Raw genomic sequence first — 57,671 nt, 5'->3', positions numbered from 1 at the left:
AGCAGATGCAACGACATAGCGCGTAATACTGGCCTGACATGGCGCTTGGGAAATATTCGAGTGAGAGAGAAAAACCGGCTCGCACCATTCACATTGCGAGCCGTTATAGCAATCTGGGGAGAAGCTATCAATACACTGTATCTTCACAAGGAGAGATACATCATCAACAGGATGTCCTACAGGAAGAGGACGCGCGCACTGTAGCAAATCACTTAGGGGAAATAAACAGCCAAAAGCAAGTTATGCGCCAATTTGATATTTTTTAAACATCAGATTGTGCATTTTTACCTCTGAGTTACACCAGATACATTTGCAGGGCCCGCCATTGCTGGGTTCCGGGCAATAAAAAACACGGCCTGAGCCGTGTTTTTCGGGATACCCATAACGCTAATGCGCCTGCTCCCAGTTATCACCATGGTCCGCTTCGACCAGTAAGGGGACATCCAGCTTGGCAGCGTCACTCATGAGCTGACAGACATGCTCGCTAAACTCCGCCACTTTATCGGCTTTCACCTCAAAGACCAGTTCATCGTGCACCTGCATCAACAGCTTAATATCACTGTCCTGCTGAGTCGCCAGCCACTGTGCCACTTTAATCATGGCCTTCTTGATAATGTCCGCAGCCGTGCCCTGCATTGGGGCATTGATTGCTGCGCGCTCAGCCGCCTTACGACGGGCACCATTACGCGCCTTGATATCCGGCAGATATAAACGTCGACCGAACAGGGTTTCAACATAGCCCTGCTCTGCGGCTTTCTCCCGTGTCGTCTCCATATATTCAAGCACACCCGGGAAGCGTTCAAAGTACTTATCCATATAGTGCTGTGCTTCATGGCGCGGAATATCCAGCTGTCTGGCCAGACCAAAGGCACTCATACCGTAGATCAGTCCGAAGTTGACCGCTTTGGCCTTGCGGCGCATATCCGACGTAACCTCTTCAAGCGGTACAGAGAAGACCTCTGATGCAGTGGCACTGTGGACATCTTTACCTTCTGCAAAGGCTTTTAACAGACCGGCATCCTGCGACAGATGCGCCATGATCCGCAGTTCAATCTGGCTGTAGTCCGCTGCCATAATTACATGGTCCTGATCTGCCACAAATGCCTGGCGGATCCGGCGGCCAGCTTCATTACGGATCGGAATGTTCTGCAGGTTAGGATCGGTGGAGCTGAGACGACCAGTGGCCGTGACGGCCTGATGATACGAGGTATGAACTCGCTGAGTCTGCTCGTTAACCATCTTGGGCAGTTTATCGGTATAGGTGGATTTCAGTTTGGCCAGGCCACGATGCTCAATGATCAGTTTAGGTAATGGGTAATCATGGGCCAGCTCCTGCAACACCTCTTCCGCGGTAGACGGCGCGCCTTTTGGCGTTTTCTTTAAAACCGGCAGTTCCAGCTTGTCGAACAAGATTGCCTGTAACTGTTTGGTCGAGCTGAGGTTGAACTCTTCTCCCGCCAGCTCAAAGGCTTCCTGCTCCAACTCTTTAAGACGCGTTTCAATATTATGGCTCTGCTGTGCCAGCATACTGCTGTCAATCTTCACACCAGTGCGCTCAATATCAGACAACACGCTGACCAGCGGCAATTCGATGTCTTCAAATACACTCACCAAGGTCGGATGCTGCTGTAACTGTGGCCAAAGGTGCTGATGCAAACGTAAAGTAATATCCGCATCTTCCGCTGCATACGGCGCCGCTTTATCCAGTTCAATCTGATTAAACGTCAGCTGATTTTTACCCTTACCCGCAATCTCTTCAAAGCTGATATTTTTGTGACCCAGATATTTAAGCGCCAGCGAATCCATATCGTGACGAGTGCCAACGCTGTTAAAGACATACGACTCCAGCATAGTATCAAAGGCAATGCCATTGAGCTCCAGACCGGCGCGCGCCAACACGCTCTTGTCGTACTTCAGGTTTTGCCCCACTTTTTTATGCTTGGGATCTGCCAGGATCGGACCAATCAGGTCAAATACCAGTTGTTTGTCTAATTGCTCCGGAGCACCCATATAATCATGGCCCAGTGGCAAATATGCCGCTTCACCTGCAGCGACCGCAAAACTCATCCCCACCAACTCTGCCTGCATATAGTCCAGACTGGTGGTTTCGGTGTCAAAGGCAAACAGCTCAGCCTCACGCAGCTTATCGAGCCAACGATCCAACTGCTCGCGCTCTAAAATGGTTTCATAGTCAACTTCAACGGGTGGCGTAACCAGCGACTCCTGTTCGGTATCTGCGGCCGTTTCCGGTGCGCTTTTACCATCGAGCAACTCTGCCAGCCAGCGCTTGAATTCACATTGACCATATAGCTCAATCAGCTGATCTTTGTTCATGTCCTGGATCTTGAATTGTTCCAGATCTTGCTCAACCTCGCAGTCTAGTTTAATGGTCGCCAGCTCGTAGGATAGCTTTAACTGTGCCTCGTGTTCAGCCAGCTTCTTCGCCATGGTTTTGGAACCACGGAAACCCAGATCAGCGATTTTATCAAGATTTGCATAGAGATCGTCAATTGACCCCAGGCCCTGCAGCATAGCCAACGCTGTTTTTTCACCAACGCCAGGTACACCTGGAATGTTATCCACTTTATCGCCCATCAGAGCCAGGTAATCGATGATCAATTCAGGTCCGATGCCAAATTTATCCACCACCCCTTGCGGGTCTAAAATGGTGTTGGTCATCGTGTTGATCAGCGTGACATGCTCATTGACCAGCTGCGCCATGTCTTTATCACCTGTGCTGATCAATACATGCCTTTGTTGCTCTGACGCCAGGCGGGAAAAAGTCCCGATCACATCATCGGCTTCAACGCCTTCAATACTGACCAGCGGCAACCCCATAGCACGAATAATATCGTGGATCGGCGCTATCTGCGTGCGCAAATCATCGGGCATCGGCGGACGATGTGCTTTATATTCGCTGTACATCTCATTTCTGAAAGTCGGCCCTTTGGCATCAAACACCACCACCATATGGCTGGGCTGATATTGCTTGAGTAAGCTTTTCAGCATATTGATGACACCATAGATGGCGCCCGTGGCTTCTCCTTTTGAATTGGTCAGGTGCGGTGGCGCATGATAGGCACGAAACAAATACGACGAACCATCGACCAGGATCAGCGGGTTTTCAGGGATCTGAGACATAGTTATAGGGATCCTAAAATTGGAAGTTTTAAATCTGGGTTAGCATGCCATAAGGACGAGAATAAAACGAGTCTGGCACAGTCCAAAACGACCCATAAGAAATGGGGATGGCCTGTGGATAACTTTGTAGATAAACATGAGCTATCGGCCCACACATCAAAAAGATGTCTAGGATAAAAAAGTAAAACACTGAATATAAAAGGAAATTTATTTTTACTCTTTTATATGCTTTAAGCTAAGATTGTGGACAGTGACTTTGGAGTCAGTTTACAGCCAGTTATTGAGTGGCTATAAATTCACCGCTTTTTCATGGGCGGAGGCGTATACTAACACAAACGATCAAAGATCAAAGCAGATCCTTTATATTTTTTTATTACTAGCTTAATGACAAAATTGCATATATCGCAAAACAAAGACTTTAAACGGAGATCCCGATGAAACAAGTAGCGATCATTTTAAGCGGTTGTGGCGTCTTTGACGGTGCTGAGATCCACGAATCTGTACTCACTATGCTTCACCTTGAGCGCCTGGGTGCAAGTTATCAGTGTTTTGCACCCGACATTCAGCAACATCATGTGATCAACCACCTCACCGGTGAAGAACAGGACGAGCAGCGCAATGTTCGGGTTGAGGCAGCGCGTATTGCGCGTGGGGAAGTTGCAGATCTCGCCACACTGGACGCCAGTGCATTTGATGCATTGATCCTGCCTGGTGGCTTTGGTGTCGCAAAAAATCTATCCGACTTTGCCTTTAAAGGGGCTGAATCCAATATCCTGGAGACGCTCAAAACAAGCTGTCAGGCTTTCAACCAACTAGGTAAACCCATCGCTTATCTGTGTATTGCACCTGCGCTTATTGGTCATATCCACCCCGCTGGTACGCTGGCCACCATCGGCAATGATGAGGCTACAGCCCAGGCGGTTGAAGCTTTGGGTGCCAGCCACGTTACCTGCGGTGTGGCTGAGATCGTGGTCGATGACAACCACAAAGTCATCAGTACCCCTGCATATATGCTGGCAGGCTCAATTAGCGAAGCATCAAGCGGTATCGAAAAAGCCGTACAAAAGTTACTTGAGCTGGCCTAGCGCTAAACCCGGGCGGCACCATGCCGCCTCTGTCAACCTGTTTAATAATCAAGCAAACCAATTCAATTCATCTACTCTCAACCCTATGATTTTTTGCCCTAACGCAATAAATTTTATTTTTTAGTCGCTTATACTCAAGTTTACGTTTTATAAATTAGTTGGTGACGTTATAATCGGCTTAATTCCGTCATCCATCGTGATAGATCACGTTCAATTTGAAGTGAGCAAGGTAAATGAAGAAACTTTCAGCAGCACTGTTATTGCTATCTACTGCGGCAATCGCACAGCCATTCGACAATTCTTTAACTGAAGAAGCGATTAAAAAGCGTCTTGAGCCTGTGGGCTCTGTCTACCTGGCTGGTGCCGAAGATACTGCTGCCGCGGCGCCTACTGGTCCGCGTTCAGGTGAGCAAGTGTACCAGGCTTCCTGTTTTGCCTGTCATGGCACAGGTGCACTAGGCGCGCCTAAAACAGCTGATGACTGGGCACCACGTATTGCAAAAGGCAAAGATGTGCTACTTGACCACGCAATCAATGGTTTCAACGCGATGCCTCCTCGCGGTACCTGTATGGACTGTAGCGATGACGAAATCGCCGCAGCGATTGATTTTATGATCAAGTAAAAAATCGCCGTGCAGGGGGAGTTAATTCCCCCCTGCTAATGGCGTGTCATGTCGCAGAATTTAAGACAATTATCACCATAATGTTATTAAAATTTTGCACTTGACCCCCCATTGTAAAAATGAAAATATAAGAACAATAAATAGACAATAATAACTCTTGGTTTCATCATTGGAAGATCCCAGCGTCTTAGTTCGCAAACTGACTCGGAAAAATCGCCGTTTAGAGTCCTTGCTGAAAAAATACAAACAAAACTCGCACTTGCAGCATGCCTTGATCCAATTATCAGAGCAGGCCAGTACGGTTGCGGAGTTGACGCTGCTGTACCCCGCAATTCACAACATCTTAGAGCAATATCTACCTAGTAAAAGCTTTTATGTCGTATTACAGAACCAGTTCACTCAGGGTCTGGAACTGTCTTATTTTGTTGATGAAAAAGATGGCATCTCAGTGCCATTGCACGAGGCAAATCACTTTAGCCAGGGGATCACCGGTTACGTCTTTAAAAATCGACAAACCTTGTATCTTAAGCGCCAACAAATGGAGCAAATGAGTGCTCAGGGTCTGTTTAAAGCACTGGGAACCCAAGCTGAGCATTGGGTGGGCGTGCCTATTTTCCGAGAAAAAACCATCATAGGTGTGATGGTCTCGCAAAATTACTCTTCGGATCAGTTTTACAGCGAACAGCAAGTCGAGCTGCTCGAAGTCATGTCTTTATATCTGGCAACGGCAATTGAGCGCGTTAAAAAACGCGAACTGCTAGAATCCGAGGTAAAAATTCGAACCCGAGCTCTGATGCAGAGTAATGAGGCACTTAATACCGAAATTGAGCAACGTAAACGGGCGCTGGAACGACAGCAGATCCTGTTTAAGATCGCAGAGTTGGCCACTCAGTTCAGTGATATCGACGATGTTTACCAGCAAGTCCACCAGATCATGCGTTCCATTACTTTTGCCGATAACCTCTTTATTGCGCTGCATGACAAAGCATCCAACTGGCTAACTTTCCCGTACAGCGTAGACGAGATGACAGACTACAAACCTCGTCCGTTTGCCAATGGCTACAGTGAGCTGGTGATCACCACTGAGCGCAGTCAGCTGATCGACACCAAGCGAGCTCAGGTTCTTATAGACAATGAAATCGTCAAACGGCCCAACAACTATCAGCTAAAGAATGCAGCCACTAGTTGGCTTGGCGCCCCTCTGAAAACGGCAAAAGGGGTTATAGGGCTGATTGCCTGTCAGGCATACAACCATGAGTACGAATACAATCATGAAGATGTTGAATTAATTTCATTTGTCTCGAATCAGATTGCCTCGGTTTTACAAACCCATTTGGCCAATCAGGCCCTCAAAGCCAGTAATCTGGAGCTGGAACATCGGGTGGCTGAAAAAACCAAAGAACTGCGTCAGACTAATTTGCATTTACAGATGCAAATCGAAGAAAGAAAAAAAATTGAGCAGCAGCTTTATCATGATGCCCATCATGATCCGCTGACCACGTTACCAAACCGTTTGCTGTTTCTCACTCAGCTCGAGAAAACCTTACAAAAATACCAGCGTTACCCGGAAAATAATTTTGCCGTTTTATTTATCGATCTCGATAAATTTAAAGACATCAACGATGAACTCGGCCACCAAGCTGGCGACCAGTTTTTAATCTGGGTCAGTAAAGCATTTGCCGAGTGTATTCGTGAACACGACTTGCTGGCACGACTAGCGGGAGATGAGTTTGTGATCCTGCTGGATCACCTGAGCGATCGCCAACAGGCCGAAGACGTCGCCAAGCGTCTGATCAGGGTAATGCAGCAGCCTTTCTGTATGAAGGGTGTATGCATGCAAAGTGGCGCCAGTATTGGTATTACCTATAGCAACAAAGATTACAAAAATACCGACGAAATTATTCGCGATGCCGACGCAGCCATGTACTATGCCAAAAATGCAGGCCGGGGACGGTACGAGTTTTATCACCCGCTACTCAGCGCGGCCAGCACGCAAAGTAAGCAAACCGAGTATCACCATCTCAGTGCACTGCCAGTTCACTTCCGCAGTACCGAGATCGTTAGTATGGCCAATCATGGTCAGCAAATTGTCATGCTGGAAGCGTTTGGTGAACACCCTGTTCTGGGCAGTACCAGCTTCGATATCCTTAAAAAGTTTGCTGCTGCTAAAGATGAGCAACTAAAAATTGAAATGCAGCTGCTTACTCAAGCGCTTGACCAGGCCAGCAGTATTGCCAAAAACAGTAATATCGATGTGTTATTTGCCTGTTCCTGTGCCATTTTAGAAAGCGCCAAATTTAGTGAGCTGAAACAACTTCTGAGCCCCAGAGCCAGTAACTTATGCTTGTTATTTGATGAAAATGAGATCCGCTATGCCTCGAGTATGCAACTCGAGAATCTCAAGGAGCTGTGTAGTCTGGGCATTGCGGTTGGGCTCAACGACTTTGCCAAAGATCGCTGCGATCTGGCGCTGGTCAGTCATGTTGATTTTAAATATCTGCTACTCAGTTCAACATTCAGCAAACGCGTTTTACAGCAAAATAGCTATGATGTGCAGCTACAAGGGATCCTGGCGGTTACCGCATTGAAATCGATTCAGGTTATTGCTAAAGGCCCGGCGATCCTGAACTTCAGAAGCCTGCTGGAGCGCCACGGGCTCAGTTTGTTTTTTGGTAAGCAGCAAAGCTTGACTGGCGCCAGCCAGAACGAAACCCGTTCCGCTCACGAGTCGTTACCGCTTTAACATGGCCCGAAGATTTGCCACTCGGGCCTGACCTTTCTCCATACGCTCGGCCTGTGACTGCACGGGCTTTTTACCCTCACTTTGAATGTCATCCTGCGGCATTTCCTGCACAAAGCGACTGAGTTCCGGGGTGATCTGCTCACCGAACTGACGACGGCTCCTGGCATACGTCATGGTCAATGTCTGCTGTGCACGGGTTACGCCTACATAGGCCAGACGACGTTCCTCCTCCACATTGTCTTCGTCGATGCTGGTCTGGTGTGGCAATAAGCCTTCTTCCATACCGACCATAAAGACGTGGGGATATTCCAGTCCTTTCGAGGCATGTAAGGTCAGCAGTTGCACTGCATCGCTGTCTTCTTCTTCTTCGTTACGCTCAAGCATGTCTCGTAAAGTTAGCTTACTGACCACCTCAGGTAAGGTCATGGGTGGATTGTCGGCATCGCCCGTGAGCATGTCGCTGATCCAGCGATACAGTTCAGACACGTTCTTCATGCGCATTTCGGCGGCTTTGGCGCTGGGCGACGACTCATACAAATAGGCTTCGTAATTAATCTCCCGCACCATGTCCTTCACGGCTTCCAGGGTATCTCCGCGGGTTGCCCTGTCACTCAGCTCCACCACCCAGCGGGCAAACCCCATCAGGGCGTTCAGACCACGGCCACTAAGGCGCTGCGGCAGCTCAGGTTCAAAACAGGCAGCAAACAAACTGATATGTTTATCATTGGCCAGGCTACCCAGCTTTTCTAATGTCACCGGTCCGATCTCACGGCGCGGGGTGTTTACAATCCGCAAGAAGGCATTGTCGTCGTCCTGATTCACCAACAGACGCAAATACGCCATGATATCCTTAATCTCACTGCGGGCGAAAAACGACATTCCGCCACTGATCTTATACGGAATACGGTTGGCCATCAGGGCTTTTTCGAATACCCGGGCCTGGTGGTTACCCCGATACAAAATGGCGTAATCTTTGTAGCTGGTACGCTTCATAAACTTATGGGAGATGATCTCCGCCACCACCCGCTCGGCTTCATGCTCTTCATCGCGGGTTGGGATCAGCCGCAGTGGATCCCCATACCCCAGCTCACTGAATAGTTTTTTATCGAACTCATGGGGGTTATTGGCGATCAGAATGTTCGCCGCCTTAAGGATCCGTCCGGCACTGCGATAGTTTTGTTCCAGCTTAATCAAACGCAGCCCCGGAAAATCTTTGCTCAGCAGCACCAGATTTTGTGGCTTTGCGCCACGCCAAGAATAGATGGACTGGTCGTCATCCCCAACCACGGTAAAGCGGGCACGTTCGCCCACCAACAATTTTACCAGCTGATACTGGCTGGTGTTGGTGTCCTGATATTCATCCACCAGCAGGTAGCGAAAACGCGCCTGCCAGCGCTCGCGCACTTCAACCGAGCTGTTTAATAACAAGGTTGGGATCATGATCAGATCGTCAAAGTCCAGCGCATTATAGGCTCTGAGCTGGGTCTGATAACGCGCATAAAGCTGGGCAAACAGTGCTTTTTGCGCTTCACCGGCTTCGCGAATGGCGCGCTCAGGCTGGATCAGTTCATTTTTCCAGTTACCAATTTGCATTTTCAACAGATTGAGCAGATCTTTGTCGCGATCCAGCTCTTTTTCGGTCAGTTCAGCCAGCAGCTGATGGGTATCCTGATCGTCAAACAAGGAAAAACCTGGCTTGTAACCCAGCGTTTTTACTTCTTTTTTGATGATCTCCAGTCCCAGTGTGTGGAAAGTGGATACCCATAACCCTTTGGCTTCTTGCTTACCCAGCGTCTGCGATACCCGTTCACGCATCTCCTTGGCGGCTTTGTTGGTAAAAGTCACCGCCGCAATGTTACGTGCTTTGTATTCACATTTCTGCACCAGATAGGCAATTTTATTGGTGATCACCCGGGTTTTACCTGAGCCGGCTCCGGCCAGTACCAGACAGGGTCCGCTGATATACTTAACGGCTTCGTCTTGTTTCGGGTTCAGTTTCATAATCTGTGATCACCTTTAGTCAATAAGCTGCTAAGTTTACCGTAATGCTCAAGTGGATCCCAAGCGCTTTTAACCGGTGACCGCTTTAGGTAAGATAGAGACAATAATCAAGCTTAGAGGCCAGCCCATGATCAACCCAGCAAAAATTGAAGAAATCGCCAAGCAGATCTCCAGTAACATGCCACAAGGTGTGAAAAATCTGGCAGATACCTTTGAAAGCAAAACCAAACAAGCCATTCAAAATAAATTGGCAGAAATGGATTTTGTCAGTCGTGAAGAATTTGATATTCAGAGTAAAGTGCTGATCAAAACCCGTGAAAAGCTGACAGAGCTGGAGGCCAAAGTGGCTGAACTGGAAGCTAAACTGGCTACTCAGAATAACGACCAGCCAGAGCAGTAATATCTACAGCTGGTATCGCTTAGCAAGGTCTACCAGGGCCCGCTCGTAGTGCGCTGCCAGTTGCTCTTCATACTCAATCTGCGTATTGAGCTCCTTCAGCAATCCATCTGCCAGACCATACACCCATCCATGAATGGTTAGTTTCTGCCCTCGAGCCCAGGCATCTTGTACCACATTGGTTCGACACACATTGCGCACCTGTTCGATCACATTGAGCTCACACAGGGCATCGCAACGCTGATCAGGGTGGATCTCATTGAGCATCGCCTGATGCATTTCTTTGACATCACCAACATGGCGCAGCCAGTTATCGATCAGACCCAAGCGCGCATCTTCCAGCGCAGCGCGAACACCGCCACACCCATAATGCCCCACAATCAGTACATGCTCTACTTTTAATACCTCAATGGCATACTGCATCACAGATAAGCAATTATGGTCGGTATGCACCACCACATTGGCCACATTGCGATGAACAAATAGATCCCCCGGCATTAAGTCGACAATCTGATTGGCGGGTACCCGAGAGTCGGAGCAGCCAATCCACAGATAATTGGGGTTCTGCTGCATCGACAGCTTGGCAAAAAACTCCGGGTTGTTGGTCTGAGTCTGTTTCGCCCACTGGCGATTGTTGTTGAGCAAGTGTTGCAGCTGGCTGTCAGACTGACACATGGCTTTTCCTTATTCTACTGATTGACACCGCGTAGCCTGAATTAAGATATTTCTTGGTGTCAGTGATTTATGACAAAATTCTGAGAGACTGACATCATACCCGGCCTGTTCAAGATATAATACCCTGTCGAGCACCAGCCACAGTTCTATTGCGCGGCGAAAGGCATGGCGTACCAGCTCGATACGCTCTGTGATGCGCTGACGTGCACGCCCTTGCGCCAGGTAATGGTCAGCATCAAAGTGTGCCGGTAAGTCTAGCTGTTTTTGGTCTGCCGCCCAGTGACAGAAATCAACAAACGACCCGGAAAAAATCGCCTTATTTACAGAGGGCACACTCAGATATTGAGTATCACCTGTCACATCACGACGCAGCGCATCAAAGGCCAGTCGCCACTGCACCTCCCGCTTGCGCACCTTAGCCACTCGACCCGGCGCGGTGACCGTTTCCTGCAACGCCAGCTTCATGTCACTGTGTGACAAACTGAGTATGCTCTGTGCGGCAGCATCGCTCATCGCCAGGTAGGCAGGTTCAGTAAACAGATGGTAACAACAGGGTGACAGGCTGATCTGCTCACACCCTGCGGCGCAGGCCTGTGCCATAAAAGTTTGATGCAAACGACCACACGCATGCAGCGCAACCGCCTGTTGTTGTGGTTTAAAATAATGCTCGATGGGGTCTTTAAGTACGTCGGCACAATGAAAGGTCATGGCCAGACCTTGTTGTTGTGCACTGTGTTGCCCCTGCTGACACAAAGCAGCCTGCAACTCCACGCTGTCAACATGCACAGCCCCCTGATATGCCAGCAGGCGCCCTAAATGGCCTTTGCCTGCACACCATTCAAGGACAGGTAATTTTGTCTGGGCTATCTGACCAACAAAGTCTTGTAACTGCGTCAGCTTACGACCTTTGATGCCATTGCTGAGCCAGAAGGGAAACTCTGGCCGACTCGCTGGCTCCAGTGTCAGTGCCGTCAGTGTTGGTAGCTTGGACAACCCAGAAATGTACGGCGTCAGAAACGACAACAACGCTGCCGGCTCTTGGTCCAGTGCCGTCACTTCCTCATCGCTCAGCGACAGCAACGTACTTTTGAGTTCAGGCCAGGGAATATCAGTATGATCGAAAGCCAGCAATTGCCAGTACTGACGGGAGTCCGCAAGCAGAGCATCCAGGGCTAAAAACTGAGAATGAAAAGAACTGCGCATACAAATCACCGGCACTGAACGAAACAAAGGGCGTTCATTGTATGCGCTCATGCCCCGCTCGCAAAGCACTGACCGTCATTTTAGGGTAAAGCGTCGGTGGCGGAAGAAAATGAGATGTATGTACATGGGCACACAAATCACTGTCACTATCACCGCTAAGGTCAACATCCACGACCAGCTGGTTTCTTTCTGATCCGGCTCGGTATATATAAACTGATGCTTTTGTTCGTGAAACAGAGCAAGATCGAGTCGGTAGAGCTGCGCAATCCACAACCAACGAGCCTGCGACATTGCGCCCAGTGCAATCCCGGGGGCTTTAATAAAAGGCATCAGTTTGTCGGCCTCATTGGCCAACGCTTCAATACTCTTACCCGTTGCATACGCCGTCTTTGTCACTGCAAGCGCTTCGTCCGGGTTACTCATAGCATAGCGCCAACCCTGCAAAGAAGCCCGACGAAAGCGCGCCACGGTGTCAGGCCGGTAGTTCAGCACATCTTCAGAGGTAAACAAGATATCGGCATACACATTCAGACCAAAGTGTTTTGGGCAGATCTGCCGTGTCGCCACGCCTTGCTGCGCAAGTTTATAGGGTTCATTTGAAATATAAACCTGCAAGGCATCAAAGCGCCCGGCAATAAAGTCTTTTATGGGCTCTAACCCTGCATAGAGTGGCAACTGAGTCACGTCAATCCCGGCGCGTTCCAGCATGACAACCAGTTCAGCACCCTCGACCCTACCCAAATGACTGATTTTTTTTCCTGCAAAATCTTTGGGTACATAAATGTCGCTCTCGGCGCGAACCATCCAGCAATAGGGAGAAGACTGAAACACCGCTGCCAGTGCAACCAAAGGCTTGCCCCTCAGACGTTGCTGTAAAATACCTGAGTGCGTCACGCCAAACTGTGCCTGTCCCGACAAGACTTTAAATTGCTCATCCGGGTTATCCGGATCGGCTGCTACGATTTTGACATTCAGCCCCTGCTGGCGATAAAAACCTTTTTTTTCTGCCATATAGTAACCAGCAAACTGGAACTGATGGGTCCATTTAAGTTGTAGCGTCACGTCTTCCAGTGCGGCGAGCATATCACACCACAGCAGCAAGACTGCCAACACTAAAGGGGAATAACTCATTGTGATATGCGCCCGGAGCCTGCCTTGTTACAACTATAGAAGGCACCGGACGGATTGCAATACTAGCTGACGCGACGGTCTGCCTGTGGCATATCGTGCTGAAGATACTGTTTAAAACACGGATTATCTGTTTCTTCCTGATACTGGTAACCCAAACGTTGCAGGTGCTCATCAAAGCGCACACTGTCCTGCGCACCCAGTTCAAACGCCGCCAGTACATTACCCTGCGCTGCACCATGGTTACGATAATGAAATAGCGTTATGTTCCAGTTGCTGCCAAGGGTATCTAAAAAGCGCGCCAGTGCACCGGGATACTCGGGAAACTCAAATCGAAACAACCGCTCGCTCAGGGCCACGGGCGGTTTACCCCCAACCATATAACGAATATGCAGCTTCGCCAGTTCATTATCAGACAAATCAGTAAACTGATAATTCGCCTCGCTCAGACTGGTTTTAAGCTCCTGGAGTTCCTGCTCGCCGCCACGTAATCCGACACCGGCAAAAATCTGGGCCGTTTCACCACCGGCATATCGATAGTTAAACTCAGTGATCGCACGACCCGACAGGGCATGACAAAAGCGCTTGAAGCTGCCTTTGGATTCTTCTATGGTCACCCCCAGCAACGCCTCGCTGCGTGCTCCCAGCGCCGTGCGCTCGGCAATATACCTTAAGCGATCAAAGTTGAGGTTAGCACCAGACAACACAGAAGCCAGTGTCAGACCCTGTTCATCACTGCTCTGGCACCACTTCTTTAAGCCAGCTGTGGCCAGTGCCCCGGAAGGCTCTGCAATAGCCCGGGTTTCAACAAAAATATCCTGCACTGCTGCACAGATCTCATCCGCACTCACAGTGACAACCTCATCACAGTATTGCTCGGCCAGGCGAAAAGTTTCACAGCCAATGCGCTTTACCGCAACACCATCGGCAAAGCTGCCAACTCGTGCCAGTTCAACCGGGTGCCCGGCTTCCAGTGCCGCTTTCAGACAGGCACTTTCCTCAGCTTCAACACCCACCACGCGGATCTCGGGGCGCAACGATTTAATGTATACGGCCATACCGGCCAGTAAGCCTCCGCCCCCAACGGGTACGAATACCACATCCAACTGATGCAGCTGTTGCATCAGCTCGCGTGCAACGGTCCCCTGGCCGATGATCACGTCTTTATCATCAAATGGTGGTACAAACACACCGCCTTCCGATTTACATAAAGACTGAGCGTACTCCTGCGCGGCATCAAAATGATGACCATACAAGACCACTTCACCTCCCTGGCTGCGTACCGCATTGACTTTTATCTCTGGTGTCGTCACCGGCATCACTATGATGGCTCGATGACCCAAATGAGCGGCGCTTAACGCCACCCCCTGAGCATGATTGCCGGCTGAGGCCGTCACGACCAGACTATTTGCGGGCAGCTTGCTCAGCTTGTGATATGCACCACGTAATTTAAACGAATAAACCGGTTGTTGATCTTCGCGCTTGAGCCAGATCTGATGTCCGAGCCGGGCGGAAAGCCCGCTCAGCTCACTGACCTCGGTCTCCCGGACCAGTGGCGAGACATTGGCCTGCACAACAGCACGAAAATAATCGAGCTCTTTTGCCACCATAATTAACTCAATGCCTCCAGCTTCTCGAAATCGCGTACCGCACCTTTGTCTGCACTCGTCGCCAGCAGGGCATAGGCCTTCAGAGCGGGGCTCACATAACGCTGACGATCCAGCGGCTTATAAGCCATTTTCCCACGGCCGTCTTGCTGTTCTTTACGTGCTTGCAGCTGCTGTTCATCCAGTAGCACGTCAATGCTGCGTGCAGGAATATCAATGCGGATCATATCGCCGTTTTCCACCAACGCCAGCGCACCGCCACTTGCGGCTTCTGGTGAGGCATGGCCAATCGACAAACCAGACGTGCCACCAGAGAAGCGGCCATCGGTTAACAAGGCACAGTCTTTATCCAGCCCCATAGATTTGAGGTAGCTGGTCGGATACAGCATTTCCTGCATACCCGGCCCACCTTTGGGGCCTTCGTAGCGGATCACTACTACATCACCTTTTTTCACCTTGCCACCGAGGATCCCCTCTACGGCATCATCCTGAGATTCAAACACCACAGCTGGGCCTTCAAAGCACAGCATGTCATCATCCACCCCGGCACTTTTCACGATACAGCCATCCAGCGCCAGGTTGCCGGTCAGCACCGCCAGACCACCGTCCTGACGAAACGCGTGTTCAACACTGCGAATGCAGCCGCCCTCACGGTCCAGATCCAGCTCATCCCAGCGACACTCCTGACTCATAGCTTGTGTGGTGCGTACGCCAGCGGGACCTGCACGATAGAAGGTTTGCGCACGCTCATTACTCGGATCGGTGGCATCCCAGCGTTTAATGACCTCGCCAAGGGTGCCACCTGCCACATGGCCTACTGCTAAATCGAGTTTGTCGGCTTTGGCCAGTTCATTCAGAATCGCCATGATGCCACCGGCGCGGTGGACGTCTTCAATATGATATTGCTGAGTTGCCGGTGCCACCTTACATAAGAAAGGCGTGGTACGAGATAAGCGATCGATGTCGGCCATATCAAATTCGACCCCACCTTCGATGGCTGCCGCGAGCAAATGCAGCACGGTATTAGACGAGCCCCCCATGGCAATATCCAGGGTCATGGCATTGGTAAACGCAGCCTGGTTAGCAATGTTACGCGGCAGTGCAGCCTCATCGTCTTTGCCGTAATAATCTTCGCACAACGCCATGATGCGCTTTGCAGCCCCTTCATATAAAAAGCGGCGATCGGCATGGGTGGCCAGGGTAGTACCATTACCCGGTAATGCCAGACCCAATGCTTCGAGTAAACAGTTCATAGAGTTAGCGGTAAACATGCCTGAGCAGGAACCACAGGTTGGGCAAGCCGAGCGCTCTACCTGCTCGGAGTCTTCGTCGCTGACACTGGGGTCGGCGCCTTTGACCATGGCATCAACCAGGTCGAGTTTGATGTCGATGTCGGCGAGGCGCGTTTTGCCCGCTTCCATCGGCCCACCCGAGACAAAGATCACAGGGATATTCAGCCGCAGCGCCGCCAGCAGCATGCCCGGGGTGATTTTGTCGCAGTTTGAAATACACACCATGGCATCAGCGCAGTGGGCATTAACCATATACTCTACCGAATCGGCGATGAGATCCCGCGAAGGCAAAGAATACAACATGCCGCCATGGCCCATCGCAATACCATCATCGATGGCAATGGTATTAAATTCGCGTGGTACACCGCCGGCGTCCCGGATGGCATCGGCCATCAGCTCGCTGAGTTGATTGAGGTGCACGTGCCCGGGCACAAACTGGGTATACGAGTTCACCACTGCCACGATGGGCTTATGAAAATCACTGTCGGTCATGCCGGTCGCGCGCCATAGTGCGCGGGCACCTGCCTGTTGTCTGCCTTCAGTGGTTGTTTTGCTGCGTAACTTTGCCATGTTGACCCCTTATCCAGTCTGCGCTGCCCCATCTGGCAACGGCTTTCCTCATTCCAAAAAAATGTATACCGGATCAGCTGACCCGGCGTGTATTAAGTAACAGTGCCTGAGCTTAATCGTTCACGTAGTCCAGCCAGCCTTGCGGATCGTCACTTTGCCCTTTCACCAGATCAAAGTACGCCTGCTGTAACTCTGCGGTGATCGGTCCGCGTTTGCCATCACCGACCTGAATTTGGTCAACGCTACGAACTGGTACAACTTCAGCAGCGGTACCCACCATAAAGAACTCATCCGCCAGATACAGACCTTCGCGGGCGATTGGCTCTTCTCTGACCTCATAACCCCGTGCTTTTGCCAGATGCATAATGGTGTCACGGGTTAAACCAGGCAAAATACTCGCTGTTGTTGGCGGGGTATAGATGATGCCCTTGCGGATCACAAAGAGGTTCTCACCCGCGCCTTCACTCAGATAGCCGTTGACATCCAGTGCAATGCCTTCAACATAGCCATGACGCTTAGCTTCTGCCGTTATGAGCTGGGAAGACAAATAGTTACCGCCCGCTTTGGCAGCAGTAGGCATCGTATTCGGTGCAAGACGCTGCCAGGAGGAGACACATGCGTCCACACCATTCTCTAAACTACCTTCACCCAGGTAAGCGCCCCACTCCATTGCCGCAACAGTCACTTCCGCGCGGTGAGATTTCGGGTGCACGCCCAGACCAACGTGGCCTAAAAAGGCAAAAGGACGCAGGTAAGCATTGGTGAAACCATTTTTTGCCACCGCGTCTTTACACGCCTGCATAATCTCTTCCTGAGTGAAAGGGATCTCGATGCGATAGATTTTGGCCGAATCAAATAAACGCTGAATATGATCCTTGAGACGGAAAATAGCCGGACCCTTAGGCGTATCGTACGCGCGGATCCCTTCAAATACGGAGCTTCCATAATGTATGGCATGACTGAGCACATGCGTGGTGGCTTGCTCATAGGGGATTAATTCGCCATTGTGCCAAATGTATTGTGAAGTTTGTGTCATTGTTTAAAACCTTATTTATTATATTGCCTGCTGTAGTGTGTGCAGATCGACTGACTGCACTTCAACCAGCTTATTTAATTGTGACGTCAATAGATAGATGGGTTTGTCACTATCTACCGTCATTTTGACGTGAAATAACTCTTCATGGCCCTGCAGCTCTAATTGGGTCAGGCGAAACCCGCGATGACGGGCGACGCGCAAAAAACGCTCGACTGCGATGGCCTGGTTGTTTACCGCTACGGTGAGTTGATGTTTCATGGTGTTCGCTCCGTCAAAGGAAATCAGTAAAGTTAATTTTGCTGTTGCGATTGCGTCAGCATTTCATGGTTTGCTGCGCCCGGCGGTACTAATGGCCAGACATTTTCTTTATCATCGATGCAGGCATGCAATATATAGGGGCCCTTTGAAGCCAGCAGCGCATCGACCGCTCCATCGACCTCATCCGCGCGGGTGATGGTCTGTCCCGGAATACCGAACACCGCAGCCAGTTGCACAAAGTCCGGGTTATCTGACAAATTGGTCTCACTGTAACGGCCATCAAAAAAGAGCTGCTGCCACTGGCGTACCATGCCCAGGCGCTGATTATCGAGGATGACGATTTTGACCGGTAAGTTATTACGTCGTATAGTCGCCAGCTCCTGTATATTCATCATGATAGAGCCATCACCGGATACCGTGATCACCATATCTTCCGGGCGAGCAACCTGCGCTCCGATGGCAGCCGGCAAACCAAACCCCATGGTGCCTGCGCCGCCACTACTCAGGTGATTACTTGGATGGCTGAATCGCATATGTTGTGCCACCCACATCTGGTGTTGGCCCACATCGCAACACACCACCCCCGAATCCGGCATCAAGCGACTCAAACGGTTCAGCAGATAAGGGGCATATACCTTGTCACCAGGATAGTCATAACGCCAGGCATGTTGCTCAGCCAGCGCACTGATGTGGGCACGCCAGGGAGCCGGCGCCAAATCGCCCTGTAATAAAGGTAAAGAGACTTTTAAATCGGCGATCAGTGAAGCCGCAGCAGGTTTACGCTTACCCACTTCAGCCGGGTCGATGTCCAGATGGATCACTTTGGCCGCGGCAGCAAACTTCGCCAGATTGCCCGTTACCCGATCGTCAAAGCGCGCACCGATACAGACCAGCAAATCACACTCCTGCACCGCAAGGTTCGCAGCCTGTCCCCCATGCATACCCAGCATCCCCAGATCATATGCATAGTCAGGCTTTACGCTGCCCAGTGCTTTGAGTGTCGACACAGCGGGCATCTGCGTGCGTTGCAAAAAGGCCATTAGCTCGGCCTGCGCATCTGCACTGTGGACACCGCCACCGACATAAGCCACCGGCTTTTTCGCCTGCGCCAAAAGCGCATTGGCTTTGTCCAGCTCAAAACTCGACAATGGCGTTGGCTGATACGCCTCTGCTTGCCAGCCAGTCACCGGAACCTGGGCCTGCTGAATGTCTTTCGGAATATCCACCAACACCGGACCTGGGCGGCCTGACTGTGCAATATGCATGGCCTGCTGCAACACGTCTGCCAAATCTTCACCACGTTCAACCATGAAACTGTGCTTAGTGCAGGATAGCGACATACCCAATACGTCGACTTCCTGGAAGGCATCAGAGCCGATAGCAGCAGTAGGCACCTGACCGGTGATCGCCAGCAGCGGTACCGAGTCCATCATGGCATCGGCCAGAGCTGTCACCAGGTTGGTAGCACCAGGGCCTGATGTCGCAAAACAAACGCCCAGCTTACCTGTGCTTCTGGCGTAGCCAACCGCCGCAAACCCGGCGCCTTGTTCATGGCGGGTCAGATAATGCTTCAGCGGCGCACCGTATAGCGCGTCGTAAATCGGCATGATGGCTCCACCCGGATACCCGAATACCGAACTCACCCCTTGTTTTACCAACATGTCTATTACCAATTGTGCGCCTGTCATTGTTTTGCCTATTGCCCTTTGTCTTTGAATTTGGCCCTAAAACGAAAAAGCCCCCCGAACTTCTCAGTGCGGGGGGCTTTTTGCTAATACTTTTTAAACAGCACTAACCAGCCCCCGCGGTAATAATAATCACCACGTTGATAATCACGACTAGTAGAGAAACTGTTTTCATCATGTCACTGCTCTTTAATTAAAACCGAATACGTTGCACGCGCCCGAAGCGCTCCTGTGTGCTCTTTTTTTATTAGTAACCCGCGAGCGGCTAACAAGTCAACCCTAAAAATTATGCTAATTAATAAGCGAGGAAGAAGTGATTTTAAAAATAAATCTAAAAAAACAACGTTACACGAATAAAAAATACCAGATTAAAAACTCACTCCGCCTTAAAGTCAAAGAGAGTATTTTTTCTCACACGATTCATCCTTACGCGCCACAACATTAAATTTTTATGATTTACTCCGGGAATTGATTATGATGTACCCACTTATATCGCATTCGGAGGGGATCATGCCCCATCTTACTCGCCTGACCCTGTTGTTCTTTGTGCTCGTAGCCTCACTACTTAGCCACCCCGTCACAGCCAAACCAGCCCTGTGGAGTGTGGAAAAAAACGGTGTTACCTCTTATTTATTCGGTACCGTTCATGTTGGTGACGCGTCTATGGAGGGGTTAGACCAACGCCTCAAAACCGCCATAGCAAATAGCCAAGCGGTGGTAGTCGAGCTCAATACCAAAGCCATCAGCGCGGCAGAGCTGCAACGCAGAACCTTGCCATTTATGCTGCTTGGGCAAGGACAAACACTAAAAACCACTCTGACAAGCACAATCTACCAGCAAGTTAAGCAGTACTTGTCAGCACGTGATATGAAGATAGAACTGTTCAATCATTATCAACCCTGGTTTGTGATGCTCACTATTTTGCAGCTGGAATACACCAAAGCAGGGTTCGGTGAAGAGTTTGGCATTGACGGGCAAGTCATAGAGTACGCCACTCAGCTCAACAAGCCGATTATGGAATTAGAAAGTCTTGAGCAACAGCTCACCATATTCACGGCTTTAGGCACGCAAAGTGACGCCATGATAGTCGACACACTCAAGCAGGTTAAAGACTTTGATCGCTATTTCACAAAGATGCTTACAGCTTGGAAGCAAGGCGACTATCAACAACTTAATGTGTTTTATGATATGAGTTTTGATGACACTGAGTATGGTCAGCAAGCAGAGCAAGTCATGCTTATTGAGCGTAATAACGCCTGGGTGAAAGCGCTCATACCCAAGCTCGTCAACAGCGCGCACTTTATTGCTGTCGGCGCACTGCACTTGCCCCAAAAACACGGCCTGATCAGCCAATTTAAAAACCAGGGATTCAAGGTCCAGCGCATCCATTAATCACCTGTAAAGCGGCTTTTTTGAGTCGCTTTTAAACCTTTTCATTTTCGAGTGCGTCACACAGATATCAATACGATATCAACAAAGGACAACAGGATGAGAATCAATCTGATCACTGCCGCACTACTGATACTGAGCGCAACAGCTCAGGCGGATGAAACACGCACTTTAACCCACTCCTTCGACATAGCTGACAGCTCAGAGCTGGAAATTCAGTTTCCAATAGGCAAGCTCAAAACCGTAAGCCATTCAGGTAAAACGATCGATGTGACCATTGAGCTTGAACCCGCTGAGCACGATATAGATTGGCTGCCGGATGCATTGGCAGAGATAAAACTAGACAGCCGCAGAGAAGGAGATGATCTCAATCTGAGCATCAACAATAAGTATGTAAAGCAAAGCTGGACGGTTAAGGTGCCGGAATCAATGGAGCTGGATATCGAGATTGACGTAGGTAACGTCAAACTCCTCGGTTTGAATAATGATGCGGATGTTGAAATTGGCGTTGGTAATGTCAATATCGAAACTACGGCTGATGATTTTCGCCGGGTACGTTTCGATGCTGGCGTGGGGAAAACACGCTTATCTGACATGCCGGGAGACGTTGATACCGAGCGCAACATGGTAGGCGAAACGCTGCGTTACCGTGGTAAAGGTGAGCACAGCATTGATATTGAAGTCGGTGTCGGCAATATCACTATGCGTCGTTAGCAGATAAGATTTTAACCAGGGCCCGCTCCAGGGCTTCTTGATCCACAGGCTTAAACAAATAATCAGTCGCGCCAAGCTGCATGGCCGACTTAATTGCCTGTTCAGACGTATTGGCCGTCAGCACCAGAATAGGGGTCGACAACGCCAGCGTCTGTCGGATCTCTTTGATTGCTTTGAACCCGTCCATAATAGGCATATTCAGATCCATCAGAATGACGTCAAAAGACTGATGGCCCAATACTTCAATCGCCTGCCCACCATGGCTGGCATGGATACTGGTTAGCTCCAGACTTTCAAGCATTTTTTCGATGATTTTGGCATTCAGCAGATTATCCTCAACCAGTAAGACTTTGCAGCGGGTAATGCCGTGCACCTGCTCTGGCTCAGGGAGGCGCTTCAGGGGTACACTCAATAACGCTTTGGTGCCATGAGGCTGACGGGCAACGAACGACAACTCACCAGACATAATTGCCAATAGTAAATTGCAGCGTGCCAGCCCCAGCTGTAAACCCTGGAAGTGGTGTCCGTCTGAGTTATTTTCTGAGGGGGGGGCATTCACACGCGCCATATTAAAGCCAGGGCCGCTGTCTTCTACCTCACAATAAAAACGCCAATTTAACTCGTCCTCTTCAGGGTTGGCCTGCTCAACCCACGCAGACAAAGTCACGACTCCCTGATCGGTAAATTTCACCGCGTTATCGAGCAACTGCCCAATAACCCAGCTCAAACGTTCGTGATCACATTCAAAAATTTTCTCGGTATGGCTGCTAAAATGGTAGCTAAAGTCTAAGCCTTTTTCTTTTGCTAGCAGACGATAAGTAGCGATGGATTGCCCCAGCGTATCAGTTAAGCGCGCCGGATGAAAATAGAGTTCGGGTTGCTGTTCGTCAGACAATCGATTGTAGTCTTCCACAGAGGCGATCAGGGCTTTCAATTGCTGTGCCGCCTTATTGGCCTGCGCCAGATACCCTTCACGCTGAGACTCCTGATACAAATGTAAATATCCCAGTACCGCCTGCAAAGGCGTGCGTAATTCATGGCTGGCGCGGGCCAGGAACATAGCCCGGCTTTGGTTGGCATGTTCTGCTTTCAGACGCGTTTGCTGTAAGCGCTCAATTGCGCTGGCAATACTGCGCTCCATTGGAAAAAAGATCCACTTGATCTCAGCAATAAGCAACGTCAGCCCCACCAACCACATCAGTAATTGCAAATTTCTCAGTTTCTCGATCTTCTGGTTGGCTGATTGTTCGAACAACAACACAGCATGATCTAAATCTTGCAGCAGCAACTGAGAGCGGGCATGGATCTCCTGGATCTGGTCCAGGCTCGGTTGCTCAGCGGTACGTGAGAGCAGAGATAAATACTGATTCAGCTGGTTGTTCAAATCACCAGGCTGAGTAAAGTACCAGGCATACAGTTCGGCGTTCAGATGCAGGTATTCTTCGCCGTCACGCATGGTCAAAAAAGCGTGGTTACTTCGCAGCAGCTGCAACGCGTTGCCCAGAGCCTGACGGTCTGCAGTGACATTACGCTCGCGCATAATGATCACATACTCAAGATGCAACGCCGCTTTTTGCGATAGCATGCGCTGCATGCCCGCAACATTGATCACTCTCGCAGCCTGCTTTTGCTGGTCCAGTAAATACAAGGTCAAGCCGGTTGTCATGGTCAGCAACAGCAACATAATAACCAGCGCCACCAGGTATTTCAGGCGATAGCGTGTAACCAGATTGTTCAAATCATCCCTCCATTTGCCAGCCAACTCGTCCAGGCTTCTGACTCATTCCCAGTTTAGATTAAATTTCAAACTTTTGCCGACGGCGACTTGACACCCAGACGGCCAAAATGTTTCAATGCGCCCGTACCCTATTTTATCCAGACAGCCATGCATGCAAAAATGTGTGGGTGTCTTAGGGCTGGAAGAGGTGCGTTATTCAGGTATTTGAGTGGAGGAGAGCAAACTCCCGGGAAACTCAAAGAGGGGAATTAACGCCGAGAAACACTGTGTTTTGCTTGCACAGTGTTTCGGGCGACTGGGCTGAATCCCAGCGACTGTCACCAACACATTTGGTGGAGAGCTTCTGGTCTTAGAAACAATATGGCCAGCGGCCTATTCTTTTTAAGTCCATTGCTCTTCGAATTTTAAACGGTTCGGAGCAGGACATTTCCCTGACTACCGGGCCAGCAAGAAGTTCGGTAGAGATGAAATCACACACTTTGTTATCTGACCCGTTATCTGACTACCCGTTATGGACGGCTTTGGTTACGCCTTTTGATGCGTACGATCAAGTCGATTACCACAGCTTAGAGCAACTCGTCGCTCTGCAAGTAGAAGCAAACAATGGCATTTTGCTGTTGGGTAGCACAGGAGAAGGATTAGCCCTGACCCTTGCTGAACAACAAAGAATCGTTGAGTTTGTTTGTGCATTAAAGCCCTCTGTACCTATTATGGTTGCTGTTGGCGGCATTAATCTGTCAGCCCAGCTGGAGTGGGTTGAGTTTTGCAATACACAAAACATTGACGCGCTGCTACTGGGCTCCCCACTCTATGCCAAGCCCGGAGTGATTGGTCAGACTCAGTGGTTCGATACCTTGCTCAGCGCTACTTCACTGCCATGCATGTTATACAATGTTCCTGGTCGCAGTGCCGTTGCCATTGCCCCTGAAGTGCTGACTAACCTGGCACATCATGACAATTTGTGGGCACTTAAAGAAGCCAGTGGTGACATTGCCACATTTGAATCTTTTCGCCGCGCGCTGCCGAAACTGGCGATATACAGCGGTGACGATGCTTTGCTTCCCTACTTTGCCCAGGCCGGTGCCGCCGGCCTGGTTTCTGTGGCAGCCAACGCCTGGCCTGTTCAAACCGCAGAGTTTGTGCGCCGCGCACTCAGTGGCACCAGCCCTAACCTGTTTACCATCTGGGCCGACGCCATTAGCAGCCTGTTTATCGTTGCAAACCCCATCCCGGTTAAAACGCTCATGCATCTGCAAGGTAATTTGGCCACGCCTCACCTCAGGCCGCCACTGACGCATCTGGAACTAACCAATAATGCGGCTCTGAGCGCCGCCAACGAACAGATTTTATCCTGGAATTAAGAGAATCCCTATGACCTGGTCAACACTTTTAGATAATTTAGAAAATGGCTCACAACGTGCGGCAACCCAAGACGAACAAGGTAACTGGCATGCTAACGTCGAAGTAAAAGAAGGTATCCTGGCGGCGTTTCGTGCCGGTCAGAATACCGAATATCCAGGTGGCTTTGTAGACAAAGACAACCTGGCACCGCGTGGTTTCTCAGCCAGTGATGCGGTACGTATGGTCCCCGGAGGCAGTAGCGTACGCCGCGGTGCTTATGTTGCACCCGGTACCATTATTATGCCACCCGCTTATGTCAATATCGGTGCCTACATAGACAGTGGCACTATGGTCGACAGTCATGCATTGGTTGGCTCCTGTGCTCAGATAGGAAAGAACGTGCACCTCAGCGCCGCCGTACAGATCGGTGGAGTATTAGAGCCAGTCGGTGCCAGCCCGGTTGTTGTCGAAGACGATGCCTTCATTGGCGCGGGGTGCGTACTGGTTGAGGGCGTAGTCGTGAAACAAGGGGCTGTGTTAGCTCCTGGTGTTCGCTTGTCTGCCAGCATTCCGGTGTACGACTGTGTTAATGAGCGTACGCTGGGCAAAGGCGAAGCCATTCCTCCGTTTGCCATTGTGATCCCAGGCTCACGCCCGGCTTCCAGTGACTGGGCCAAAGCCCAGGGGCTGAGCATGTCCTGCGCCTTGATAGTGAAATATCGTGACGAACAAAGTGATGCGTCATTAGAACTCGAAGAGGTGCTTCGCTAATGTTAGCCTTGAGTACGCCTTTGCGCGAGCAACTTAATGCGCTGTGCACAGAGCAGGACAACCGTGACCCGGCAACGCCCTTTTTTGTCTATGATCTCGATGCGCTGCACGCCCATGTAAGCCGCCTTACCACTCAAGATGTGGTGAAACTCTGGTACGCGGTCAAAGCCAACCCTCTCTCCAGTGTGCTTAACACGCTAGACAAAGCAGGGTTCAACTTTGACGTTGCCAGTCGCGGAGAGCTTACACAAGTGCTGTCACAGGACATCGCAGCTGAGCGCGTACTCAACACCGGGCCGGCCAAGTCGCCAGCCCAGATCCAGCATTTCCTCGATGCTGGCGTCACCACCTTTGTGGCTGAAAGTCTCAATCAGGTGCGCTGGTTGAATGACGCCGCAGAACAACATCAAAAAACTCTGACAGTGCTGCTGCGCGTTCAGCTGCGTTGGCCAGCAGGCGACAAAAACCCGCTTGGTGGCGACAGCCTGACGCCCTTCGGCCTCGGGTCTGAGCAATGGCAGCAACTGACTCTAAGTGATTATCCAGCGCTGGACTTTGCCGGCCTGCATATTTTCCAGTGGGGTAATATGCTGGACGCATCCAAGTTGGCCAGCCTGTGGCAACAAATGGTGCCACCTCTGGTTAGCCTGAGCACACAACTCGGCATGCCACTGCGGATCCTGGACCTGGGTGGCGGATTAGGTGTGCCTTATGAACCGGATCAGCAACCGCTTGACTGGGATCAGATTATCGACAGCCTGGCCGCCATCAAGGCCGAAGCAGGCGTGCAGGAGCTGTGGATGGAGTTGGGCCGCTATGCGGTCGCGCACTGTGGCTACTATCTGAACCCGGTTGTAGAGCAAAAAGAAAACTATGACGAACATCAGCTGATCCTTGCCGGCGGTATCAATCACCTGCTGCGCCCGGCGGTAACCGGTCAGGCCTTTCCGGCCCAGGCACTGCGCGCATCTACTGCCGCTGATCGCCAGTACCATTTGCATGGCCCCTTGTGTACCGCGCTGGATCACCTCGGGACTCACCCCCTGCCTGAGGACCTCGGATATGGCGACTGGCTGGTCTTTAGCCAGTGCGGTGCCTATGGCTTTACCGAGAGTATGCCCTACTTCCTGTGCCATGAACTGCCGGCTGAATACGTCTTTAAGCAGGGCCAGTTGTACTGCATTCGTCAAAGCGAGCACGCCGACTATTATCTGAGGTAATCATGAACACAATTACACAGCAACATATCCAGGTTGGGGAAATTGCCAATGGTCTGCCATTGACCATTCCCGTCTACCGCCTGCAGGGCGATGGCACAGGGCCAAACGTATACATCCAGGCAAATATGCATGGCGCTGAGGTGCAGGGTAATGCCGTGATCTATGCACTGCTGGAGCAACTGAAACATCTGACACTGGCCGGTGACATTACTCTGGTACCTTATGCCAACCCGATTGGCTGTAACCAGAAATCCGGTGAGTTTACGCTCGGGCGTTTTGACCCTATTACCGGGGTAAACTGGAATCGCATGTACTATGATCACAGTGCTCTGGTGCAAACCTGTCTTGCAAAGCACAGCCAGGCCCCTGATACAACGCTGATTGCGGCCTTTCGTGAACAACTATGCAAAGCAACCGATGCCTTACTTGATGCACCCGCACATACACTAAACACAGGCAAGCGGATCGCACTGACACTGCAAAAATTAGCCCATCAGGCGGACATTGTACTGGACCTGCACACAGGCCCCATTTCGGCAAAGCACTTATATTGCCCTGGGTATGCCAAAGACAGTGCACGCTATTTTGATATTCCCCATGTACTGCTGATCCCCAATGAATTCGATGGGGCAATGGATGAAGCCAGCTTCTGTCCCTGGTGGCAGCTGAGTGATGCGTTGAAAGAACAAGGTCGTGACCTGCCCGTCCCCGTAGAAGCATTTACTGTTGAGCTGGGCTCTCAGGAAAAAATTGATCTCGATGAAGCCGTTCATGATGCCAATAGTATCCTCAGTTACCTGACTCACAGAGAAGTGATAGCAGATGGCAGCCATCAACCAAAAGACATCAAACGTTACGCCTGTGCACTCAAAGATTACCTGACTTATTACGCCCCCATGGGCGGCATGGTGGAGTACAAAGCGCAGCTTGGTGGGCACATTAAAGCAGGAGAGTGTATTGCGCGGATTTTGCGTATGGAGCAATACTTATCCGAAATGCCCCTGCACAGCCTGACATTGACACAAGATGCTATTGCGATACTGCATTTCGCTTCGGCCAGTGTTAATCAGGGCACTGAATTATATAAGTTTTTCACTAACTACTACGAACTATAGTGGGCTTATGCGAATTGGCCAGAACCTCTGGTTACGTGGCATACAGAACAACACAACGATTGCGTGAGAGTAGGTGAGCAAGCCCTCACTTGCTAAGGTGAGGCGGCAACACACGTTGCCGCCGGCCTTTTTATACCAATTTGCTCAATTAAGTGTTCTATTTTGAGGCGAGAAAATAGGGTCGATAACCAGGCACAAATTTGCGAACTCATACCTTAGGTAAAGGTTCTAAATGAGAAATTTTTAACGCCGTTAGCGTCATATTTGCTCCTTCAAATTGAACAAGGTACTAAGTGAAACTGGTATTAATCCGGCATACAGATTTCGTTACGAGCAGAGTAGCAGTCCCGGCCAGTAGGACAACCCAGGAAAACGGCAGTATCGCACCCAAACGAGTTACAAGCTGGATAGCCAGAGGCTCCGCCAGCAATATTCGGTGTCTGAGCCAATCCAAGCTGCTGGTTATTACTCAGTTGTTTTATACATTTTTTGTTCAGTGATATTTTCATGTCCATTTCCTTTTATGTAGTTTGCTCAATTAACGTACTGCCATGTTGAATAAAAATCAACCACCCAATATCTTGACACAATACTCACGGTAAACTTTGTCCTTCTTAGTTTTCTCTACCATGATAAAATGAACGTTAATTGCTTTTGACTAAGGACTTCATCACCTATGAAACTCAGGATGCTCGCTTTCTTGTCTTTTCTGGCGTCCGCGCCGCTACAGGCCAGTGAACCGCAGGACCAGGATGACCTGGAGATAATAAAACAATGTGTACTGAACGAAATCATCGCCGGTGATCAACAACAAACCGTTGCCGAGCTCAAAACTTACTGCCAGCAACTACAAAAAACGAGCCTCAGTAAATTGGATCGCCGCATGGCGCGCGAGATGGTCACAGAGAACAACCGCAATGTGCTGACACCGCACAATCGCAACTATATCTTGCCGGTTACCTATGTCAAAAACCCAAATTCCAGGCCCTTTGATGGTCTGAAAGCCATTCAGGAAGAAGAAGGTGAGCCACTCGATCATATGGAGGTCAAATACCAGATCTCGATGAAAGTGCCCCTGTATCGACACTTTAAGGACAAAGACCAGGCAGTGTATGTCGGCGTAACACTGCAATCTTACTGGCAGCTTTATAACAAAGACATTTCCTCCCCGTTTCGTGAAACCAATTACGAGCCTGAAATCTTCTGGGTCAACTTCCTGGATGATGAAAACGTTCTGTGGGGCGACGAAATGGCCATTATTCTGGGTGCCTCGCATCAGTCAAATGGCCGCAGTCAGCCGAATTCACGCTCCTGGAACCGCATCTATGCCAATTTTATCTGGGAATATGAAGGCTTTGTGTTTAGTTTTAAGCCCTGGTATCGCCTGCCAGAAGATGATAAACCTGAGCCTCTGGTTGCCAAAGGCGATGACAACCCGGACATTCACAAGTACATGGGTTACTTTGAGCTCAGTGGCGCCTATCGCTACGGCGACCATGAATTTGGTTTTATGACCCGTAACAACTTCAACAGTGATAACCATGGTGCCATACAACTTGACTGGTCATTCCCACTGCTGGGCTCCTCTCGGGTGCGCGGATATGTGCAGTATTTTAACGGCTATGGCGAGAGTTTGATTGACTACAATGCCCATATTCAGCGTCTGGGCCTGGGTATTGCGGTCACTGATCTACTTTAACGTCACTGTCACGGCCTGCGACAGCAGGCCGTACAAGCATTTATTTGATAACGACAAACAAGCCTTCAAATTTCGCCACCAGCACATCACCATCATAGACATTTACCGGCACCCGGTATTTCGCTTTGCCCTCATTGTTGAGTGCACTCAGCTCGCCACTGCACTCGGCCAGCGTGACCGTTGCACTGGGCGCGGTGGTCAGCGGTTTAAGATACTGAATATTGGCGTCGGCCAGGACAATATTCCCTTCCAGGGCCTGCTCTTTGAGTGCCAGATAGGTAGCACCCCACCCGGTTAATGTCGCCATACTGTAGACCGAGCCTGCAAACATCGAATTGTGCAAATTCAGGTTAGCTTTCAGGTCTGCGCGAGTTGAAAACTGCCAGTCGGTGTAACTTTCTACCTTAATCCCCATCGCATCGCTGATAGGGATCGACTCGCGCCAGGTATCCTGTAACACCTGAGTCCACTGCGGGTGACGAAACCAGCCAGGCTCAGATGGACGTTGTTTAACCATTTTCCAGTGCTGCACATCGCCATAAGACAGATGGGCTTTTTCAATCATCTGGTAACCATGGCGTTCATAGAATGCCAGTGCTCGTTCTCTGGCAAACAACACCAGCTCTTCGGCTTGTTGCGTCCAGGCTATTTTTTCCAGCTCATGCAACAGCCGACTGCCCAGATGATGGCCACGATGTGCCTCATCAACCGCCATATAACGGACTTGTGCCTGCTGTTGATTATTGAAATGCAGACGTGCCACACCAAGCACCTGACCTTCGTTATTTTTGATATAACGATGTTCGGCCTCCTGCTCAAGATCATCCTGCTCGCTGCCTCTGGGCTGCTCCCAGGGGGCCCGTAAAACCTGCCATCGTAGTTGATAATACGCTTGCCAATCTTCACTGCTCTGTGGCGCTGTTACTTGAAACATGGTGACTCCTGTGCTTTTCCTGTCGCCGAGGCGATACGCCCGGCCTGTGCAATCTGATCCCACTCTTTAACGGGGAACTTTTGTCTAATTTATGGACCTTACCTTACAAGAAAAGTGTGCAACAGGGAATGATCGGCCAGATTTGGCCATTTTGTCATGTAAATTCAACGCAACGCGGTGGCAGAACTGTGAGGCCAAGCTATGCTGATGTAACTATGCAAGATTTTATTACCGAACCCGGCACTATCAGTAACGAGTTTGTACACCAGAGCCATCAGCTCGGGCATCTGTTGTATTGGCATAAACATGGCAAAATCAGCATACAGGTACGCCAGGAAAAAACCTTACGCTGGTTACTGATTAACGACACGCTGCAATCCGTGATTGAGCTCAATCATCCGGAGAAACTGCTTTTTCCACATTTACAGGTGTTAGCCGCGCTGTGGAAAAAGTGCCCCGCTCCTGGCAAAGTACTGGAACTGGGTCTCGGCGCAGGAGCTATCCGGGATTATCTGCATATCAGCTATCCGGACTGTCAGATCACCTCTATCGATAACAACCCTGATATTATTCACTGTTATAAACGTTATTTTGGTGGCGATCCTATCTCAAATGTTAGTTGTAGCGATGCGTATCAGGCGCTCGAGAATAATGGCCATTATGACTGGATCATCCTGGATTTGTTCAGTCAGCTCGATGCCCCCCGATTTTTGTACGAACACAAGTTTTACACACAAATTCGTGCCACCCTCAATGAAGGCGGCCGTTTATATATTAATTTTCTTGCAGAACATGATTCGCAACTAAAACAGCTGGAGCACCTGCTTATTACCAACTTTGGCAAAAAACCCTTCGTACACAAGGTGCCTGATTACGCCAATCACATTATTTCCTTAACCCGTTAGCCCTACTCGTCAGACCGACAAATTAAACGTGACCGGACCGTCATTGCACAGGGTCACCTGCATATCGGCAGCAAACCGCCCAGTGGCCACCCGTAACCCCGATTCCTTCGCCTTTGCTACAAAATACTCGTACAGTGCTTCGGCTTGTGCCGGTGTGGCAGCAGAAGAAAAGCTCGGGCGCATGCCTTTTTTGGTATCCGCCGCTAAAGTGAACTGAGACACCACCAGCAGCTCACCTCCGATGTCTCTCAGGCTCAAATTCATTTTTCCCTGAGCATCTGTAAAAATACGATAGTTACTAATCTTGTGTAACAAGTTGTCTGCACTTTTTTGGTCGTCAGCCTTCTCCACCCCGAGCAATACCAGGATCCCCTGACCAATTTGACCAACACACTCGCCCTCAACGACCACATTGGCCTGACTGACCCTCTGAATTAATCCCTGCACGCTTACCTCTAAAAATCATCACGTCATTAATATCCACGATGCCGCTAATGTGCCAGCTTACATAACAGCAGATCGGCGGCACGCCGTATGGCTTCGGAATATACTGCATTTGTGGCGCAGTGCCCAACTTCTTCGAGGATCAGCAAACGCGCATTAAGCTGCTCTGCCAGAGCCTGAGCCATCGCAAAACGACAGACATAGTCATGGCGGCTATGGATCATCCACACAGGCAAACTTGCTATTTTATCGGCCTGATGGAATATCTGTTGTTCCTCAATAAAACAGCGGGTATGAAAGTAATGCACCATAATCCGGGCTTGCTGGACCACAGCCTGTTCATGATCCAGCTGATAACGTTGCGCCTGGCTGCCAACGCTAAGCTGACGATCCCAGTCATGCCACTGCTGCGCAGCGCGGCGCACCGCCACTTCATCATCACAATGCAATAGCTGGGTATAACGGGACAATACCGCTTTGTAATCCCCTAGTCCCTGACTGAAAACCTGATAACGCTCTGGATAGAACTGTGCCCCGGCACCGCTGATCCCATAGAGCCACTGCAAATCACTTTGGCACCCCAGAAAGGTCGCCCATAGCACTAATCCCTGCACTCGCTGCGGATAGCGCTGCGCAAACAAGAGGGCTAACGTGGCGCCCCAGGATCCCCCCGCCAGTACGCACTGACTGATATCTAAGTACGACAGCAGACTGTCTATATCCTGGAGCAGATGTTCGGTGGTGTTGTGTGTAAGTTGCTGGGGGGAAGACTGGCCACAACCGCGCTGACTAAACAAAATAATACGATAGCGCTGTGGATTAAAATAACTGGCAGACTGACGACATAAACCGCTGCCCGGGCCACCATGACAAATAATCACAGGCAACCCGGTCTCCAGACCAAACTCTTCTACCTGTATTTGGTGTCCATGAGACACCGCCATATGAAAACTGCGTCGTGGCGATTCCAGCCGATACAATTGAGTCATTGCACACCTCTTTATTGTGGTGTGTCTTGTTCCTCGCACTCCTTTTCGGACAAACAGGCAGTAAATTCAGCACCCAGCAGCACCACCATCCAGGAGAGATAAACCCAGACGAACAGAATTGGCACTGTGGCCAGCGCACCATAGATCACCTCATATGAGGGAAAATGGCTGATATACAGAGCAAAGCCTTTTTTGGTCAGTTCAAATAGCAAAGCCGCAAAAAATGCCCCTGGTATCGCTGCCTGATAAGACACGCGTGTATTTGGTACTAAAGTATAGAGCATAAAAAAGCCTGCCATGGAAATAACATAGGGCAAAAGCTTCAGCAAAAAGCCACTAAAGCCTGGGATCCCCTGATCGGCAAACGAGACCAGTGACACAATGTAAGATGTTACGCCAATGCTGGCCCCCAATAACACGGGACCCAAGGTCAGGACCATCCAGTAAATGGCAAAGGAAATCATCATTGGTCGTGACTTTTCGACTCGCCAGATGCGATTCAATGCGGCATCCACATTGCGGATCAATAACAGGGCAACCGCCGTCAAAAAGCCAATCCCCACAGCGGTCATCTCGTTAGCATTGCCAGTAAAAGCACTGATATGGGATTTAATGGTGTCTGTTGAGGTAGGCACAAAGTTATTAAAAATAAAGTTTTCAATGGCATCTCGGGCATCCTGAAAACCAGGAAATGCACTGAAAATCGCCACCCCAACTGCCACCAGCGGGATGAGTGACAGCAAGGTCACATACGCCAGATAACCGGCGTTGATCGTCAGTTGATCTTCCTGACAGCGTCTAAAAAAACGCTGCCACCAGTCGGGCTGACGTCTGACCATTGCACGACCTTGCAGGTTCAGACGCTGCAACCGCAAGCGCCATAATTCATTCATCATTACACAGGTTTACAGAGTGAGTTTTGCACATCTTACCAATCCCAGTCATAATTCATAGGGTCAGATTTAAGTATAAGCCGTTATGTATCAACTGCATTAGGAAAGCCGATGAACAATTCTGTAATAAAAACGAGCCTCATAATCTTAAGCCTGAGCCTGCTCAGCGCCTGTCAAAGCGCGTACTACGCAGCCTGGGAAAAAGTGGGGGTGCATAAGCGTGAGATCTTAGTGGACCGTGTAGAAAATACTAAAGAAGCACAACAGGCAACACAACAAGAGTTTCAGTCTGCCCTGGAACGCCTGACCACCTTGATCAACTTTGATGGTGGCGAATTACAAAGTGTGTATCAACAACTCAATGATGATTATCTCTCCAGTGAAGCCGCTGCGCAGGACGTACGTACAAACATAGACAAAGTAGAAGATGTTGCAGAAGCCTTATTCTCTGAATGGCAGGATGAACTGGCTCAATACTCGAGTGCCAGCCTGAAACGCCAGAGCGAGCAAAAGCTCCGTCAGACGCAACGTCAATTTGACAAGCTGCTACGTTCGATGCGCGCCAGCGAAGCCAAAATGCAACCCGTTCTGGATTCACTCAAAGATAACGTGTTGTACTTAAAGCACAACCTTAACGCACAAGCGATTGCCGCCATCAAAGGCGAATTCAGTGGTTTGAAGCGGGATATTCAGTCGCTGATCAGCGATATGAATCGCTCGATTGAAGACTCAAACGCCTTTATTGCCAGTATGAATAACACCAACCAACCGTAAGCGAGACGCCATGTTCAGCAACGGTTAGCGCTGTCAGTTAACCGTTGCTCCCGAGCTACTCGGCATAGATCACCTGCAAATCACAGTTAAAGATTGGGATGGAGGCATAACTGCGATGGCCCATTACCTGGTAAGTGGCAGCGGGTTTCTCTCCGAATCGCGTCTGCACTGTGTGTGAAATAACTTGATAGGCTTGCTGCATGGTCCCCTGACCGCTATCCCAAATCAGAGTTAGATACGGATCATTGTAGAGCCACTTCCCTTGCGTCATTGTGCCCGTAAGCAACCAGTCTCCAGTTGTCTTTAGCTCAACCTGAAATGCATCCAACGCGCAATTGTGTGAAAACACCACTTCAGGCAGAGCCACTTGCGCCAGCTCACCGGGAAAGTACAGGCCGTAATTTCCTTCACTGAAACGATGATATTCGCCGTTAAACTCCTGCACATTGAGCCCGCTATACCCTAACGCTTGTACCACCTCAGACAGCTGCGAGATCAGCACATCATTTTGATCCGCGGGAAAACGATTCAGGCGGACAGTATCACTGTCACTGTTGTACTGTGCAGGCACAGCAAGGTCATTCAACACATAGTTTATATTGGCCTGTTCCAGCTGGCTCACCAGCTGATGTTGTTTTGTGTCGTCCAAAGAGGAGTGAAACACATGTACCACAGGCTGACTGCTACAGGCGCTCAAAAATAGGCACCCTGCCACTGACCATACTTTCATGAAAATTCCCTGTTCTTATTATTATGGTTTGAGTAGACCACAGCCGCCCGACATCTGTCCATTGTGCCATCGCGACTTACAGCATCAGTGACTACGCGTCAGCCAGTTTTGTACCGCGGTTTTGGGATACACAATTTCTTTAAACAAGCGATGACGCTCAAATTTAAGATCGCTCTCCTGACTGGGTAAACCAGCTTGAACCTGGCTGTGATGCTCATTGAATCGTGAGATCAAAGTCAGTTTGTCTCTGCCCTGATTGAGCTGAGTGTTGAGATAGCCACGCACATCATCTGCTGTCATTAACCCCAATGCCTCTAAATTCATCAGGTCTTTTTTTAATGCAGAACGGATCCCCATGGAATGTCTCCTGTTGTCATAATTTACAAAAGTCGCAGCGAATCACTGCCAAAAGCCTCGACCAATGGCCGCCCGACTTCGTATCGGCGTGCAAGATACACACCAAATGCTGCAATTACATTAAAGACACCACGATGTTCGAAAAAGTTTCGTGGTTCACCGCAGCGTCGCGCTATACTGTCGCAAAACATCCAATGGGGTTGTGATATGAATCAAGATTATATTGAAATCGAGCTCGAAGAAGAGCCAATTGAACTTTGTAACCTATTAAAAGTATTAGACTTTGCAGAGAGTGGTGGACAGGCCAAGCAACTTATCGCCGCCGGATATGTGGGCGTCAATGGAGAACTTTGTACGGTTAAACGCAAGAAATTGTACGCCGGAGATACCCTCTATTTTAACGAAGAAGCCTTTATGCTGACCCTGGCTGAGGGCGCAGTGCCCGCAGACCGTAGCCAGCCACCCCCCCCACCGGCGCACCAACACAGTGCACCTTCAGCTACTGACAAGGGCAAGCAGGCTGGCAAAAAGCGACGCAATAAGCAAAAGAATAATGTGGACAGCGTCACAGGCAGAAAACCTATTTCGTTTGGATAATACAGGAGATCACACGGTGAGTATCTGGTATCGCCCGGTCACACTAGCACAATGCAAAGCTCTGGATGAGGGGCTTCATCAAAAAGGCACGCTGATGCAAACCTTAGGGATCAGCATCAGTGAAATTGGCGACGATTATCTCGTTGCCACTATGCCCGCTACTCCGGCACATCATAATCCACTGGGCATGGTCCATGGTGGCGCCAATGTCGCGTTAGCCGAAACGGTGGCCAGTTATGCGGCTAATTTTGCTGTCGACTTTGAACGTTTTTACTGTGTCGGACAGGAGATTAACGCCAATCATCTCAAGGCTTCTCGAAACGGAACGCTGACCGCCACAGCCCGTCCCTTACACCTTGGTCGACGCACCTCCGTATGGGAAGTAAAAATAGTCAATGCGCGTGATGAATTATGCTGTGTGGCTCGCATGACGGCGGCAGTCGTCGAGCGACGCTAGTCCTAACGTCACCGAAATTGATATAGCGCAACCCGTTTTACTCTTTACAATATCACAATGATCTCACCCCCAGTTTGTGGAGGCTGAGATCATGAAGAAACAAAAACGCCTGATTATTATTCTGCACTGTGTGATTGTATGCGGCCTGTTGCTGATCTTCACAGGACACACTCTGCTGAGCGCTCAGTGGTTGACGGCACTCGGTCCCAAGGGATATGCACTAGGAGCGGCCTGTATAGCCATAGGCCTGATCTGTTCATTACCTACTAAGATTTATCTGACGATTCTACTAATGCGCCGAGAAAAGTCAGACTAATCGGGATTGCACTGCAACCCAATTTGCCACCAGTGGCTTTGCCTATGCGTGGGCATTTCGCTACAATTTTGCCTTCAGTTGCTCATTCAGAGACATCCATGGACCATATAGATACAGTGATCATAGGCGCAGGGGTCGTTGGCCTGGCCATCGCGGCGCGCCTCAGTCAGACCCGTTCCGTTCTGGTCATCGATCAGATGGGACAATTTGGCGAACATACCAGTAGTCGCAATAGTGAAGTGATCCATGCCGGTCTTTATTATGCTGAGCATAGTCTCAAAGCACGTTTGTGTGTCCGTGGTAAAGCCTTGCTGTACGCGCATTGCGAGCGCTTCCATGTTCCGGTGAAACGGCTTGGCAAAATTTTATTCGCGCGCACGACACACGAGCTGGATAAACTCGCAGCCATCGAGGCGCAGGCAAAACGCAATGGCGTGCATGATCTGACGCCACTCAGCCAGACACAAATTGCAAATATGGCTCCTGGCCTGCACACCAGTGCGGCGTTGTTTTCACCTTCAACCGGGATTGTCGACAGCCACCAGTTGATGCTGTCTTTAGTCCATCAGCTTGAGCACGCAGGTGGCAACCTGGTCTGTCACACCCGCTTTGAATCGGCGGAAAAAACAGCGTCAGGATTTGCACTGACGTTAAACTGCGACGGTGCCCCCTTTGAGCTGAGTTGCAATACTCTGATCAACGCTGGAGGCCTGTTTGCACAAGACAATGCTCAGCGCATCGCGGGGCTTGGCAAAGACCAGATCCCACAAAGCCATTTATGCCGTGGTCAGTATTTCTGTTATCAAGGCCCCCACCCCTTCAATCACCTGATCTACCCGATGCCTGAACAGCATGGTCTGGGGATCCATGCCACTTTAGACATGGCAGGTCAACTCAGGTTTGGGCCCGATACCCAGTTTATTGACAAGCTGGATTACCAGGTTGATGCACAGGCCAAAGCCCGTTTTGTGCAAGCAATACAAAGCTACTGGCCCGCTCTGGACCCTGAGCGGCTGCATCCCGACTACGCGGGGATCAGGCCCAAGCTTAGCCGCGAAAAGGGGCAGGATTTTATGATTGAAGGGCATCAACACCACCAGGTTGAAGGACTCATCAACCTGTTTGGTATTGAATCACCCGGGCTGACCGCTAGTCTGGCGATCGCCGAGTATGTTGAAGTACAACTATAGGTTAAATGCCTTCGAGCTTCTTGCTGCGCTCCTGCATTAACTTTTCAACGTTTTGTGCATCCTGGATCAACTTTTTAATGTCAGTCGGACTCATGTTTGCTGGTAAATCTTTCGGGATCCGGCCGGCATCCTGCTGCTCTTTTAGCTGCTTGAGAATGTCAGTATTTTCCGCCGCCATGATGGTGATCTTGCTGGGGTCCAGTGTCATTTCTTCACTCTGCCCACGCGCATTGGGGCGGTCTGAATAGTGCCAGTTGCCCTGTGCATCCTGCCATTTATAGATTTTTGCGGGTTTGTCCTGCGCTGCCGGTGCATCTTTACTGCTGACCATATCCACAGCTTTGTCTAGTTGCTGCTTAGATTCATTCAGCACTTGCTGTGCCTGAGTCTGCGCCTTGCCGAGGATATCATTCAGGCTCAGCCAGGTGCGCCCATCAGGGCGCTTTAAAACAAACAATGACGCCACACCAATCAGCATCACCATAATTAACAGATAACTTGCGTACTTCATTGCGGCACTCCTTTTATATCGAGGCCATACTTTAACAGTATAGAGCGATATTCGGTAGAGTGGCGAAAGCGCCCAAAGAAATCTCGAAATTGCGCACAGCTACGTAACCCCTGTTCTGAATGATTGAACTGTAGTTGTAAAGGCGCGGTATCAACCACTTTATGTACTTTAAGCGCGGTAATAAATTTAGGATTACTCAACTGCAGCCAACGGACCGCAGGCAGGCTCATCAGTGCAAAACGACGGTCTTCTTTCACAGGCGACGCCAGCGCATCCAGCATCTCCCGTTCCGAGTAAAACAGCTTTTGCTGAAGCTGTCCAAGCGCCAATGCCTGCTCAACCGTCGGATAGGTATAACCAAATCGCCCGAGCATAATAAAGTCCTGATAATCCTGGGTGGGCACGGTGGCATTCTGGTGTGTGATCAACACATCCTCTACCCAGTATAATCCCTGGCTCCAGCACATTGATGTTTTACCCCGATACCAGGACTCGGACTCCATACGTACCTGGATCTGATTATGGTTGATCAGCTTTTTTGAGCGCTCTTCCGGGATATAGTCCACATCCAGCGGTTTACCCTCAGGCGTAAAGTGTGCCAGCAGCTCAGGGATCACACCGGGCCGATTGGGGTCGCCAGTGACAAAGGGGGGAAAGGCATTATAAGGCAAAGCAACACGCAATACCGGTAACTCAGTTCCGGTCGGAGGAAGGGGTGATACAGCAGCCTGCCCAGTGATTGGCACCAGCCACAGTAACAGACCAAACAGACTGTGTATTGTGCGCATCGCAGTCACCTTCTCTTTCCCCTCGTTAGTCACAGTGTAGCGTTTGCAGCCCAATAGTGACAAAAAAGCGGACCGGGCTATGTGGCCGGGTCCGCTGTTATGATTGCGATCTGATAAGAATCGACTAAATGCCGTCACCATCAATATGTAAACCACATTCCCGGTTTAGACCAAAGAAGCGCGTTTCTTCTTCGCTCATACCCGGCTCAAGTTTACGGGTGGTATGCACATCACCCATAGACACATAGCCTTGTTCCCATAACGGATGATAAGACAAGCCATGCTTGGTCAGGTACTGATAGACGTCACGGTTATGCCAGTCGATAATCGGATACACCTTCACCGTGCCACGACTGATCTCTAAGATCTGTTTGTCGGCACGAGTCGAAGACTGCTGACGGCGTAAACCACTGAACCAGGTCCCGGCCTGCAACTCGTTCAGTGCACGGGTCATCGGCTCTACCTTATTCAGGGTGTTATAACGCTTAATGCCCTCTTCGCCCTGCTCCCATAGTTTACCAAATTTGGCTTCCTGCCATGCCGGGCCCTGTGTCGCACGATAGACTTTCAGATTCAGGTTAAGCTGCTCTGTCAGTTCATCAATAAAGCGATAGGTCTCGGGAAACAAATAGCCGGTATCGGTCAGGACCACCGGGATATCCGGACGCTGACGGGTTACTAAATGCAGCATCACCGCTGCCTGGATCCCAAAGCTGGACGATAAAATCGGGTTATCTGGCAGGTTTTCCAGTGCCCAGATCACACGCTCTTCAACACTTTTCTCAGCCAGCATACCGTTCGCATCATTCAATAATGCCTGTTGCGAGGCTTTATCCAGCGTTAAGATTTGCTTAAAGTCACTCATTACTCATTCCCAGTATTCACCACCACACAAAAGCTGTGGTCAAAGGCGCCGGGCGCCTTCTAAATTAAGCATGGAAGTCGGTTTTAGATACCTTCACTTCGGCCACAATTTCCTTACGGATCACAAAGTCACCAAAACACTCATCCGGCTGACGCTCTTTGGCCCACTGACCTATCAGCTCATCCAGTGCCGGCAGATAAACCTCTTCACCGACATTTTCCAGATACAGTTTCGGGATCCGCGTACCGGCACGGTTACCGCCCAGATACACGTTATATTTGCCCGGGCCTTTACCTACAAAGCCAATTTCTGCCAGCATGGCACGACCACAACCATTTGGACAACCAACCACACGCAAGATGATGTCGTCATCAGCAATTTCATGTTTGGCCAGGATCGCTTCGGTTTTTTCAATCAGATCTGGCAGATAACGTTCAGCTTCTGCCATGGCCAATGGACACGTTGGCAAAGACACACAGGCCATCGAGTTTTTACGCTGCTCGGTGTGCGCATCATCAATCAGGCCATGTTCACGGGCCAGCTGCTCAATTTCAGCCTTTTGCTCAGCAGGCACACCCGCGATGATCAGGTTCTGGTTCGCCGTCATGCGGAAATCGCCCTGATGGATCTCGGCAATCTTGCGACAACCGGTTTTCAGTGGTTTGCCCGGGTAGTCAAGGATCCGGCCACTTTGAATAAACACCGTCAGGTGGTGCTTACCATCAATGCCTTCAACCCAGCCAATACGGTCGCCACGATGGGTGAATTCATACGGACGGCTCGGCGCAAAGGCCACACCGGCACGTTTTTCTACTTCCGCTTTAAACGTATCGGTGCCAAAGGTATCCAGGGTATATTTGGTTTTCGCGTTTTTACGATTCGCACGATTGCCCCAGTCGCGCTGTACGCCAACCACATGCTCGGCTACCGCCAGCGTGTCGTCCAGGCTGATAAAACCAAAGTCATCCGCCTTACGTGGGTAGGTGTTCACATCACCATGGGTCATGGCCAGACCACCACCAACCAGGACATTGAAGCCAACCAGCTTGCCGTCTTCAGCAATGGCTACAAAATTCAGGTCATTGGCGTGGACATCCACTTCGTTGTTCGGCGGAATAGTCACTGTGGTTTTGAATTTACGCGGTAAGTAAGTGCTACCTAGCACCGGCTCTTCTTCGGTGGTTTCCTGCTTTTCACCATTTAGCCAGATCTCGGCGTAGGCACGGGTTTTTGGCAGCAAGTGCTCAGAAATACGTGCCGCCCACTCGTAAGCTTCCTGGTGCAGTTCAGACTCAACCGGATTGGTGGTACACAGTACGTTACGGTTTACGTCTCCCGCGGTGGCGATGGAGTCAATGCCCACATCGTTCAGCGTCAGGTGCATTTCTTTAATATGTGGTTTCAGTACACCGTGAAACTGGAAAGTCTGACGTGTGGTCAAACGAATGCTGCCATACTCAGTTTTTTCTTCAGCAAATTTGTCAATCGCCAGCCACTGGTGTGGCTTGATGATCCCGCCCGGCATCCGCGCACGTAACATCACATTGTGCATAGGCTCCAGCTTTTGCTTGAGTCGCTCGGCACGAATATCACGGTCATCCTGCTGATACATGCCGTGGAAACGGATCAACTGGAAGTTATCGGCGGTAAAACCACCCGTTAATTGATCGCCCAAATCATTCGTAATGGTGCCACGCAGCAGGTTACTCTGAGTTTTCAAACGCTCGTTATCAGACAGTTTGGCGTTCGGGTCGAGCTTACTGTTGGGTTTGTAATCGCTATTGCTCATCTTTATTCCTAAATTCTTACACTGTGACGGTGTGTACTGACTAATCCCGCAGGATTAGTACACGTCTTTTTGATAGCGACCCTCGCTGCGTAGCTCTTTGAGATACTCTTCAGCTTCCTCGTCGCTCTTACCTGCATACTGCTTAACGATGTCTACTAATGCCTGATGAACGTCCTTGGCCATACGGCTGGCGTCTCCACACACATAAAAGTGCGCACCATTTTGCAACCATGTATACACGTCCTGACCCCTTTCGCGTAAACGGTCCTGAACGTAAATTTTTTCTGCCTGATCCCGGCTAAAGGCCAGATCAATGCGATTCAGTACGCCCGACTTCACGTACTTTTGCAATTCAACCTGATACAGGAAATCCTGGGTAAAGTGTGGGTTACCGAAGAATAACCAGTTGTCGCCCTCAGCATCGCGTGCCTCACGCTCTTGCAAGAAGGCGCGGAATGGCGCAATACCGGTACCCGGGCCAACCATGATCACGGGGGTATTGTCATCAGCTGGTAAACGGAAGTTGTCATTGTGCTCGCTGAACACTTTAATTTGCGTGCCTTCCTCAACGCGATGCGCCAGGAAGCCAGAGCAACCCCCCTGATGGGTTTCACCAAAAGCATCAAACTCCACCAGACCCACTGTCAGGTGCACTTCTTCTTCTGCTTCAGCCTGGCTCGACGCAATAGAATACAGACGTGGCTGGATCTTACGACAGCTGTCAACCAGTGCCTGCGCACTCAGCGTACCTGGCTGTTGTTTGATAATATCGAAGATCTGACGCGCTTCGATGTACTCACGCAGCGCCGCCTTATCACCGGCCAATGTACTCAGCTCTGCGTTATTCGTTGCAGCCGCATACTTTTCGACAAAGCCAGGGTAAGACTGAGTTAATTCAAGCTTTTCAACCAGGGCAGTGCGCAGTGTCAGCGTCTCGTTGCCCAGCGCCACTTCGCTGTCGCCTTCAAGACCAAGCAGGGCGAGCACCTCGTCCACACGTTGTTCGTCATTGAGGAAGAAGACACCCAGTGAATCACCTGGCTGATATTGAATGTCAGACCCTTCGAGCGAAATTTCGACGTGGCGAACATCTTTGGTCGAGTTACGGCCGGTGATCTTCTGCACCACAGAGATTTCTGCGCTGAACGGGTTTTGTTTAGTGTACTGGCTGGCATGGGCACCGGCCGTTGCCAATGGCATGGCCACGACGTTAGCACCGCCTTGTTCTTGCTGTGCCTTTAGCGCAGGTTCAAAGGCATCGAGTGCACTGTCAATCCAGGCTGTTGCCTGCTCTTCATAGTCTACGTCGAGATCTGCACGGGCAACCACAGACTCGGCACCCAGCTTTTGCAAGCGCTCTTCAAAATCAATGGCAGTCTGACAAAAGAACTCATAGCTTGAGTCACCCAGGCCCAGTACCGCGATTTTGACGCCGTCCAGCTTAGGGGCTTTTTTGCCAGCCAAAAAGGCATGTAGGGTCTCAGCATCTTCGGGAGGTTCACCCTCACCATACGTTGAGACCGCAACGGCAATAAACTGTTCTTTTTTCAGGGCTGAAGGTTTGTAATCAGCCATATTGACCAACTTGGTTTGCAGGCCACGTGCTTTCGCGGCACTTTCTAGTTGCGCCGCAACCCCTTTGGCATTGCCCGTCTGAGAGCCGTACAAAATCGTCAAAGGTGCCGCTTCTGAGGCAGCTGCAGGTGCCTGTCCCAAAGTCCCCGCAAGTGCGGCAGTGTTGGCATTGGCAGCCAGATAACCACTGACCCAGGCCTGCTGGATCGGATTAAGCTCCGCCACTAACCCCTGTAATTTTTGCAGTTGTTCTTGTGTCAGCGGACTGGCCGCGGCACTGAGTTGACTTAACAACATGATGATTGTTTCCCCATAACCCTTATATAGCTTGCCCCGCCGAACTGCCTGCGGCTCCACCGCACAGACATGCAATTCGGTCATTTTCTTAGCATGCAGGATACGCAACTCACTGCGCGACAAAAAGAACAGTATCTGCTTTGTTATTCCATTTGGTTATGGATATCCAAAAACTCCAAATAAAACAGATTAAAAATCATTGTACCGATTTATACAATTAAAAAGTTAACGACAATGTAACAAAACTCCTTTAAACTCCCACTCGGTTTTTTACAACCAAACAACAATATTAATTAAAAAACAGAACACGGGAATAATAAAATGATTACAATAAAAGGGCCTTTGCGCCTGACAATGGGCCTGGCTGGCAGCGCGTTAAGCCTGCTCAGTACCATGGCATGGGGACAGGTAGACAACGGTGATTTCGAACAATGGCAGCTGGGTAAACCCAGCAACTGGACCACCATTGATTCGGGTATCTCATTGACTACCGAACAGAATCGCGTTTACAGCGGACAGACGGCTGCCGCCGTCAATGTACTGACGACGACGCAGGGCAATACAGATCTGGCACAAACCGTCACGGTTGAAGCCGGCAAAACCTACACCTTCAGTACCTGGGTCTATCATACTGAAGGTGGCGTCAGGGCTCGTCTGGTCGCTGACGGTTATCACAATTATTCGGATCCGCAACAATTAAACCAATGGCAACAACTGAGCCACGATTATACGGCGACCAGCAATGGCCAAATCACCGTGGGTCTGCGTTTTTATGACATCAGCGGATTTGACGGCAATGAAACCGTCTATATTGATAACTTCCAGCCCAGCGGGACCACAAGCACACCACCACCAACCGGCGGTGCCTGCCAGGCCAATGCGCTGACCTTCAACCTGACCACAGACAGGTATGGTGAGGAGACCAGCTGGGTCATAAAAAATGCGTCCAATACGACCGTCGCAAGCGGACAGAATTATGGCGCCAGTCAGAACTATAGTGAAAGCCTGTGCTTAACCGATGGCTCATACACTTTTACTATATCTGATAGCTATGGTGACGGTATTTGTTGCAGTTATGGAAACGGCTCATATAGCCTGAACGGTCCATCCGGGACGATAGCGTCGGGTAGTCAGTTCACTTCGTCGGCTTCGCACAGCTTCACGCTGGGTACTGGCGGTGGTGACGGTGGTGGTGATACTCCGACTGGTTACTACAGTGCTGCAGCAGGTTTATCGGGTTATGCTCTTAAAACTGCCCTGCATAACATCATTGCCAGCCATAATAATCAGGGCTACAGTGCCATCTGGTCGTTCATCGATCAGTACGAGCGCGACCGCTACTTCGAGAACAATGGTACGGTGCTGGACCGCTATTCAGAAAAGCCATCAGGAACAGATAGTAATGAATTCACGGCCATCAGCGATCAATGTGGTACCGCCCGTACCGAAGGTGACTGCTACAACCGTGAGCATTCATTTCCGAAAAGCTGGTTTGGTGGCAAAATTGAGCCAATGAACTCTGACATTCATCATATCTTTGCCTCCGACGGCTATGTGAATAACCGCCGCAGCAGCTTCCCGTTTGGCGAAGTCGGCAGCAGCACTTATGTCTCAAGCAACGGCAGTAAAGTAGGCAGCGCCTCTGGCATAGGGTACAGTGGCACCGTGTTTGAGCCGATTGATCAGTTCAAGGGTGACTTTGCCCGTGCCTACTTTTATATGGCGACCCGTTACCAGGACCGCATTGCCAGCTGGCAAAGCTATTCCACCAATGGGGATGCCGTGCTCAATGGCAGCAGTGATCAGGTGTTCGAGGCCTGGGTTGTTACTATGCTCAAACGCTGGCATCAGGCCGATCCGGTTGATGCACTGGAGCGTGCCCGCAACGAAGGTGCCTATCAGTTTCAGGGCAATCGCAACCCGTTTGTGGATCACCCTGAGTTTGTAGAGCAGATCTGGTAATTTTCACCACTATATTGATACAAAAAAGGTTCAGCGCACAAGGCCGTGGCTGAACCAAACCAAAAAAGGCAGACATCAGTTTGCCTTCACAGGTTTGCCTTTTTATCCATCGACTTTCAATCCACCACCACGCAAAATCATCCTGACCGTCTGGATCACAGTCTGAGACAATATGCCCTCGCGGGTTGTGAGCCATTGAAACAAAGCACCGACCAATGCATTGAGCAGTGTTTGACTCACCACTTCGATGTGCGCTGTATCAGGGCGTGGACCCTGCCACTGGCTTTCGTCCATTTCAGTAATAAACGCAGTAAAAATATCACGGGCTTTCTCGAGATCATCCTTATCCCGCTTAAGTAACGCACTGAACTCATCGGTATATTCACACTTAAACAAGATCACTTCCTGAAAAGCGATCAGGGCCTCCGATTGTTCCAGGGTCTCGAAATAAAAAGCGATTGCTTCAATCAGATTCGCGCTACTGGGCACCATGGTTTCCAGCTTGTGCTGCGCCGCCTCGTCCAGAGGCAACGCATACTCCTGGGTGATCGCCTCCAGCACTTCCAGCTTATTCTTGAAGTGCCAGTAAAACGCCCCTTTGGTCACGCCCGCAGCCTTAGAAATATCCATCAGGGTCGTGTGTGCGACCCCTTTTTCACTGAACAGTTGCAGTGCGGATTTGATCAACGCCAGGCGCGTCTGCTCGGCTTCTTCTTTGGTTCTTCTGGGCATCAGTAGTTTCCATCCAGATATTAAACAGGCTTATCAGATAATGGTCGCGAGACTAGCATGTACATTGCCGGAATGACAATCATGGCCACCAGAGTCGATGCCAGCAAGCCAAATATAATTGCAAAGCACAGTGGGAACCAGGTCGGGTCGCTCAGTCCCAACGGCACCAATCCCACTATGGTGGTGATACTGGTGCCAATTATGGGCCTGAGGCGGTCCGCCGCACCGCGGGCACAGGCATCTCTGAGCCCTACCCCGGCTTTAATATGACTGTTTATGGTGTCCAGCATCACGATGGCGTTGTTGACCACAATCCCCACCAGTGCAATTAACCCTATCATGGCAGGGAAGGAGAACGGGATTTGGAACACCCAGAATCCGCTAAAGGTGCCAATCAATGCCAGCGGAATGGTAAACAGCACCACCAGTGGCTGTTTGAATGAGCCCAACGCTAAGGTCAGAACCGCAAATACCATCATGATTGCCAGCACAAACACCACCCCGGCGGAGCCATAGGTTTCTTCGGCGTTTTCCGCTTCTCCCGCATAGCTATACCCATATCCCTCTGGCCAGGTTTGCTGCCAGGCCTGCAGGTGGGGATCAAGCTGTGCAATCACTTCACCAACGGTGATCCCTTCTACTTTAGCTTTGATAGTAATAGCACGCTGAGTCTGGGCATGCGTATATAGTGGCGGCACCGCATCAATCTCATATTCCACCAGGTTGCCACCGGGGACCAGCTCCCCCTCAGGGGTAAATAAACTGATCAGGCTGATCTCGGCCATAGACTTAGGGCCGCCGATATCTTCATCCCGGCTCTCCCAGTATGTACTGAGTCGGATCTTCAGGTCGTCCTCCGTCCCCGCAAGTTTAAACTTGCCGTATTCATCCGCTTCGGTTGCCAGGCGCAGCTGACTGGCAAAATCTTGCTCGGTAATACCGTGAAAATTCAACGCTTCCCGGTTGGCCGTCAGTCTCACCTGACTTTGCCACGCCCCCAGGTTATTGCGCACATCAGTCACCCCATTAATAGTAGCCAACTGCTGCTGAACCTGACTGGCATACGCCGACAGCTGCGCCATATCGGAACCACTGAGCACAATTTGCACGGGGTCATCGTTGCTGGACCCGCCCACTTCAGGTGTAAACAGCACGGTAATACCGGCAACGTCGGCCAGCGCCTCGTTCAGACCCGCTCTGAGCTCAGGCACGTATTCATAGGCTAACTGGGTGCGCTCGTCCTTAGGCACGAATAATGCCGAGAACCCCACCAGATTCGGATTTTCATTGAGCAGTAGCTGATCACTGATGGAGCTGATTGCTCTGGGGCTTTTTTTGCCCACGTACATAGTCACGTTTTCAAAGTAGGGTAGCGTGGCCAGATATGCACCAGCCCGCTCGGCCACCGAGCGACTTTGTGCCAGTGTCGCATCCGGCCCCAGCTCTATGGTGATAGCAAGGTTTCGGCCATCCGCCTTTGGATAAAGCAGCGACGGCAGCGAACTCATCAGCCCAATTGAGATCAGCCACACAATAACGCTGCCAGCAACCCAGGTGCCCGCAAGACGACGACTGCGCAAGGCAAACCGATTCAGCCAAAGCTGCAAACGCTGCCCGGCGACCTGAGTCAGTTTGTCAACCTTACTCATCTGAGCCTGTTTGGCGTTGCTCAGCAAATATTGCGACAGAGGAATACAGATCACAAAGGCAATCAGATAGCTCAACACCAGACACAACACTGCGGTGATGGGGATTAGACGAATAAACTTACCATCCACACCGCCGATGGCCATCATAGGTGCCATCGCCAAAATGGTGGTCAGCTGGCCTGAAAACGCAGGCATGGCATAGGTCTTAACGGTTGCCAGCGCCGCTTCCTTAAATGACAGGCGTTTGCTGTAGAGGTTATCGTGCATCCCTTCCATCACCAGAATGAAAACATCCACCAGCATGCCCAATGCCAACACCATACCGATGATCATCATGGTATTCAGGGTATAGCCGAATAAACCCAGGATCATCAGCGCCCCCAAAAAAGTGAGCGGGATCGCAGCACCGGCGATCAGTGCTTCCCGCCAGGTGAGCAACACCATTAAAATGATGAACACCGCGAGCATGGCCTGCCAGATATTACTGAACACATTGGCAAAAGACTCATCAATCAGGGCGCTTTCATCGCTGATGATCTGCACTTTCAGACCCTCCGGCCAGAACCCCTGCTTCTGGTACTCCGCCATGGCTGCTTTCACTTCATTGATAAGCGTAATAGTGTCAACACCCGGACGTTTTTTCACCCCAAGTGACACTCCCTGGGTAAAAGGTTCTCCCAGTTCAGAGAAATACGTTTCGCTTTTAACTTTATCCAGCCCTTTGTAAACCAGCGCCACTTCTTCAAGCCGGATCAGGCGATTATCGCTCAGTCGTGCAATCGGCAATTGCTGCAATGCCCTGATATCATCGAAACGACCCGCCAGATACAAACGATGAATACGATGACCATCGTCATACTCCCCCCAGCTGGTATCAAGGTTGGCCTCCTCAATGCGCTGGCGGACCAGATTGGGAGATATTTTCAACGACCTTAACCTGTCCGGCAGCATGCGTACATGTACGACCGTTTCCCGATAGCCGCCCTTATCCACCTTTTTTACCCCAGGTTTGGCCTCCAGACGCTTTTCAATGGTTTTAACCACCAGACTGAAACTGGTGTCATCCAGCGAGCCATACAGCATAAATTCAATAATCGGCGTATCATTCACTGAGACCTGTTCGATTAACGGAGTTTTCACCGCACCGGGAAATTCAGCTTTGCCTTCATCGACTTTCGCTCTTAAGCGCTGCATCGCCTCATTCATCGGTTCATCGGACTTGAACTCCACGGCAATCACGGCATAAGAAAACTGTGAGCCACTTTGCAGCTTTTTAAGCCCCTGCAAACCATTGAGCGCGTCTTCCAGGGGTTTAGTTATCTCCTTTTCAACCTGCTCTGCGGCCGCCCCCGGCCATTCAACCGTAATAATGGCCTGGGGTATTTCAAGGTCCGGATAGTTTTCTTTCAACATGCCCGAGTAAGCCAGTACCCCGCCGACCAACAAGATGGCCAGCAACAAAGTTGAAATGACTTTATCGACAAACAGTTTATGTGCCAGACCCTGCTTATTCATCGGTCGCTCCCACAGCACGTACCGCGCTGCCATGCACCAACAGGTGCTCACCGTTCACGACCACCCGCTGGCCGGCGTTCAACCCGGCCAGGATCTCGATACGATGGAGATCTTCGATACCCGTTTCAACTGCCGTCAGTTGTGCTTTATTCGCTGCGTTGATCACGTATACAAAAGGCTGGTTGTTGCGCATCATCACAGCCTGATGTGGTACGCTTAAAGCCTGTGGTTTTTCTGCCACCTTGATCCAGGCACTGACATGCATGCCATCTTTGAGGTTCTGCGCGCCTGTAAAGGTATGCACTTTCACTTCAATCGCACGCTTATTCAGGCTGATACTCGGGCTAACAGAGAAAATCTTACCCAGACTGATATCCCCGGTGGTGAAGCCACTGTTAGCTGCATTCAGCAGCTTCTCATTGCTCCAGCTCAGATATACAGTTTGTCCTTCAGCCAATTTGTCGGCAGCGTAATAAGGTACGTTTAAAGTGACCTCGTACTGACTGGTGTCGATCACCACCATGGCCGCATGCATTTCCCGGTCTTTATCTGACATCACCGCTGCTGGCCCTGCCCAGTAATCCCCCTGGCGAATATTGACCGCTCTGAGCTGACCATCAAAGGGCGCAAATATGCCAGTCTTTTCCAGATTCACTTTACCCTGATTCAGCTGGGCCTGCGCCGCCAGCTTCTGACTTCGGGCAGAGTCCAGTGCCGCAGTCGCGGTGTGCATGGATTGCTGCGCATTCAGCAGCTCAGTTTTCACGGCTTCAAAACGCTCTTTAGCAATGAGCTTGCGCTCCCACATTGATTGTGCACGCTCAAAACTGGTTTTCGCCAGATTATGGTTGTTCTGAGCCTGATGCAGCTGCGCCCGCGCCTGCTCAATGCCCAGTACCGCGCTGCGCAGTGACGCCTCATAGCCTTTAACGGCTTCCGCGCCGGTGCGTTCATCGACGCGCGCAAGCAGCTGACCAAAACGCTCTCCGGGTTTAGGTCCGGTGACAAAACTGCCCGCGCGCAAGCGGTTGCCACTTTGGTCGTCAGCCAGAAAGACCACCTTGCCGCCGCTTTCAAAATTCAGGTACTCGCGGCGGATCCCTTGTGCAATCCCTTCTGCAAAGGCCCAGTCTCTGATCGTCTGTTTACTCGCCGTACTTGCCTCAACGGCATAGGCCCCTGCTTTATTATCTGCATAACCTGTTTTGACTAGCAGCAAACTCATCATTGTGGCCGCAATTACTAAATATGGTTTCACACTCACCCTCTTTTACATACCCCATGGAATGTTTGAATTATATACATACCGGAACGTATGTAAATATGGGTTTGTGTATTTTCTCAGCAAAGACGATATCGCAAGTGGGTTAAAACCGTCTATCGGATGCCGTTAGGTAAACAGCTTTGGTATTAAAATTTAAGTTAAAAGAAAAGGTTAAAGAAAGAGAATCGTGGTCAGTATGACGTATGCAAACTATGTACATCGCTCAAATACAGCGCCAGAAAAGAAAAAGCGAGCATACTCAAGGTATACTCGCTGAAGAATAAAAAAACCGGTCTAGTCCGTTAGACCGTAACCTACTCAACGGGTTGTGAGCTAATAAGCTAAGGCAATGGGCTGGCCACTGGCTGTTATCTTGGCTCTATGGTTAAGGGAGATAATGTGATTTTTGCATTATTGCTGGCGCCCATATACCCGCTATAGTTCTGGCCTTCAAACAAGGTATAAAACACATCAACGTAGTCATCATCATTGCTGAACCAGTGATCTGGCATCGCTTTGATCAGCTGATTAGTCAGCTGAGGAATAATCGCATAACCCTGTACATTGGGATCCGGAATGGTGCGCATGACCTGAGTGACAATATCCAGGAAAGTCGTCGCTAAATCTTTGTAGTTGGTGTTGTCATCCTGCTCCATGAGCAATACATCAGCCGCTTGCCAGCGATAACGTTCCCAGTGGATAAGGATTTGATTCGGTGTATAGTCAGTGCCGTCATGGTCAAGGTAGGGCATATCAACAATATCCAGAACCGGCTCATCGCGCGACGGGCTCACACCGGTGACAATGCCATACACTTCAGCCTTACCCAGGATCCACGGCTCCTGATCATTGTTTAGACGAATACGCTTCAAAACGCTGGTCGAAATGGCTTCAGACTGAGTCGTCATCTGGTTCGCTTGGAGCATATCGCGAGATACACGCTCAGCGCCCTGTGTCTGTCTGGCGCTGCTAAAAATATCCTGCATCACGGCCAGGCCTTCGCGACGTACCTGTTGCAGATCCAACTCAAGCACAAGCACAGGACGCTGCGGCATTTGCTGGGCATCCAGCAGATGAAGCTGACCGTCACTGTCATAGGCCTCTACGTGGATCCAGGTCTTATCATCCCCTTTAGGTGCAAAGGCGATCAGCGGCTCTTCGCCTTCCTGCCATTGGCTCAGCATGTCTGCAGAGGCCAGACGTAATTGATACAGGTTGCTGTCACTTTGCGGCAATCCTTTCAGTACCCTGGTCTGTGTGCTTGCCTGGCCGATCAGCGATTGCGCCTGTTGCGATACCTGCATGTCCTGCACAGTCAGGCGAGACTGGCTTGCCAGTGTTGACTGCCAACGCGAACCCTGGCTTGACAACTCTTGCGCCAAAGACTTCGCCATCACCTTCTTAATATCACTGACCTGAAAAGCCTGTGGATTAAAGCGATCAATTTGTGCCAGCGGCGCTGCCAGGTTATTCACGGTATCTACCGGGGCTGCGGTTGCGCTCGCTGCTGCACTCAGGCTCAGGGCCAGTGCAGATAAGGTCATCTGAGATATGCGTTTCATTGTTATAATTCTCCAGAAATAATCCTGTTCTGGCCTCACCTGAACCACGGGAAGCCACCTCTCGTGTGCCAAATCAAGATAAAACACGAAAATCAAATTATCAACACATTAATATAAAATTTACACAACTTATTTAACAAATAAACACTAAAGCATTGTTATGTATAAACTTAAAATGTTAAAAAAAGAATTAAGGTTAGATCCAGTTAGTAACAAGAGTGATGACTCTATTGGGATTCAGTCACTATTATGGGTTAAGGAATAATGGCGAGGCGGCACGCCAGCATAGTTGGATCCGTGCGGTTTATCGCGCTGATCCAACTCAACGAGCAATGACAGGCTAAATAGAAGGGATTATTTCTCAGCTGGATACAAGGTGATCTCCATCCCGGCACCAATGGCAGAGATCCGTAACAACGTATCGACGTGCAGTGCCTGGGAGTAACATTTAGGCTGTTCACCGCAGCTGAAACCGATATCAAAGGTCCGCTTAGAACACCCCAACCATTGCTTCAGTGCGGCCTTAGAGCATGACTCTATTAATTCACACAGGTGATTAATGGCTTTATCCGGGCTCGTCACCTGAGTGCTGGCTTCTATTCTCGCCAGCTGGCGGTACTCATCCTGATCATAGTGCAGTACCACCGCGTTCTTCTTAAGATCCGCAACCAGGGCAGAAATATCCTGCTTGGATTCTAACTCTAAATCGACATTTAAAAACTGGATTTCTGACATGACGGGACATTTACCTTGTTTCTTTTTGAGTAGTTCGCTGCCAGACCTGAGCCATGTTCACGCAACAGAACACATACGATTGGCAGGTGCGACAATATGTCACTATGGATTTTACGCGAATTCTCATAAGCTATCAGCAATTTTGACGAAAAAACAGCACTATGAATAAATCCAGCTTTAAACCCATCCGACAATTTCACAAGCTGGCCGGCTATCTGCTGGCATTACAGATCTTTGCCTGGCTGCTCGGTGGCCTGGTAATGAGCGCGATCCCTTTGGAAATGGTGCATGGTAAACACCTCGCCAAGCGTAATCTGAATAATCCTTTCACGCTCGCCGACTACCCGGCCGATTTAGACCAGCTGGCGCGCCGCGTTGACCAATTCAATGCGCTGACCTTCAGTCATTTTTTGGATCAGCCCATGATCATTGCCACTGGCGCAGAAACGGGTTATTTCACCGCCACAGGAGCCCCCTTTCCCAGTCCGACCGAAACACAAATCCGTGCTAATGCCCGCGCCCACTATCTGGGCGACGGCGCCATTGAATCCGCACAGCGACTTGCCCGGGGGCCACGGGAAGTTCAGTATCGGCCACACATCTGGCGGGTCATCTTTGCCGACACCTTCAGTACCACCTTGTACCTAGACGCCAACAGTGGTCAGGTGATCACCGTAAGAAGCACGCTTTGGCGTATTTTTGACTTTTTCTGGATGTTGCACATTATGGATTATGACGAGCGGGATGACTTTAACAACCCGCTACTTATAACATTTGCAGTCTGTAGTGTGGCTTTCTGTCTCAGTGGCATGCTGTTGCTGTTGCAATCCCCGCCCTGGCGACGCCGCCGTTCACGAGGTTGAGCTTTTAATTTGACGCCGCTGTCCTACACTTACTAATTGTGCTGCCGTTGACATTAATTAACAATCAATCCGGTCTTTATATTGTATTGTAGAAACAGTGTTGATAGTTTTTAGTGCAATGACTAAACAGGATAGAACCATGAAGCAATTCAGCAGCTTATACCTTGCCATCGGATTGGCCTTAACTGCGAGTGCACTCTCAGGGTGCGGTGGTGGAACAGACGGCGGAACAACACCCGATAACACCAACAGTAACGGTGGTAACAGCGGTGACGGTAGCACAGAACCGAGTTGGCAGGCCGGTGTATTTGCACCTGCCAGTAACTTCATTAATTTCTGCGCTAACCCGCGCTCGGGGGTCGACCAGTTTAACAATAATCAGCCTTTCCCTGACAAAGCGGGCACCGTGATGCACGAAAAAATGTGGTTGCGCTCGTTCAGTCATGAAACCTACCTTTGGTACAACGAGCTACCAGACAACAACCCGCAGGACTTTAACACCGTTGCTGAGTACTTCGCACAACTCAAAACCACACAACGTAATTCTGATGGGTCGTTGAAGGATCAATTCCACTACTCGGAAACCTACGAAAGCTATCAAAAAGAAAGTCAGTCGGGTGTGACTACCAGCTATGGGATCCGCTGGGCTGCAATAGAAACTGCACCACCACGTAATTTTACCATTGCTTACGTTGAACCCAATTCACCGGCAGCGCAGAGCGGGCTCGTACGTGGTGATAGTTTGCTCAGCATTGATGGCCTTGATTTCATCAACAGCGACGAAGTAGCACAACTCAATGAGGCTCTGTTCCCCACTGAAACGAAAGCCCACACGTTTGTCTTTCGCTCTGTTCAGGGCGATGAGAAATCAGCCGAAATGACCGCCATCGATTTTGCACTGTCCCCGGTACAAAATGCGAAGTACATAGATCATGGCGGGAAACGAGTCGGCTATGTGCAGTTTAATCAGTTTATTGCCAGTGCTCAGGGTGATCTGATCGAGGCTTTCAATGACTTTATCACAGATGGGGTTAGCGAGCTGGTGCTGGATATGCGCTATAACGGTGGTGGGTTGATCCACAGTGCCGCGCAGCTGGGCTATATGATTGCGGGCGATAGTTCGCTGGATCGTAATTTTGGTGTAACCACCTATAATGCTAAACGCCAGGACAACAATCGCATTTATACCTTTGAGCCTCGGCAAATAGACTGGACCCGGGAGGTATTCCTGAACGACACCACTTTACCGACGCTGAACCTCTCCAGAGTGTATGTACTCACTACCGACGATACTGCCTCAGCCAGTGAAATGGTCATCAATGGTCTGCGTGGTATCGACGTAGAGGTCGTGCAGATAGGCACCACCACGCGAGGCAAACCCTATGGTTTTTTACCCGCACCTAACTGCGGCATGGTGTATTACACTATTCAATCAAAATCAGCCAATGAAAAAGGCTTTGGAGACTATGCTGATGGCTTTACCCCAACACCAGCAAGCCAGATAAACGGTGAAGCGGGGCTGGATGCCAGAGTGCCAGGCTGTCGCGTTAACGATGATTTCAGCAGCGCTTTGGGCGACGAAAATGAACGCCTGCTTGCTACCGCTTTGCATCACAGTGCGACCGGAAGCTGCTTGTTCAACGACGCCCCGCAAGGCGTCTCAGCCAGACCGGGAGATACCGACTCCAGTCATGCAGTGACTTTGCCATTCAGGCCACTACGTGATGGTGCCATTCACGCGACACTAGAAGGTCAGTGATTATGAAATGTTCGGGATGGTTTGCAACGTTACTCACTTTGCTACTCAGTGGCTGCCAACACTCTAAAGCAACCCCTGTGTATGCGGCGTTAATTGAGCACACCACTCCGGCCATGATCCGTGAAATTCAAGACGCCATTGTCGCCCTTAAGGGCGGCACTGCGCCCCGACTGGCACATAATGTGTTTATGCAAAACTCAACGCTGTTGCTGGAAAAAGGCAACAGTCTGGACCCTTCTGGGCAGCCGATCCTGGGGAGCAAGGAAGGTGGAGTGACCGGCTTCGAGCTGCAAAAACGCGCTGAGCTGTGTGTCTTGTATTATCCCAGAACGAAAGCGTACCAGGTGTTATCCACTGTGCCCTGTGTGATCAATCCACAGCAGCCTGAACGCTGATAGCACCGGCTACATTTTATCGCCGGCGGCTGCTTGCAACCCTTCCCTATATCGGTATTATGACGGCCACTAACTGAGGGAGTCGTATGTCGTTAACATCAACCAAACTGTTTACACCCCAGCTGCCATTTACCAGCCACAGCTGTGCCTTTCATATTGGAACCTATCAGGACAGCGATTTTGCGACTTTTGCTCAGCCATTGCCCGCCAAACTCAGCTGCGCCGTAGCCAAACGCAAGGCCGAATATCTGGCCGGAAGGCACTGTGCCAGCCAGGCATTAAAAGCATTGGGGCTACCGCATACCATCATTACCAGCGCCGAAAGTCGCGCGCCGATTTGGCCTGCTGGTATTCAGGGCACCATCACCCATACTCGGGAGCTGGCGATGGCCATGGTCTGTGACGATCCGTCAATACTGGGGTTGGGCATAGATCTGGAAAGAAAGATGTCGCTCAAGCAAGAACTGGAGCTCCAGACACAGATCCTGGCAAAAACAGAACGACCTGCTTTCGAGCGACTGGGCCAGACGCATACTTGCCCACTGACGCTGATCTTCTCTGCCAAAGAAAGTATCTATAAAGCACTCTACCCGGTTGTACAACGCTTTTTTGGATTTGAAGCGGCATGCCTGACGGAACACAGCGATAATCAGCTATTCTTTACGCTCACAGAAACACTGCATGAGACTCTGCCACAGGGCACTCGGATCAGCGTGTATTACCAGTACAATGACAAACTGGTGCTGACCGAATGCTGTTTGCGCGCTGACGTCTAAGCCGGTTCAGTGTGTTTTGCTGGCGTCTGGGGCGCCACCTGAACAGCTTCACTCAGACACCCGTTGTCCATTTTAAGTAACCGATCGGCCAGATCAAAATACTTGTCATCATGGGTGATCACCAGCACGGTTTTGCCCTGAGCGCTGAGCTCCGGCAGCAACTCGCGATAGAATACTTCCTTAAAGACCGGATCCTGATCCGCAGCCCACTCGTCAAAGATATAGAAAGGTCTGTCTTCCATATATGCCACCACCAGCGCCAGACGTTTACGTTGACCTTGCGATAGCTTTTGGGTGGTAAAGGCACCATCCTTAATCGCCACTTTGTGGTGCAGATTAAGTTTTCGGATCAAGGCATTGCCTTTATCTTCTAAATCCTGCCCCTGGCAACCCAGAACCCGATCAAAGAGATAAAAGTCACTAAATACAGTGCTGAACAGCTGACGATAATCATCAAATTGCTGAGTCTCAAGTACCTGATTGTCGACCTGGATTTTGCCTTCCTGAGCTTCATACAAGCCACACAGCAGCTTGGCAAAAGTCGTCTTACCGCTGCCATTGCCACCTACCAGATAAACCAGTTCCCCCTTGCGCAGAGTCAGATTAATAGGCGTGAG

51 protein-coding genes and 1 riboswitch (1 of these 52 only partly in view) are annotated in these 57,671 nt (G+C 50.2%); of the genes, 22 read left to right on the top strand and 29 right to left on the bottom strand.

Annotation, left to right across the window (positions count from 1 at the left end):
• Positions 1 to 387 precede the first annotated feature (387 nt).
• Positions 388 to 3,141 (bottom strand): DNA polymerase I, encoded by a 2,754-nt coding sequence (gene polA, locus NH568_RS20460; RefSeq protein ID WP_253050405.1) that lies wholly within the window; start codon positions 3,139 to 3,141, stop codon positions 388 to 390.
• Positions 3,142 to 3,575: 434 nt separating this feature from the next.
• On the opposite strand from polA, the gene elbB reads away from it, so the two are divergent.
• From elbB to NH568_RS20445, 3 genes are all read left to right on the top strand, one after another.
• Positions 3,576 to 4,226: an isoprenoid biosynthesis glyoxalase ElbB gene (gene elbB, locus NH568_RS20455; protein ID WP_253050403.1), complete on the top strand. Its 651-nt coding sequence runs from the start codon at positions 3,576 to 3,578 to the stop codon at positions 4,224 to 4,226.
• A 233-nt stretch (positions 4,227 to 4,459) separates the two neighbouring features.
• Positions 4,460 to 4,849, top strand: coding sequence for a cytochrome c5 family protein (locus tag NH568_RS20450; RefSeq protein ID WP_253050401.1), 390 nt, complete (start codon positions 4,460 to 4,462; stop codon positions 4,847 to 4,849).
• Positions 4,850 to 5,018: 169 nt separating this feature from the next.
• Positions 5,019 to 7,592 (top strand): diguanylate cyclase, encoded by a 2,574-nt coding sequence (locus NH568_RS20445; RefSeq protein ID WP_253050399.1) that lies wholly within the window; start codon positions 5,019 to 5,021, stop codon positions 7,590 to 7,592.
• Here NH568_RS20445 and rep read toward each other — a convergent pair.
• Positions 7,581 to 9,593 carry a DNA helicase Rep gene (rep, locus tag NH568_RS20440; RefSeq protein ID WP_253050396.1) on the bottom strand — a complete coding sequence of 671 codons (2,013 nt, stop codon included), beginning with the start codon at positions 9,591 to 9,593 and terminating at the stop codon, positions 7,581 to 7,583. The genes NH568_RS20445 and rep overlap by 12 nt on opposite strands.
• Positions 9,594 to 9,720: 127 nt before the next feature.
• Here rep and NH568_RS20435 point away from each other — a divergent pair, with 127 nt between their 5' ends.
• On the top strand, positions 9,721 to 9,993 hold the full coding sequence (locus NH568_RS20435) for an accessory factor UbiK family protein (protein WP_054014907.1): 273 nt from the start codon (positions 9,721 to 9,723) through the stop codon (positions 9,991 to 9,993).
• 3 nt (positions 9,994 to 9,996) lie between these two features.
• Here the strand turns inward: NH568_RS20435 and can are convergent, their stop codons facing one another.
• The 8 genes from can to ilvG form a co-directional block, all read right to left on the bottom strand.
• A complete protein-coding gene (can, locus tag NH568_RS20430) occupies positions 9,997 to 10,665 on the bottom strand; it encodes a carbonate dehydratase (RefSeq protein WP_138545212.1) in 669 nt (222 codons plus the stop codon).
• Between the two features lie 9 nt (positions 10,666 to 10,674).
• A complete protein-coding gene (locus NH568_RS20425) occupies positions 10,675 to 11,868 on the bottom strand; it encodes a methyltransferase (RefSeq protein ID WP_253050456.1) in 1,194 nt (397 codons plus the stop codon).
• A gap of 75 nt (positions 11,869 to 11,943) precedes the next feature.
• Positions 11,944 to 12,999 carry an ABC transporter substrate-binding protein gene (locus NH568_RS20420; protein ID WP_253050394.1) on the bottom strand — a complete coding sequence of 352 codons (1,056 nt, stop codon included), beginning with the start codon at positions 12,997 to 12,999 and terminating at the stop codon, positions 11,944 to 11,946.
• A gap of 62 nt (positions 13,000 to 13,061) precedes the next feature.
• The gene (ilvA, locus tag NH568_RS20415; RefSeq protein WP_253050392.1) at positions 13,062 to 14,606 is read right to left on the bottom strand and encodes a threonine ammonia-lyase, biosynthetic; all 1,545 of its coding nucleotides are present in this window, start codon (positions 14,604 to 14,606) and stop codon (positions 13,062 to 13,064) included.
• Positions 14,607 to 14,608: 2 nt separating this feature from the next.
• Positions 14,609 to 16,465, bottom strand: coding sequence for a dihydroxy-acid dehydratase (ilvD, locus tag NH568_RS20410; RefSeq protein ID WP_253050390.1), 1,857 nt, complete (start codon positions 16,463 to 16,465; stop codon positions 14,609 to 14,611).
• A 112-nt stretch (positions 16,466 to 16,577) separates the two neighbouring features.
• On the bottom strand, positions 16,578 to 17,501 hold the full coding sequence (locus tag NH568_RS20405; RefSeq protein ID WP_253050388.1) for a branched-chain amino acid transaminase: 924 nt from the start codon (positions 17,499 to 17,501) through the stop codon (positions 16,578 to 16,580).
• A gap of 18 nt (positions 17,502 to 17,519) precedes the next feature.
• The gene (gene ilvM, locus NH568_RS20400) at positions 17,520 to 17,759 is read right to left on the bottom strand and encodes an acetolactate synthase 2 small subunit (protein WP_010383772.1); all 240 of its coding nucleotides are present in this window, start codon (positions 17,757 to 17,759) and stop codon (positions 17,520 to 17,522) included.
• A gap of 32 nt (positions 17,760 to 17,791) precedes the next feature.
• Entirely contained in the window at positions 17,792 to 19,447 is a 1,656-nt protein-coding gene (gene ilvG, locus NH568_RS20395; protein ID WP_253050386.1) for an acetolactate synthase 2 catalytic subunit, read from the bottom strand.
• Positions 19,448 to 19,918: 471 nt separating this feature from the next.
• Here ilvG and NH568_RS20390 point away from each other — a divergent pair, with 471 nt between their 5' ends.
• Both NH568_RS20390 and NH568_RS20385 read left to right on the top strand, forming a co-directional pair.
• Positions 19,919 to 20,836 (top strand): TraB/GumN family protein, encoded by a 918-nt coding sequence (locus NH568_RS20390; protein ID WP_253050384.1) that lies wholly within the window; start codon positions 19,919 to 19,921, stop codon positions 20,834 to 20,836.
• A 96-nt stretch (positions 20,837 to 20,932) separates the two neighbouring features.
• Positions 20,933 to 21,547 carry a hypothetical protein gene (locus NH568_RS20385; protein ID WP_253050381.1) on the top strand — a complete coding sequence of 205 codons (615 nt, stop codon included), beginning with the start codon at positions 20,933 to 20,935 and terminating at the stop codon, positions 21,545 to 21,547.
• Here NH568_RS20385 and NH568_RS20380 read toward each other — a convergent pair.
• Complete coding sequence (locus NH568_RS20380; RefSeq protein WP_253050379.1) at positions 21,534 to 23,285, bottom strand: response regulator; 1,752 nt, start codon at positions 23,283 to 23,285, stop codon at positions 21,534 to 21,536. The two genes, NH568_RS20385 and NH568_RS20380, sit on opposite strands and share 14 nt — an antisense overlap.
• Before the next feature lie 174 nt (positions 23,286 to 23,459).
• A riboswitch (Lysine riboswitch) is annotated at positions 23,460 to 23,636 on the top strand.
• Between the two features lie 113 nt (positions 23,637 to 23,749).
• Here NH568_RS20380 and dapA point away from each other — a divergent pair.
• The 4 genes from dapA to NH568_RS20360 are packed head-to-tail and all read left to right on the top strand — an operon-like array spanning position 23,750 to position 27,732.
• Complete coding sequence (dapA, locus tag NH568_RS20375; RefSeq protein ID WP_253050377.1) at positions 23,750 to 24,646, top strand: 4-hydroxy-tetrahydrodipicolinate synthase; 897 nt, start codon at positions 23,750 to 23,752, stop codon at positions 24,644 to 24,646.
• A 10-nt stretch (positions 24,647 to 24,656) separates the two neighbouring features.
• A complete protein-coding gene (locus NH568_RS20370) occupies positions 24,657 to 25,397 on the top strand; it encodes a 2,3,4,5-tetrahydropyridine-2,6-dicarboxylate N-succinyltransferase (protein ID WP_253050375.1) in 741 nt (246 codons plus the stop codon).
• Positions 25,397 to 26,617 (top strand): PLP-dependent decarboxylase, encoded by a 1,221-nt coding sequence (locus tag NH568_RS20365; RefSeq protein ID WP_253050373.1) that lies wholly within the window; start codon positions 25,397 to 25,399, stop codon positions 26,615 to 26,617. The genes NH568_RS20370 and NH568_RS20365 overlap by 1 nt, the downstream gene beginning before the upstream one ends.
• 2 nt (positions 26,618 to 26,619) lie before the next feature.
• Complete coding sequence (locus tag NH568_RS20360) at positions 26,620 to 27,732, top strand: succinylglutamate desuccinylase/aspartoacylase family protein (protein WP_253050371.1); 1,113 nt, start codon at positions 26,620 to 26,622, stop codon at positions 27,730 to 27,732.
• A 305-nt stretch (positions 27,733 to 28,037) separates the two neighbouring features.
• Here the strand turns inward: NH568_RS20360 and NH568_RS20355 are convergent, their stop codons facing one another.
• Positions 28,038 to 28,241, bottom strand: coding sequence for a hypothetical protein (locus tag NH568_RS20355; RefSeq protein ID WP_138545198.1), 204 nt, complete (start codon positions 28,239 to 28,241; stop codon positions 28,038 to 28,040).
• A 167-nt stretch (positions 28,242 to 28,408) separates the two neighbouring features.
• Between NH568_RS20355 and NH568_RS20350 the strand changes: the two genes are divergently transcribed.
• Positions 28,409 to 29,431 (top strand): phospholipase A, encoded by a 1,023-nt coding sequence (locus NH568_RS20350; protein WP_253050367.1) that lies wholly within the window; start codon positions 28,409 to 28,411, stop codon positions 29,429 to 29,431.
• 40 nt (positions 29,432 to 29,471) lie between these two features.
• On the opposite strand, the gene NH568_RS20345 is transcribed toward NH568_RS20350, so the two are convergent.
• On the bottom strand, positions 29,472 to 30,365 hold the full coding sequence (locus tag NH568_RS20345; RefSeq protein WP_253050365.1) for a bifunctional GNAT family N-acetyltransferase/hotdog fold thioesterase: 894 nt from the start codon (positions 30,363 to 30,365) through the stop codon (positions 29,472 to 29,474).
• Positions 30,366 to 30,580: 215 nt separating this feature from the next.
• Between NH568_RS20345 and NH568_RS20340 the strand changes: the two genes are divergently transcribed.
• On the top strand, positions 30,581 to 31,270 hold the full coding sequence (locus NH568_RS20340) for a methyltransferase (protein WP_253050454.1): 690 nt from the start codon (positions 30,581 to 30,583) through the stop codon (positions 31,268 to 31,270).
• A gap of 9 nt (positions 31,271 to 31,279) precedes the next feature.
• On the opposite strand, the gene dtd is transcribed toward NH568_RS20340, so the two are convergent.
• From dtd to NH568_RS20325, 3 genes are read right to left on the bottom strand one after another with little or no spacing between them, the layout of a single operon-like run.
• A complete protein-coding gene (gene dtd / locus NH568_RS20335; protein WP_253050363.1) occupies positions 31,280 to 31,717 on the bottom strand; it encodes a D-aminoacyl-tRNA deacylase in 438 nt (145 codons plus the stop codon).
• 44 nt (positions 31,718 to 31,761) lie between these two features.
• The gene (locus tag NH568_RS20330) at positions 31,762 to 32,703 is read right to left on the bottom strand and encodes an alpha/beta fold hydrolase (RefSeq protein ID WP_253050361.1); all 942 of its coding nucleotides are present in this window, start codon (positions 32,701 to 32,703) and stop codon (positions 31,762 to 31,764) included.
• Positions 32,704 to 32,714: 11 nt separating this feature from the next.
• Positions 32,715 to 33,599 carry a virulence factor BrkB family protein gene (locus NH568_RS20325; protein WP_253050359.1) on the bottom strand — a complete coding sequence of 295 codons (885 nt, stop codon included), beginning with the start codon at positions 33,597 to 33,599 and terminating at the stop codon, positions 32,715 to 32,717.
• Between the two features lie 108 nt (positions 33,600 to 33,707).
• Between NH568_RS20325 and NH568_RS20320 the strand changes: the two genes are divergently transcribed.
• Positions 33,708 to 34,370, top strand: coding sequence for a DUF2959 domain-containing protein (locus tag NH568_RS20320; RefSeq protein WP_138550858.1), 663 nt, complete (start codon positions 33,708 to 33,710; stop codon positions 34,368 to 34,370).
• Positions 34,371 to 34,425: 55 nt separating this feature from the next.
• Here NH568_RS20320 and NH568_RS20315 read toward each other — a convergent pair whose 3' ends face one another.
• Positions 34,426 to 35,100 (bottom strand): hypothetical protein, encoded by a 675-nt coding sequence (locus NH568_RS20315; protein ID WP_253050356.1) that lies wholly within the window; start codon positions 35,098 to 35,100, stop codon positions 34,426 to 34,428.
• A gap of 84 nt (positions 35,101 to 35,184) precedes the next feature.
• Complete coding sequence (locus NH568_RS20310; protein ID WP_054014929.1) at positions 35,185 to 35,457, bottom strand: hypothetical protein; 273 nt, start codon at positions 35,455 to 35,457, stop codon at positions 35,185 to 35,187.
• Between the two features lie 207 nt (positions 35,458 to 35,664).
• Between NH568_RS20310 and NH568_RS20305 the strand changes: the two genes are divergently transcribed.
• The 4 genes from NH568_RS20305 (at position 35,665) to NH568_RS20290 (ending at position 38,017) form a co-directional block, all read left to right on the top strand.
• Complete coding sequence (locus tag NH568_RS20305) at positions 35,665 to 36,054, top strand: RNA-binding S4 domain-containing protein (protein WP_253050352.1); 390 nt, start codon at positions 35,665 to 35,667, stop codon at positions 36,052 to 36,054.
• Positions 36,055 to 36,070: 16 nt separating this feature from the next.
• Positions 36,071 to 36,511 carry a PaaI family thioesterase gene (locus tag NH568_RS20300; protein WP_253050350.1) on the top strand — a complete coding sequence of 147 codons (441 nt, stop codon included), beginning with the start codon at positions 36,071 to 36,073 and terminating at the stop codon, positions 36,509 to 36,511.
• Positions 36,512 to 36,602: 91 nt separating this feature from the next.
• A complete protein-coding gene (locus NH568_RS20295; protein ID WP_253050348.1) occupies positions 36,603 to 36,827 on the top strand; it encodes a hypothetical protein in 225 nt (74 codons plus the stop codon).
• Positions 36,828 to 36,925: 98 nt separating this feature from the next.
• The gene (locus tag NH568_RS20290) at positions 36,926 to 38,017 is read left to right on the top strand and encodes an NAD(P)/FAD-dependent oxidoreductase (RefSeq protein WP_253050346.1); all 1,092 of its coding nucleotides are present in this window, start codon (positions 36,926 to 36,928) and stop codon (positions 38,015 to 38,017) included.
• Position 38,018: 1 nt separating this feature from the next.
• Here the strand turns inward: NH568_RS20290 and NH568_RS20285 are convergent, their stop codons facing one another.
• The 5 genes from NH568_RS20285 to NH568_RS20265 all read right to left on the bottom strand — a co-directional run bounded on the left by NH568_RS20285 (position 38,019) and on the right by NH568_RS20265 (position 43,842).
• On the bottom strand, positions 38,019 to 38,528 hold the full coding sequence (locus tag NH568_RS20285) for a DUF4124 domain-containing protein (RefSeq protein WP_253050344.1): 510 nt from the start codon (positions 38,526 to 38,528) through the stop codon (positions 38,019 to 38,021).
• Positions 38,525 to 39,316 carry a hypothetical protein gene (locus NH568_RS20280; protein ID WP_253050342.1) on the bottom strand — a complete coding sequence of 264 codons (792 nt, stop codon included), beginning with the start codon at positions 39,314 to 39,316 and terminating at the stop codon, positions 38,525 to 38,527. The genes NH568_RS20285 and NH568_RS20280 overlap by 4 nt, the downstream gene beginning before the upstream one ends.
• Before the next feature lie 124 nt (positions 39,317 to 39,440).
• Entirely contained in the window at positions 39,441 to 40,181 is a 741-nt protein-coding gene (locus tag NH568_RS20275) for a phosphoadenylyl-sulfate reductase (protein ID WP_253050340.1), read from the bottom strand.
• 64 nt (positions 40,182 to 40,245) lie between these two features.
• On the bottom strand, positions 40,246 to 41,970 hold the full coding sequence (cysI, locus tag NH568_RS20270; protein ID WP_253050338.1) for an assimilatory sulfite reductase (NADPH) hemoprotein subunit: 1,725 nt from the start codon (positions 41,968 to 41,970) through the stop codon (positions 40,246 to 40,248).
• Between the two features lie 54 nt (positions 41,971 to 42,024).
• Complete coding sequence (locus tag NH568_RS20265) at positions 42,025 to 43,842, bottom strand: assimilatory sulfite reductase (NADPH) flavoprotein subunit (RefSeq protein ID WP_253050336.1); 1,818 nt, start codon at positions 43,840 to 43,842, stop codon at positions 42,025 to 42,027.
• 354 nt (positions 43,843 to 44,196) lie between these two features.
• Between NH568_RS20265 and NH568_RS20260 the strand changes: the two genes are divergently transcribed.
• A complete protein-coding gene (locus tag NH568_RS20260) occupies positions 44,197 to 45,804 on the top strand; it encodes an endonuclease (protein WP_253050452.1) in 1,608 nt (535 codons plus the stop codon).
• A 102-nt stretch (positions 45,805 to 45,906) separates the two neighbouring features.
• Here NH568_RS20260 and NH568_RS24115 read toward each other — a convergent pair whose 3' ends face one another.
• The 5 genes from NH568_RS24115 to NH568_RS20235 all read right to left on the bottom strand — a co-directional run bounded on the left by NH568_RS24115 (position 45,907) and on the right by NH568_RS20235 (position 53,261).
• Positions 45,907 to 46,536, bottom strand: coding sequence for a TetR family transcriptional regulator (locus NH568_RS24115; protein ID WP_290444388.1), 630 nt, complete (start codon positions 46,534 to 46,536; stop codon positions 45,907 to 45,909).
• Positions 46,537 to 46,556: 20 nt separating this feature from the next.
• Positions 46,557 to 49,700: an efflux RND transporter permease subunit gene (locus NH568_RS20250; protein WP_253050334.1), complete on the bottom strand. Its 3,144-nt coding sequence runs from the start codon at positions 49,698 to 49,700 to the stop codon at positions 46,557 to 46,559.
• Positions 49,693 to 50,958, bottom strand: coding sequence for an efflux RND transporter periplasmic adaptor subunit (locus NH568_RS20245; protein WP_253050332.1), 1,266 nt, complete (start codon positions 50,956 to 50,958; stop codon positions 49,693 to 49,695). Before NH568_RS20245 ends, NH568_RS20250 begins: the two co-directional genes overlap by 8 nt.
• Positions 50,959 to 51,332: 374 nt before the next feature.
• Positions 51,333 to 52,526 (bottom strand): DUF3103 family protein, encoded by a 1,194-nt coding sequence (locus NH568_RS20240; protein ID WP_253050330.1) that lies wholly within the window; start codon positions 52,524 to 52,526, stop codon positions 51,333 to 51,335.
• Positions 52,527 to 52,880: 354 nt separating this feature from the next.
• The gene (locus NH568_RS20235; RefSeq protein ID WP_138552605.1) at positions 52,881 to 53,261 is read right to left on the bottom strand and encodes a hypothetical protein; all 381 of its coding nucleotides are present in this window, start codon (positions 53,259 to 53,261) and stop codon (positions 52,881 to 52,883) included.
• A gap of 161 nt (positions 53,262 to 53,422) precedes the next feature.
• On the opposite strand from NH568_RS20235, the gene NH568_RS20230 reads away from it, so the two are divergent.
• From NH568_RS20230 to NH568_RS20215, 4 genes are all read left to right on the top strand, one after another.
• Positions 53,423 to 54,124 carry a hypothetical protein gene (locus NH568_RS20230; protein ID WP_253050328.1) on the top strand — a complete coding sequence of 234 codons (702 nt, stop codon included), beginning with the start codon at positions 53,423 to 53,425 and terminating at the stop codon, positions 54,122 to 54,124.
• A gap of 139 nt (positions 54,125 to 54,263) precedes the next feature.
• On the top strand, positions 54,264 to 55,883 hold the full coding sequence (locus NH568_RS20225; RefSeq protein WP_253050326.1) for a S41 family peptidase: 1,620 nt from the start codon (positions 54,264 to 54,266) through the stop codon (positions 55,881 to 55,883).
• 2 nt (positions 55,884 to 55,885) lie between these two features.
• Positions 55,886 to 56,278 carry a hypothetical protein gene (locus NH568_RS20220; protein WP_253050322.1) on the top strand — a complete coding sequence of 131 codons (393 nt, stop codon included), beginning with the start codon at positions 55,886 to 55,888 and terminating at the stop codon, positions 56,276 to 56,278.
• 86 nt (positions 56,279 to 56,364) lie between these two features.
• Complete coding sequence (locus NH568_RS20215; protein ID WP_253050320.1) at positions 56,365 to 57,054, top strand: 4'-phosphopantetheinyl transferase superfamily protein; 690 nt, start codon at positions 56,365 to 56,367, stop codon at positions 57,052 to 57,054.
• On the opposite strand, the gene NH568_RS20210 is transcribed toward NH568_RS20215, so the two are convergent.
• Positions 57,051 to 57,671 carry the 3' end of a cyclic peptide export ABC transporter gene (locus NH568_RS20210; RefSeq protein WP_253050318.1) on the bottom strand. Its footprint extends 1,017 nt past the window's final position, so the window shows 621 of its 1,638 coding nt (coding positions 1,018-1,638); its start codon lies off the right edge, out of view; it ends in the stop codon at positions 57,051 to 57,053. The two genes, NH568_RS20215 and NH568_RS20210, sit on opposite strands and share 4 nt — an antisense overlap.

The organism is Pseudoalteromonas sp. XMcav2-N, from assembly GCF_024124545.1.
In the GTDB taxonomy this organism is placed as follows: domain Bacteria; phylum Pseudomonadota; class Gammaproteobacteria; order Enterobacterales; family Alteromonadaceae; genus Pseudoalteromonas.
The sequence above is the reverse complement of the archived record's forward strand: the minus strand, read 5'-3'. Positions and strand labels throughout refer to the sequence as shown.

Coding starts and splice junctions, on each gene's coding strand:
- polA (WP_253050405.1), bottom strand. CDS start 3,141: ATGTCTCAGATCCCTGAAAACCCGCTGATCCTGGTCGATGGTTCGTCG.
- NH568_RS20320 (WP_138550858.1), top strand. CDS start 33,708: ATGAACAATTCTGTAATAAAAACGAGCCTCATAATCTTAAGCCTGAGC.
- NH568_RS20275 (WP_253050340.1), bottom strand. CDS start 40,181: ATGAGTGACTTTAAGCAAATCTTAACGCTGGATAAAGCCTCGCAACAG.
- NH568_RS20220 (WP_253050322.1), top strand. CDS start 55,886: ATGAAATGTTCGGGATGGTTTGCAACGTTACTCACTTTGCTACTCAGT.
- NH568_RS20240 (WP_253050330.1), bottom strand. CDS start 52,526: ATGAAACGCATATCTCAGATGACCTTATCTGCACTGGCCCTGAGCCTG.
- NH568_RS20450 (WP_253050401.1), top strand. CDS start 4,460: ATGAAGAAACTTTCAGCAGCACTGTTATTGCTATCTACTGCGGCAATC.
- NH568_RS20330 (WP_253050361.1), bottom strand. CDS start 32,703: ATGACTCAATTGTATCGGCTGGAATCGCCACGACGCAGTTTTCATATG.
- NH568_RS20215 (WP_253050320.1), top strand. CDS start 56,365: ATGTCGTTAACATCAACCAAACTGTTTACACCCCAGCTGCCATTTACC.
- NH568_RS20360 (WP_253050371.1), top strand. CDS start 26,620: ATGAACACAATTACACAGCAACATATCCAGGTTGGGGAAATTGCCAAT.
- ilvD (WP_253050390.1), bottom strand. CDS start 16,465: ATGGCAAAGTTACGCAGCAAAACAACCACTGAAGGCAGACAACAGGCA.
- NH568_RS20265 (WP_253050336.1), bottom strand. CDS start 43,842: ATGTTGTTAAGTCAACTCAGTGCCGCGGCCAGTCCGCTGACACAAGAA.
- NH568_RS20310 (WP_054014929.1), bottom strand. CDS start 35,457: ATGGGGATCCGTTCTGCATTAAAAAAAGACCTGATGAATTTAGAGGCA.
- NH568_RS20345 (WP_253050365.1), bottom strand. CDS start 30,365: ATGTTTCAAGTAACAGCGCCACAGAGCAGTGAAGATTGGCAAGCGTAT.
- NH568_RS20250 (WP_253050334.1), bottom strand. CDS start 49,700: ATGAATAAGCAGGGTCTGGCACATAAACTGTTTGTCGATAAAGTCATT.
- NH568_RS20355 (WP_138545198.1), bottom strand. CDS start 28,241: ATGAAAATATCACTGAACAAAAAATGTATAAAACAACTGAGTAATAAC.
- NH568_RS20295 (WP_253050348.1), top strand. CDS start 36,603: ATGAAGAAACAAAAACGCCTGATTATTATTCTGCACTGTGTGATTGTA.
- NH568_RS20285 (WP_253050344.1), bottom strand. CDS start 38,528: ATGAAGTACGCAAGTTATCTGTTAATTATGGTGATGCTGATTGGTGTG.
- elbB (WP_253050403.1), top strand. CDS start 3,576: ATGAAACAAGTAGCGATCATTTTAAGCGGTTGTGGCGTCTTTGACGGT.
- NH568_RS20405 (WP_253050388.1), bottom strand. CDS start 17,501: ATGACACAAACTTCACAATACATTTGGCACAATGGCGAATTAATCCCC.
- NH568_RS20435 (WP_054014907.1), top strand. CDS start 9,721: ATGATCAACCCAGCAAAAATTGAAGAAATCGCCAAGCAGATCTCCAGT.
- NH568_RS20365 (WP_253050373.1), top strand. CDS start 25,397: ATGTTAGCCTTGAGTACGCCTTTGCGCGAGCAACTTAATGCGCTGTGC.
- NH568_RS20385 (WP_253050381.1), top strand. CDS start 20,933: ATGAGAATCAATCTGATCACTGCCGCACTACTGATACTGAGCGCAACA.
- rep (WP_253050396.1), bottom strand. CDS start 9,593: ATGAAACTGAACCCGAAACAAGACGAAGCCGTTAAGTATATCAGCGGA.
- ilvG (WP_253050386.1), bottom strand. CDS start 19,447: ATGACAGGCGCACAATTGGTAATAGACATGTTGGTAAAACAAGGGGTG.
- cysI (WP_253050338.1), bottom strand. CDS start 41,970: ATGAGCAATAGCGATTACAAACCCAACAGTAAGCTCGACCCGAACGCC.
- NH568_RS20325 (WP_253050359.1), bottom strand. CDS start 33,599: ATGATGAATGAATTATGGCGCTTGCGGTTGCAGCGTCTGAACCTGCAA.
- NH568_RS20340 (WP_253050454.1), top strand. CDS start 30,581: ATGCAAGATTTTATTACCGAACCCGGCACTATCAGTAACGAGTTTGTA.
- NH568_RS20370 (WP_253050375.1), top strand. CDS start 24,657: ATGACCTGGTCAACACTTTTAGATAATTTAGAAAATGGCTCACAACGT.
- can (WP_138545212.1), bottom strand. CDS start 10,665: ATGTGTCAGTCTGACAGCCAGCTGCAACACTTGCTCAACAACAATCGC.
- ilvM (WP_010383772.1), bottom strand. CDS start 17,759: ATGAAACATCAACTCACCGTAGCGGTAAACAACCAGGCCATCGCAGTC.
- NH568_RS20290 (WP_253050346.1), top strand. CDS start 36,926: ATGGACCATATAGATACAGTGATCATAGGCGCAGGGGTCGTTGGCCTG.
- NH568_RS20235 (WP_138552605.1), bottom strand. CDS start 53,261: ATGTCAGAAATCCAGTTTTTAAATGTCGATTTAGAGTTAGAATCCAAG.
- NH568_RS20425 (WP_253050456.1), bottom strand. CDS start 11,868: ATGCGCAGTTCTTTTCATTCTCAGTTTTTAGCCCTGGATGCTCTGCTT.
- NH568_RS24115 (WP_290444388.1), bottom strand. CDS start 46,536: ATGCCCAGAAGAACCAAAGAAGAAGCCGAGCAGACGCGCCTGGCGTTG.
- NH568_RS20230 (WP_253050328.1), top strand. CDS start 53,423: ATGAATAAATCCAGCTTTAAACCCATCCGACAATTTCACAAGCTGGCC.
- NH568_RS20420 (WP_253050394.1), bottom strand. CDS start 12,999: ATGAGTTATTCCCCTTTAGTGTTGGCAGTCTTGCTGCTGTGGTGTGAT.
- NH568_RS20225 (WP_253050326.1), top strand. CDS start 54,264: ATGAAGCAATTCAGCAGCTTATACCTTGCCATCGGATTGGCCTTAACT.
- NH568_RS20390 (WP_253050384.1), top strand. CDS start 19,919: ATGATGTACCCACTTATATCGCATTCGGAGGGGATCATGCCCCATCTT.
- NH568_RS20305 (WP_253050352.1), top strand. CDS start 35,665: ATGAATCAAGATTATATTGAAATCGAGCTCGAAGAAGAGCCAATTGAA.
- NH568_RS20280 (WP_253050342.1), bottom strand. CDS start 39,316: ATGCGCACAATACACAGTCTGTTTGGTCTGTTACTGTGGCTGGTGCCA.
- NH568_RS20260 (WP_253050452.1), top strand. CDS start 44,197: ATGGGCCTGGCTGGCAGCGCGTTAAGCCTGCTCAGTACCATGGCATGG.
- NH568_RS20315 (WP_253050356.1), bottom strand. CDS start 35,100: ATGAAAGTATGGTCAGTGGCAGGGTGCCTATTTTTGAGCGCCTGTAGC.
- ilvA (WP_253050392.1), bottom strand. CDS start 14,606: ATGGTGGCAAAAGAGCTCGATTATTTTCGTGCTGTTGTGCAGGCCAAT.
- dapA (WP_253050377.1), top strand. CDS start 23,750: ATGAAATCACACACTTTGTTATCTGACCCGTTATCTGACTACCCGTTA.
- NH568_RS20350 (WP_253050367.1), top strand. CDS start 28,409: ATGAAACTCAGGATGCTCGCTTTCTTGTCTTTTCTGGCGTCCGCGCCG.